The 53,104-nt window shown below is 52.6% G+C and carries 62 protein-coding genes and 9 pseudogenes; 7 read left to right on the forward strand and 64 right to left on the reverse strand.

Going from position 1 to position 53,104, the window contains the following annotated elements:
• Positions 1-186: 186 nt before the first annotated feature.
• The 45 genes and pseudogenes from pemK-mt to traM form a co-directional block, all read right to left on the reverse strand.
• The gene (gene pemK-mt / locus ACJHXA_RS19990) at positions 187-519 is read right to left on the reverse strand and encodes a type II toxin-antitoxin system toxin endoribonuclease PemK-mt (protein ID WP_000439434.1); all 333 of its coding nucleotides are present in this window, start codon (positions 517-519) and stop codon (positions 187-189) included.
• Position 520: 1 nt separating this feature from the next.
• A complete protein-coding gene (gene pemI / locus ACJHXA_RS19995) occupies positions 521-778 on the reverse strand; it encodes a type II toxin-antitoxin system antitoxin PemI (RefSeq protein WP_000557619.1) in 258 nt (85 codons plus the stop codon).
• Between the two features lie 92 nt (positions 779-870).
• Complete coding sequence (locus tag ACJHXA_RS20000; protein ID WP_000616807.1) at positions 871-1,524, reverse strand: CPBP family intramembrane glutamic endopeptidase; 654 nt, start codon at positions 1,522-1,524, stop codon at positions 871-873.
• 939 nt (positions 1,525-2,463) lie between these two features.
• A complete protein-coding gene (gene repA, locus ACJHXA_RS20005) occupies positions 2,464-3,321 on the reverse strand; it encodes an incFII family plasmid replication initiator RepA (protein WP_000130940.1) in 858 nt (285 codons plus the stop codon).
• Positions 3,314-3,388, reverse strand: a complete 75-nt coding sequence (gene tap, locus ACJHXA_RS20010; RefSeq protein WP_001365705.1) for a RepA leader peptide Tap — start codon at positions 3,386-3,388, stop codon at positions 3,314-3,316. The genes repA and tap overlap by 8 nt, the downstream gene beginning before the upstream one ends.
• Before the next feature lie 225 nt (positions 3,389-3,613).
• Entirely contained in the window at positions 3,614-3,874 is a 261-nt protein-coding gene (locus tag ACJHXA_RS20015) for a replication regulatory protein RepA (protein ID WP_000083818.1), read from the reverse strand.
• Positions 3,875-4,112: 238 nt separating this feature from the next.
• Positions 4,113-4,686: pseudogene (locus tag ACJHXA_RS20020) on the reverse strand (DUF2726 domain-containing protein).
• Positions 4,687-4,723: 37 nt separating this feature from the next.
• Complete coding sequence (gene hha, locus ACJHXA_RS20025) at positions 4,724-4,933, reverse strand: hemolysin expression modulator Hha (RefSeq protein WP_001333231.1); 210 nt, start codon at positions 4,931-4,933, stop codon at positions 4,724-4,726.
• A 45-nt stretch (positions 4,934-4,978) separates the two neighbouring features.
• Entirely contained in the window at positions 4,979-5,440 is a 462-nt protein-coding gene (locus ACJHXA_RS20030) for a thermonuclease family protein (RefSeq protein WP_001233871.1), read from the reverse strand.
• A gap of 242 nt (positions 5,441-5,682) precedes the next feature.
• Positions 5,683-5,895: a hypothetical protein gene (locus ACJHXA_RS20035; protein ID WP_012311405.1), complete on the reverse strand. Its 213-nt coding sequence runs from the start codon at positions 5,893-5,895 to the stop codon at positions 5,683-5,685.
• Between the two features lie 137 nt (positions 5,896-6,032).
• On the reverse strand, positions 6,033-6,593 hold the full coding sequence (locus ACJHXA_RS20040) for a fertility inhibition protein FinO (RefSeq protein WP_000139359.1): 561 nt from the start codon (positions 6,591-6,593) through the stop codon (positions 6,033-6,035).
• Between the two features lie 54 nt (positions 6,594-6,647).
• Positions 6,648-7,394 (reverse strand): conjugal transfer pilus acetylase TraX, encoded by a 747-nt coding sequence (gene traX, locus ACJHXA_RS20045; protein ID WP_000205777.1) that lies wholly within the window; start codon positions 7,392-7,394, stop codon positions 6,648-6,650.
• A 19-nt stretch (positions 7,395-7,413) separates the two neighbouring features.
• Positions 7,414-12,684, reverse strand: coding sequence for a conjugative transfer relaxase/helicase TraI (gene traI / locus ACJHXA_RS20050; RefSeq protein WP_072769080.1), 5,271 nt, complete (start codon positions 12,682-12,684; stop codon positions 7,414-7,416).
• Entirely contained in the window at positions 12,684-14,927 is a 2,244-nt protein-coding gene (traD, locus tag ACJHXA_RS20055; protein WP_104211547.1) for a type IV conjugative transfer system coupling protein TraD, read from the reverse strand. The genes traI and traD overlap by 1 nt, the downstream gene beginning before the upstream one ends.
• A 252-nt stretch (positions 14,928-15,179) precedes the next feature.
• A complete protein-coding gene (gene traT / locus ACJHXA_RS20060; RefSeq protein ID WP_000850422.1) occupies positions 15,180-15,911 on the reverse strand; it encodes a conjugal transfer complement resistance protein TraT in 732 nt (243 codons plus the stop codon).
• 31 nt (positions 15,912-15,942) lie between these two features.
• Positions 15,943-16,446: a hypothetical protein gene (locus tag ACJHXA_RS20065; protein WP_000605510.1), complete on the reverse strand. Its 504-nt coding sequence runs from the start codon at positions 16,444-16,446 to the stop codon at positions 15,943-15,945.
• A 14-nt stretch (positions 16,447-16,460) separates the two neighbouring features.
• On the reverse strand, positions 16,461-19,283 hold the full coding sequence (traG, locus tag ACJHXA_RS20070; protein WP_001007026.1) for a conjugal transfer mating-pair stabilization protein TraG: 2,823 nt from the start codon (positions 19,281-19,283) through the stop codon (positions 16,461-16,463).
• Complete coding sequence (gene traH, locus ACJHXA_RS20075; RefSeq protein WP_001137358.1) at positions 19,280-20,653, reverse strand: conjugal transfer pilus assembly protein TraH; 1,374 nt, start codon at positions 20,651-20,653, stop codon at positions 19,280-19,282. Before traH ends, traG begins: the two co-directional genes overlap by 4 nt.
• A complete protein-coding gene (gene trbJ / locus ACJHXA_RS20080; RefSeq protein ID WP_001443292.1) occupies positions 20,653-21,015 on the reverse strand; it encodes a P-type conjugative transfer protein TrbJ in 363 nt (120 codons plus the stop codon). The genes traH and trbJ overlap by 1 nt, the downstream gene beginning before the upstream one ends.
• Entirely contained in the window at positions 20,945-21,490 is a 546-nt protein-coding gene (gene trbB, locus ACJHXA_RS20085; protein WP_000052618.1) for a type-F conjugative transfer system pilin assembly thiol-disulfide isomerase TrbB, read from the reverse strand. Before trbB ends, trbJ begins: the two co-directional genes overlap by 71 nt.
• Positions 21,477-21,761, reverse strand: a complete 285-nt coding sequence (traQ, locus tag ACJHXA_RS20090) for a type-F conjugative transfer system pilin chaperone TraQ (protein ID WP_000624110.1) — start codon at positions 21,759-21,761, stop codon at positions 21,477-21,479. Before traQ ends, trbB begins: the two co-directional genes overlap by 14 nt.
• Positions 21,762-21,879: 118 nt before the next feature.
• Entirely contained in the window at positions 21,880-22,227 is a 348-nt protein-coding gene (trbA, locus tag ACJHXA_RS20095; protein ID WP_001287893.1) for a conjugal transfer protein TrbA, read from the reverse strand.
• Positions 22,228-22,242: 15 nt separating this feature from the next.
• Positions 22,243-22,986: a type-F conjugative transfer system pilin assembly protein TraF gene (gene traF / locus ACJHXA_RS20100; protein ID WP_001030378.1), complete on the reverse strand. Its 744-nt coding sequence runs from the start codon at positions 22,984-22,986 to the stop codon at positions 22,243-22,245.
• Positions 22,979-23,236: a conjugal transfer protein TrbE gene (locus ACJHXA_RS20105; protein WP_000864325.1), complete on the reverse strand. Its 258-nt coding sequence runs from the start codon at positions 23,234-23,236 to the stop codon at positions 22,979-22,981. The genes traF and ACJHXA_RS20105 overlap by 8 nt, the downstream gene beginning before the upstream one ends.
• Before the next feature lie 26 nt (positions 23,237-23,262).
• Positions 23,263-25,071, reverse strand: coding sequence for a type-F conjugative transfer system mating-pair stabilization protein TraN (gene traN, locus ACJHXA_RS20110; RefSeq protein WP_000821821.1), 1,809 nt, complete (start codon positions 25,069-25,071; stop codon positions 23,263-23,265).
• On the reverse strand, positions 25,068-25,706 hold the full coding sequence (gene trbC / locus ACJHXA_RS20115; protein WP_001104248.1) for a type-F conjugative transfer system pilin assembly protein TrbC: 639 nt from the start codon (positions 25,704-25,706) through the stop codon (positions 25,068-25,070). Before trbC ends, traN begins: the two co-directional genes overlap by 4 nt.
• A gap of 27 nt (positions 25,707-25,733) precedes the next feature.
• Positions 25,734-26,186 (reverse strand): hypothetical protein, encoded by a 453-nt coding sequence (locus ACJHXA_RS20120; protein ID WP_000069427.1) that lies wholly within the window; start codon positions 26,184-26,186, stop codon positions 25,734-25,736.
• 29 nt (positions 26,187-26,215) lie between these two features.
• Complete coding sequence (locus ACJHXA_RS20125) at positions 26,216-26,677, reverse strand: hypothetical protein (protein WP_000277845.1); 462 nt, start codon at positions 26,675-26,677, stop codon at positions 26,216-26,218.
• Between the two features lie 25 nt (positions 26,678-26,702).
• Entirely contained in the window at positions 26,703-27,695 is a 993-nt protein-coding gene (traU, locus tag ACJHXA_RS20130) for a conjugal transfer pilus assembly protein TraU (RefSeq protein ID WP_000830839.1), read from the reverse strand.
• Positions 27,692-28,324, reverse strand: coding sequence for a type-F conjugative transfer system protein TraW (gene traW / locus ACJHXA_RS20135; RefSeq protein ID WP_001203745.1), 633 nt, complete (start codon positions 28,322-28,324; stop codon positions 27,692-27,694). The genes traU and traW overlap by 4 nt, the downstream gene beginning before the upstream one ends.
• Positions 28,321-28,707: a type-F conjugative transfer system protein TrbI gene (gene trbI, locus ACJHXA_RS20140; protein WP_000214084.1), complete on the reverse strand. Its 387-nt coding sequence runs from the start codon at positions 28,705-28,707 to the stop codon at positions 28,321-28,323. Before trbI ends, traW begins: the two co-directional genes overlap by 4 nt.
• Positions 28,704-31,331, reverse strand: coding sequence for a type IV secretion system protein TraC (gene traC, locus ACJHXA_RS20145; RefSeq protein ID WP_001064268.1), 2,628 nt, complete (start codon positions 31,329-31,331; stop codon positions 28,704-28,706). The genes trbI and traC overlap by 4 nt, the downstream gene beginning before the upstream one ends.
• 159 nt (positions 31,332-31,490) lie before the next feature.
• A complete protein-coding gene (gene traR / locus ACJHXA_RS20150) occupies positions 31,491-31,712 on the reverse strand; it encodes a conjugal transfer protein TraR (RefSeq protein WP_001278689.1) in 222 nt (73 codons plus the stop codon).
• A 134-nt stretch (positions 31,713-31,846) separates the two neighbouring features.
• The gene (gene traV, locus ACJHXA_RS20155) at positions 31,847-32,362 is read right to left on the reverse strand and encodes a type IV conjugative transfer system lipoprotein TraV (RefSeq protein WP_000809906.1); all 516 of its coding nucleotides are present in this window, start codon (positions 32,360-32,362) and stop codon (positions 31,847-31,849) included.
• Positions 32,359-32,610 (reverse strand): conjugal transfer protein TrbG, encoded by a 252-nt coding sequence (trbG, locus tag ACJHXA_RS20160; RefSeq protein ID WP_001038341.1) that lies wholly within the window; start codon positions 32,608-32,610, stop codon positions 32,359-32,361. Before trbG ends, traV begins: the two co-directional genes overlap by 4 nt.
• Positions 32,607-32,924 (reverse strand): conjugal transfer protein TrbD, encoded by a 318-nt coding sequence (locus ACJHXA_RS20165; protein WP_001057292.1) that lies wholly within the window; start codon positions 32,922-32,924, stop codon positions 32,607-32,609. The genes trbG and ACJHXA_RS20165 overlap by 4 nt, the downstream gene beginning before the upstream one ends.
• A pseudogene (traP, locus tag ACJHXA_RS20170) lies at positions 32,911-33,493 on the reverse strand (conjugal transfer pilus-stabilizing protein TraP). The gene ACJHXA_RS20165 and the pseudogene traP overlap by 14 nt, the downstream one beginning before the upstream one ends.
• Positions 33,483-34,910, reverse strand: a complete 1,428-nt coding sequence (gene traB / locus ACJHXA_RS20175; RefSeq protein WP_000146685.1) for an F-type conjugal transfer pilus assembly protein TraB — start codon at positions 34,908-34,910, stop codon at positions 33,483-33,485. Before traB ends, traP begins: the two are co-directional and overlap by 11 nt.
• Positions 34,910-35,638 (reverse strand): type-F conjugative transfer system secretin TraK, encoded by a 729-nt coding sequence (gene traK / locus ACJHXA_RS20180; RefSeq protein WP_001230787.1) that lies wholly within the window; start codon positions 35,636-35,638, stop codon positions 34,910-34,912. The genes traB and traK overlap by 1 nt, the downstream gene beginning before the upstream one ends.
• Positions 35,625-36,191 carry a type IV conjugative transfer system protein TraE gene (gene traE, locus ACJHXA_RS20185; RefSeq protein WP_000399792.1) on the reverse strand — a complete coding sequence of 189 codons (567 nt, stop codon included), beginning with the start codon at positions 36,189-36,191 and terminating at the stop codon, positions 35,625-35,627. Before traE ends, traK begins: the two co-directional genes overlap by 14 nt.
• A 21-nt stretch (positions 36,192-36,212) precedes the next feature.
• Positions 36,213-36,524 (reverse strand): type IV conjugative transfer system protein TraL, encoded by a 312-nt coding sequence (traL, locus tag ACJHXA_RS20190; RefSeq protein WP_000012106.1) that lies wholly within the window; start codon positions 36,522-36,524, stop codon positions 36,213-36,215.
• A 14-nt stretch (positions 36,525-36,538) separates the two neighbouring features.
• Entirely contained in the window at positions 36,539-36,898 is a 360-nt protein-coding gene (gene traA / locus ACJHXA_RS20195) for a type IV conjugative transfer system pilin TraA (RefSeq protein ID WP_000340272.1), read from the reverse strand.
• A gap of 33 nt (positions 36,899-36,931) precedes the next feature.
• Positions 36,932-37,159 (reverse strand): conjugal transfer relaxosome protein TraY, encoded by a 228-nt coding sequence (traY, locus tag ACJHXA_RS20200; RefSeq protein ID WP_001254386.1) that lies wholly within the window; start codon positions 37,157-37,159, stop codon positions 36,932-36,934.
• Between the two features lie 93 nt (positions 37,160-37,252).
• Positions 37,253-37,939 carry a PAS domain-containing protein gene (locus tag ACJHXA_RS20205; protein WP_000332484.1) on the reverse strand — a complete coding sequence of 229 codons (687 nt, stop codon included), beginning with the start codon at positions 37,937-37,939 and terminating at the stop codon, positions 37,253-37,255.
• Positions 37,940-38,129: 190 nt separating this feature from the next.
• The gene (traM, locus tag ACJHXA_RS20210; RefSeq protein WP_000124981.1) at positions 38,130-38,513 is read right to left on the reverse strand and encodes a conjugal transfer relaxosome DNA-binding protein TraM; all 384 of its coding nucleotides are present in this window, start codon (positions 38,511-38,513) and stop codon (positions 38,130-38,132) included.
• Positions 38,514-38,789: 276 nt separating this feature from the next.
• On the opposite strand from traM, the gene ACJHXA_RS20215 reads away from it, so the two are divergent.
• The gene (locus ACJHXA_RS20215; RefSeq protein ID WP_000614936.1) at positions 38,790-39,437 is read left to right on the forward strand and encodes a transglycosylase SLT domain-containing protein; all 648 of its coding nucleotides are present in this window, start codon (positions 38,790-38,792) and stop codon (positions 39,435-39,437) included.
• Between the two features lie 296 nt (positions 39,438-39,733).
• Here ACJHXA_RS20215 and ACJHXA_RS20220 read toward each other — a convergent pair whose 3' ends face one another.
• From ACJHXA_RS20220 to ACJHXA_RS20230, 3 genes are all read right to left on the reverse strand, one after another.
• A complete protein-coding gene (locus ACJHXA_RS20220; protein WP_001234469.1) occupies positions 39,734-40,555 on the reverse strand; it encodes a DUF932 domain-containing protein in 822 nt (273 codons plus the stop codon).
• A 121-nt stretch (positions 40,556-40,676) separates the two neighbouring features.
• A complete protein-coding gene (locus ACJHXA_RS20225; RefSeq protein ID WP_000107535.1) occupies positions 40,677-40,964 on the reverse strand; it encodes a hypothetical protein in 288 nt (95 codons plus the stop codon).
• Positions 40,965-40,988: 24 nt separating this feature from the next.
• Positions 40,989-41,195, reverse strand: a complete 207-nt coding sequence (locus tag ACJHXA_RS20230) for a hypothetical protein (protein WP_000547939.1) — start codon at positions 41,193-41,195, stop codon at positions 40,989-40,991.
• 69 nt (positions 41,196-41,264) lie between these two features.
• Between ACJHXA_RS20230 and ACJHXA_RS20235 the strand changes: the two are divergent.
• Positions 41,265-41,438: pseudogene (locus ACJHXA_RS20235) on the forward strand (hypothetical protein); the annotation flags it as partial.
• Here the strand turns inward: ACJHXA_RS20235 and ACJHXA_RS20240 are convergent.
• The 3 genes and pseudogenes from ACJHXA_RS20240 to mok all read right to left on the reverse strand — a co-directional run.
• The gene (locus ACJHXA_RS20240; RefSeq protein ID WP_001426396.1) at positions 41,436-41,666 is read right to left on the reverse strand and encodes a hypothetical protein; all 231 of its coding nucleotides are present in this window, start codon (positions 41,664-41,666) and stop codon (positions 41,436-41,438) included. The pseudogene ACJHXA_RS20235 and the gene ACJHXA_RS20240 sit on opposite strands and share 3 nt — an antisense overlap.
• Before the next feature lie 219 nt (positions 41,667-41,885).
• Complete coding sequence (locus ACJHXA_RS20245; RefSeq protein ID WP_001372321.1) at positions 41,886-42,011, reverse strand: type I toxin-antitoxin system Hok family toxin; 126 nt, start codon at positions 42,009-42,011, stop codon at positions 41,886-41,888.
• Positions 41,953-42,102 (reverse strand): annotated as a pseudogene (gene mok / locus ACJHXA_RS20250) (plasmid maintenance protein Mok); the annotation flags it as partial. The gene ACJHXA_RS20245 and the pseudogene mok, both read right to left, overlap by 59 nt.
• 21 nt (positions 42,103-42,123) lie before the next feature.
• Here mok and ACJHXA_RS20255 point away from each other — a divergent pair.
• On the forward strand, positions 42,124-42,312 hold the full coding sequence (locus tag ACJHXA_RS20255; RefSeq protein ID WP_001299721.1) for a hypothetical protein: 189 nt from the start codon (positions 42,124-42,126) through the stop codon (positions 42,310-42,312).
• Here ACJHXA_RS20255 and ACJHXA_RS20260 read toward each other — a convergent pair.
• The 6 genes and pseudogenes from ACJHXA_RS20260 to ACJHXA_RS20285 form a co-directional block, all read right to left on the reverse strand.
• Positions 42,281-43,043: pseudogene (locus tag ACJHXA_RS20260) on the reverse strand (plasmid SOS inhibition protein A). The gene ACJHXA_RS20255 and the pseudogene ACJHXA_RS20260 sit on opposite strands and share 32 nt — an antisense overlap.
• A complete protein-coding gene (gene psiB / locus ACJHXA_RS20265; RefSeq protein ID WP_000845895.1) occupies positions 43,040-43,474 on the reverse strand; it encodes a conjugation system SOS inhibitor PsiB in 435 nt (144 codons plus the stop codon). Before psiB ends, ACJHXA_RS20260 begins: the two are co-directional and overlap by 4 nt.
• A 54-nt stretch (positions 43,475-43,528) precedes the next feature.
• Positions 43,529-45,487, reverse strand: a complete 1,959-nt coding sequence (locus ACJHXA_RS20270) for a ParB/RepB/Spo0J family partition protein (RefSeq protein WP_001145469.1) — start codon at positions 45,485-45,487, stop codon at positions 43,529-43,531.
• A 58-nt stretch (positions 45,488-45,545) separates the two neighbouring features.
• Positions 45,546-45,779, reverse strand: coding sequence for a DUF905 domain-containing protein (locus ACJHXA_RS20275; protein ID WP_000006004.1), 234 nt, complete (start codon positions 45,777-45,779; stop codon positions 45,546-45,548).
• 55 nt (positions 45,780-45,834) lie between these two features.
• The gene (locus tag ACJHXA_RS20280; RefSeq protein ID WP_000290793.1) at positions 45,835-46,362 is read right to left on the reverse strand and encodes a single-stranded DNA-binding protein; all 528 of its coding nucleotides are present in this window, start codon (positions 46,360-46,362) and stop codon (positions 45,835-45,837) included.
• A gap of 25 nt (positions 46,363-46,387) precedes the next feature.
• Positions 46,388-46,593: pseudogene (locus ACJHXA_RS20285) on the reverse strand (single-stranded DNA-binding protein).
• Positions 46,594-46,663: 70 nt separating this feature from the next.
• On the opposite strand from ACJHXA_RS20285, the pseudogene ACJHXA_RS20290 reads away from it, so the two are divergent.
• Positions 46,664-46,838: pseudogene (locus ACJHXA_RS20290) on the forward strand (hypothetical protein); the annotation flags it as partial.
• Between the two features lie 161 nt (positions 46,839-46,999).
• A pseudogene (locus ACJHXA_RS20295) lies at positions 47,000-47,167 on the forward strand (hypothetical protein); the annotation flags it as partial.
• Between the two features lie 85 nt (positions 47,168-47,252).
• On the opposite strand, the gene ACJHXA_RS20300 reads toward ACJHXA_RS20295, so the two are convergent.
• Genes ACJHXA_RS20300 through ACJHXA_RS20310 form a run of 3 tightly spaced genes read right to left on the reverse strand, consistent with a single transcriptional unit; the run spans position 47,253 to position 49,505 of the window.
• Positions 47,253-47,816 carry a class I SAM-dependent methyltransferase gene (locus ACJHXA_RS20300; RefSeq protein WP_001311069.1) on the reverse strand — a complete coding sequence of 188 codons (564 nt, stop codon included), beginning with the start codon at positions 47,814-47,816 and terminating at the stop codon, positions 47,253-47,255.
• Positions 47,817-47,861: 45 nt separating this feature from the next.
• Positions 47,862-49,223, reverse strand: a complete 1,362-nt coding sequence (locus ACJHXA_RS20305) for a DUF3560 domain-containing protein (protein ID WP_000170681.1) — start codon at positions 49,221-49,223, stop codon at positions 47,862-47,864.
• A gap of 51 nt (positions 49,224-49,274) precedes the next feature.
• On the reverse strand, positions 49,275-49,505 hold the full coding sequence (locus tag ACJHXA_RS20310) for a hypothetical protein (protein WP_000218642.1): 231 nt from the start codon (positions 49,503-49,505) through the stop codon (positions 49,275-49,277).
• A 516-nt stretch (positions 49,506-50,021) separates the two neighbouring features.
• Here ACJHXA_RS20310 and ACJHXA_RS20315 point away from each other — a divergent pair.
• Positions 50,022-50,281: pseudogene (locus tag ACJHXA_RS20315) on the forward strand (hypothetical protein); the annotation flags it as partial.
• Positions 50,282-50,498: 217 nt separating this feature from the next.
• Here the strand turns inward: ACJHXA_RS20315 and ACJHXA_RS20320 are convergent.
• From ACJHXA_RS20320 to ACJHXA_RS20330, 3 genes are read right to left on the reverse strand one after another with little or no spacing between them, the layout of a single operon-like run.
• Complete coding sequence (locus ACJHXA_RS20320) at positions 50,499-50,681, reverse strand: hypothetical protein (protein ID WP_001027505.1); 183 nt, start codon at positions 50,679-50,681, stop codon at positions 50,499-50,501.
• A complete protein-coding gene (locus ACJHXA_RS20325) occupies positions 50,681-51,142 on the reverse strand; it encodes a DUF1380 family protein (RefSeq protein ID WP_042007484.1) in 462 nt (153 codons plus the stop codon). Before ACJHXA_RS20325 ends, ACJHXA_RS20320 begins: the two co-directional genes overlap by 1 nt.
• The gene (locus tag ACJHXA_RS20330; RefSeq protein WP_001198922.1) at positions 51,142-51,567 is read right to left on the reverse strand and encodes an antirestriction protein; all 426 of its coding nucleotides are present in this window, start codon (positions 51,565-51,567) and stop codon (positions 51,142-51,144) included. Before ACJHXA_RS20330 ends, ACJHXA_RS20325 begins: the two co-directional genes overlap by 1 nt.
• A gap of 401 nt (positions 51,568-51,968) precedes the next feature.
• Here ACJHXA_RS20330 and ACJHXA_RS20335 point away from each other — a divergent pair, with 401 nt between their 5' ends.
• Complete coding sequence (locus ACJHXA_RS20335) at positions 51,969-52,940, forward strand: IS110-like element ISEc32 family transposase (protein ID WP_000082154.1); 972 nt, start codon at positions 51,969-51,971, stop codon at positions 52,938-52,940.
• A 52-nt stretch (positions 52,941-52,992) separates the two neighbouring features.
• Here ACJHXA_RS20335 and ACJHXA_RS20340 read toward each other — a convergent pair.
• On the reverse strand, positions 52,993-53,104 hold a 112-nt coding region (locus ACJHXA_RS20340), incomplete at its 5' end, for an IS1 family transposase (protein ID WP_001691633.1).

Below are 53,104 nucleotides of genomic sequence, written 5' to 3' on the forward strand. Positions count from 1 at the left end.
AGTACCAGCGTACGGCCCACAGAATGATGTCACGCTGAAAATGCCGGCCTTTGAATGGGTTCATGTGCAGCTCCATCAGCAAAAGGGGATGATAAGTTTATCACCACCGACTATTTGCAACAGTGCCCAGCGGTTTTAGTGCCCTAAATCGTACGTTTTCATCCAGTTGCCCCTCAAACCCCATGTTCAAGTCAGAATAGTGGACAGGCGGCCAAGAACTTCGTTCATGATAGTCTCCGGAACCCGTTCGAGTCGTTTTCCGCCCCGTGCTTTCATATCAATTGTCCGGGGTTGATCGCAACGTACAACACCTGTGGTACGTATGCCAACACCATCCAACGACACCGCAAAGCCGGCAGTGCGGGCAAAATTGCCTCCGCTGGTTACGGGCACAACAACAGGCAGGCGGGTCACGCGATTAAAGGCCGCCGGTGTGACAATCAGCACCGGCCGCGTTCCCTGCTGCTCATGACCTGCGGTAGGATCAAGCGAGACAAGCCAGATTTCCCCTCTTTCCATGTCAGATTTCCTCCTGACCAGTCGCCGGTGCATCCAGCCATTCTCGTTCTTCAGCTGATATTTCAGCATTCGGATCACACTGTGCCAGTAGCTCAGCCAGTGAATATTGCGGGCGTCTGTACGGCTCAACAATCAGCCGGCCATTATCAATGACCATGCCAACTTCATTATCTGTGCCCAGAGACAGCGCATTCAGCAGTGCCGGTGGGACGGTCAGCATAACTGAGCCGCCAACCCTCTTCAGTCGGGTGGTATGCATTCTTCACCTCCATAAAAGTTATATTTAAATATAACATCCACTAAAAAAACACACCAGGCTTTAACGCACAATGTTTAATAAAAATATAACTTTCAACCAAACAGTAAACCCAGCGTGGTTGCTTCCATATGCAGCAATACCGGCAGCAGCAGGCCACCACTTCTGATCCTGGCCACTGATGTAATCAACCCCACCAGGAACAGTTCTGCCAGTGTCAGCAGGTTCTGATACTGGCTGTGCGCGGCGACGAACAACAACGACGTTATCAGCGCCCCCAGCCACATCGTCCAGCAGTACCGTGAACGGAAGACGTTCAGCATAATCCCCCGGAACAGCGTTTCCTCATTCAACGGGGCAAGGATAAAGATGGTCAGCAACGTCAGGATCACGTCAGGTATGGACTTATCGGCAAAAAGTTTCGTCATAAATGGCTCAGCAGGCAGAGCCAGCGCCTTACCGAGCAGAAATACACCGACATACACCACGGCCATCGCACCGACCAGCCACGGTACGCCAACGTTGCGCAGCTGACCAACGACCGGTAGCGGAGCTATCCAACGGCGGTATACCAGGAAAACACACAGCAGGTACATCAGAACAGTACCATGACTGAAGAACAAATAGTTTTTTCCTGATCCATAAAGCAGAACGGCCTGCTCCATGACAAATCTGGCTCCCCAACTAATGCCCCATGCAGCCAGCATAACCAGCATAAACTGCAGATATTGATTACGTGTTTGAATCATTGCATCGCCTGTAAATTTTTAACTTGTCCTATTTTTGTCATTACCACGTATATACACATGTATAACAATTCAGATATCGTTACCAGGATATGCCGCATCAGCGGCATGGAAGGCGGCACTCTGTTGTTTCATATGATACAGGAGTAAAACCGCCGAAGCCCGGCGTAAGCCGGTACTGATTGATAGATTTCACCTTACCCATCCCCAGCCCTGCCAGACCATACCCGCTTTCAGCCATGAGAGAGCTTCTGTGCGCGGTCGGAGTGGTCCCGACGAGGGTTTACCCGAAGTCGGGGCGTATCTCCGCGTTAGCGGGCCGTGAGGGCCGCTTACGAGCGTGTACTGAGAACTTCCAGCGAGAAGACTGACAGCGATGAAGATGTAGTTACAACATTCATAATTAAAAGCGACTCTGTTCCGGCCCTTTGGGCCGGGGCGGGGCCGCTTTTCAGTTATGAGGGAGGGGCTTTGTGGTTTCGGTTCTGCGCTGGACCGGGGTTTTTCTGGAGGTTGTTTTTGTGTGTTGTAACTAAAGTGGCTCCGGTCGGGGCCCGCCGCTTGCGGTGGGAGGTGCATATCTGTCTGTCCACAGGACAGGCAGTGAATAGGTTTTCTTTTTAAATGAATGTAGTTAAGTAGTTTAAAGGAGATATAAACAGGTGTTTAAAAGATACATTGCACCCTGTAAGGCTGGCGGATGGCGCTTTATGACATGAACGGTTGTAACCTTATGGGGAAGTCCCTTGCAGTTAAATGTGGATAAGCAAAATTCCTCGTCTGTGAGGCGTGTTTTGTATCAAAAACAGGAGGGACCGGATGCACCTGAAGGTGGATGATTAGGTTGTTTTTTGTATGCAGTGCTGTTTTTTTTGTTCGCCGACAGGCTTCAGGCGTGCAGATGCCTCCGGTGCGGGCCGGATTATTCAGAGGAGGTCACTTTCAGGGGGAAGCTGTGGCCAGCCGGCTGTAATTACGGTTACGTGACAGAATCATGCGCTCTTTCACACGACGCTCCACTTCGCGTTTTACCGCCTCACGATTGGCAGTGAAGCGCCCTTCCGAGATTTCACGCGTCAGCTGCCGTTTCACCAGGGTGACGATATCCTGACGTTCCCTGTTCGCATCACGACGCGCACGGGCACGCTTTATTCCACGGGACTTAAGCTCTGTCTGGTAACTGCGGAAACGCTCACGCACAAAACGCCAGGCTTTCGCTATCAGTTCATCCATACCCAGGGTATCCAGTCCCTGCTTTTTGCGCTGTCTGTTTTCCCATTCAACACGACTGCGGCGCGCAGCAACCACTGCATCCTCAGACACATCAAGGGCGGCAAATAGCGCCGGTGTGAACGTGATATCGGTCGGAATGTAGCACCCGATAAGCGGATCATATTCCGTCTGGTAGGTAATCAGTCCCAGCTCTGCAAGGAACGTCAGGGCTCGGGTGGCCCGGGTGATGGAGAGTTTTCCGGCAGCAGACTCCGTCGCCAGTCCGCACTCAATGGCCAGCGTAGTGATGGAGCACTGGACGCGGTTGGCCAGCGGGTCATAGTGAAAACACAGCCCCTGCAGCAGCGCATCAATGGCCCGGCGACGCAGTACCGGTGGCATGCGCCGACGCAGTCCCTTCGAACGGGCATGTGCCACATGAATGGCGAAATCAAAACGGGAGGTGAAGCCCACCGCCTTTTCCATCAGTTTTTCGCAGAACTTCAGCGTTCCGGCACCTTCACGGGGTGTGAACACCGGATTCGGGTTCTTTACCTGGCGGTAATACGTTTGTTGAAGATCAGTCACACCATCCTGCACTTACAATGCGCAGAAGGAGTGAGCACAGAAAGAAGTCTTGAACTTTTCCGGGCATATGACTATACTCCCCGCATAGCTGAATTGTTGGCTATACGGTTTAAGTGGGCCCCGGTAATCTTCTTCGCAGTCGCCAAACTTGACGAAGATTATCGGGGTTTTTGCTTTTCTGGCTCCTGTAAATCCACATCAGAACCAGTTCCCTGCCACCTTATGGCGTGGCCAGCCACAAAATTCCTTAAACGATCAGTAATCTAGCATGCTACGACACAAAGTAAAGTCTTTACTTTAGTATATCCAGTCTCTGCAGTTCATCTTTGATAATTTTCTCAATGAACTGAGCCTGTGTTATCCCCTCTCTCTCGCAGTACTCAACCATGAGATCTTTCAGAGGATTTTTGACAAAAACTTTTATCTCTTTGTGTGTAAGACGTTTTCTTGCAACAGCGGCCATTTGTTTCTCAGAGTCAGTCATAGGCTTACCTCTGCGCACAAACCGCTTTTGACTCAATGAGGAAGTCACTGCATTTTCTGTCTGCGACACCTCGCCTCCTCAATACTCAAACAGGGATCGTTTCGCAGAGGATACTACAGTTTTTTGAAATCAGCGACTTGAGAATTGTGACGAAGATCTGTGTTGGCGCACAAATCAACGGGGATTACTGTCGTTTAATGTGATTTAAACTGTGAAATAGTAGGTTTTCAGTTATGGAAACGCCGGGAGCGGGGAAAACTTGCTTTTTCCCGTTTCCGGGGTTGGACAACTGAGCAACGCGAAGGCGTCAGCTACGATGTTCCGGTGACTGCTGATCAGCCCCTGTTGTATTCAGCCATTCTCCGGTCATCTGCAGCAGTTTTCTGGCATCGTGGCTTCTGAGCAACGGAATACCAGCCTGCCTCAGAACCTCTTCCAGAAGAATATCCCGGCGTCTGCGTTCCGGTCGTAAATGGCTGGCATCATCCAGCTCTACTGCTGCAACAATACTGAACGAACGCCGCTCAACGATAACCACATCAACATGCCACTGAGACACCATCCTGAATAACTGCCACCACTGGCGTGATCGTGGCCGGATATTCCCGTTCAGCTGGACGATATCCGCGACCCGTACCTGCGGACACAGATACCACCGTTTCATATCCACAATTCTGAACAGTCCTTTCATAAAACTGACTTCCCTTTCTGTCAGAAGCGTCTTCTGACGTTGCCAGTATTCGCTCTGCATCACCGGTCCGTATACCTGCCGCATGCAATTGCATCAGCAAAGGAGAATGCTGATTTACACTTCTGAGGATAATCCGGATAAGTAACGCTGCAATAATCAGAACAATAAGAATAAAAATAATCAGCTTCATTGTTTATCTGCTCCTGGTAATTAATTATGCTGAATTATTACCTTACATATTTCCATATTTCTTTTGGTATCCTGTCATATAACTTTCCGGTGATTAATTCTGCTAACCGGTGGTCTGCTGCTGAATTAAATGATTCACGTTCACTGGTCGATAAACTGTCTCTGTTTTTATGAATAATTTTTTCCAGCGTATTGACTGATGAACATCGCCGTAACTGATACAGCCATTCCTGTTTTGTTTTTGCCATTTTTATTCCCGCTGAGAACAGATGAATGATAAGATTGCCATCGCTTTATTTAGGGTGTCTCCATATCCAGGGTGGAACCGGATCAGCATCTGACCATAGCCCACGTTTTTGTTGTCTGGCTTCGTTCTGAAGGACAGGCAGCACGGGATCTGTGTTGTACTGCTCATATACCCAGGCAGCCCCGGCCCGAACCATAAACTGATTAATATTCATTCCGTCTGGTGCATAAACCTGCCCGAGAATACGACCATAACGATCTCGCTGAAAATATGTGACGGTAACCGTTTTTCCTGCGACCAGTGATCTCATCATGTCTGTTGACCACCGGCCATAATCCTGTTTCTTTTCCGGTGCATCAATATTTACCAGCCTGATCCGCACCGCCTTCCGTGAGTCCATTACCTCGATGGTATCACCGTCCAGTACACGAACAACCCGTCCATGAATATATGCAGACAATACCGGCCATGAAAAGATAAATAATACCAGTGGAATATATTTCCTCATGTTATTCTCCATATCAAATAAATGGCACCTGTATTTCAGCCCCCCTGAATATCGCAGCACACATTGAATAAAACCTTATTTTGTGAAATTAATCACAAAATATAAAATCGCGACTTAATACGGAAAAAACTCTGTGCTACTCAGAACTGTCCGGTCATACTGCCCGACCGGAGATTAAAAAAGTAAATCTCATGCATTATTCAGCCTTCTGACTCCTGGAGTAATGAAGGCTGCTTTTTTCGTTACCCCCTTCCCCGGCAGCGCCGGTGGCAGTGTGCAGCCCTTTTTCGGGCAAACTGCTGCCAGTCTGTCCGGGGCGCAACACCGGCAGCCCGTCGCCATGCTTCTGCCGCTTCCATCCAGCGTCCACTGACCTCCAGAATAACGGCCCGGCTTCCGGCACGCTGCCAGCGCCAGACCTGACCGTTCCGTGAACTGTTTCTGAATCCATTCATTTTTCTGCCCCTCCCTTTTAGTTGTCAGTATTATTGTGGTAAATAATTCAGTGGACCGATTTCCTTTCGGGCATGGAAGTTATTTCCTTTTAAGCCTTATTGTTTCAGCCTCCTGAAGTTCTTCGGGGAGGCTTTTTTTATTTCTCATTAAGTACGGCCTGAAGTTCTGCCTTTATCCGGTTCTGACGGCGAATTTTCGCCAGACGCTCTGCCGCATACGCTTCCTCTTCCTGAGAAATATGCTCCGTTACATACCCTTCCGTGTCATACCGGCAGGCACCGGCTTTCATGGCACACAGATAGCTTTCTGAACGGGTGATGGCCTTCAGCGCCCGGCGCAGTTTTTTATGCGAGAGCGGGATATTCCGCTGCGCCACGTCTTCCAGTAACACGTCCCGGATACCGCAGGCCAGAAGCCGGGGCGTGTCACCGTCAAATAATCCCGGCCACCAGGGCTTCAGGGTGTTCACAGCCTCATCCAGCGTGGGCAGGTTCAGATAAATGGACAGCGCTTGTCTGGCCTGCGCTTTTTTTGCCGCCAGCTCTGCTTCCCGGGCTGCTTTCTCGGCCAGCTTCTGCTTTTTCACCTTCCATTTTGGTGGCGTGGTGACATTGATGATGGTTTTCCGGCTGCGGACAGGCGTCCCCCCTTCTGTTTTCCGCTTCAGTGTCAGTACCGGTCGCTTCTGCTCTGTCATGCTGTGTTCTGCCTCTGACGAATCATCCTCTTGCGGCCAAAGATACCACACCCGTTACAGCGCCAGAACGCCCAGCACAGCCAGATGACAGGCATAGAACGTCGGGAAAAAATCTCCGGGCCAGAAACGGGGTAATGATTTCCCTGCACAGGACACCAGACCAACGGTCAGCACCGTCATCACAAGGCCGGCCACCGCCGCGGCATCACTGGTGGCAAGGTTAAGCGCCGGAATCACGGCCAGCAGGCAAGCGACAAGCACCAGACGTTCCATTCTGTCTTCCGCACGGTACAGCCGGTGGCTGACAGCCAGCATCAGCAGCCCGGCAATGCCGTAACTGGTGCCGGACAAAGGCCCCCACAGTGCCATCATGAGAATGGCCGCTGCAGTACGCCACCCACTGCGCGTTTCACACCATGTCAGCACCTGTGCCGCCACTGCAAAGGCAAACAGGATATTCCCCTCATACCAGGGAAAGCCGGCAAAGTAATACCAGAACTGGGAAAAAACTGCCCATCCCCACAGCCGGTTAATGGCCAGTTGCCGGATATGCGCATGACGGGACAGATTCAGCCCCCACACCAGGGCAAACAGCGGAAAGGCCCCGCGCCCGGCCAGAAACATCCACGACTGGTCCAGATGCAGAATACGGTTTGCATGGTCCAGAACCATCAGCACCAGTGCCACCGTTTTGATGATATCCCGCTGTCCGGGTGACCAGACCAGCAACGACTGCAACCAGGTATCGGTCCGGGCAACCAGTGAATCGTTACGTGTCGTGTTCGTGTTATCCGTTGTCATCAGCGTTTGTCTTCCTGTATCAGTCTCCACCCAGGGTTTTCTCTTTCTGCAGGTCACGAACCATATCCCGCTCCATCTGCTGCAGACGCTCCTGCAGCAGATTTTCCCGGGCAACCTCCCGGACCGCTTCCCGCTCCCGTTGTGATTCACGCAGCACACTCTCCGGCAGCGCGGCTTCCCGTTCAGTTATGGCAGCCCGGTCACGCTCCTGCCCGGCAATCTCCCTGACAGCCTGCTCTGTTTTGCCATCCGGCAGGTCAGGTTTGTTCTCTGCCATTTTACGGACAATTTCATCTGCACGGCGTTCCGTTTCACGGCGGATGGCCTCTTCAGCCTGCCGCTGTGCCAGCACCTCTGCCGTGACCGGTTCGCCATTTCCGGCTCCCGGCTGGACGCTGTTGTCCGGGATATCCCCCCACACGCGGCCACCGGTTATGGCACCGGGATTCCACGGACGGCCTTCACCGGCGATTCTTACCACCACACCACTGTCAGGATTATCACGGGCAATCCGGACACCCTCCTGCATATTATCAGCCAGCAGGCTTTCTCCGTTACGGCTGCCCTGCAGGGCCACAAACTGTGCATCCCCGCTGCCTTTCACACGGCCTTCACCACTGAATCCCCGCAGCCCGTTTCCGTCATCCGTGGTCAGTGGGTTCAGCCAGATACCGGCGGACTTGCCGTTACGGTCAAACGCCGGCAGTGCCACATACGGCTGCGGATATTTACGTCCCGGAGCAATAAACCGTGCAGGACTGTCTCCCCCGGCCAGCCCCGCCTGACGGAGAACAGCACGCCCTGCCGCCACGTCCCGCAGTTCCCGCGCCGTACTGAACAGCCGCTCTGCATTCATGACCTCCCGGTCCGGTTTCGGCTCAAATACATCGTGGGCCGTTCCTTTCTGTACGGCATTGTTAATGGCATCCGTCCAGCCCTGACGGTTATCGGTGTACACCTGCACATGCTGCTTCATACGCGACAGGGCCACGTAGGCTGACTCAAAGCCGGCCATCTGTTTCCGGTTACCTTCCGTGCCTTCAAGCGCAATGGCAAAGGTTTCACTTGCCCCCTGCGCACCGTGGGCGGTGATGGCATAGGCCAGGTCAATATGTTGCTCTGCCCGCTCCTGACCGGGGCGAATCACCCGGGTCTGCTGACCGTCAGAAAGTGTGACACTGTCACCAGAAACCGCTGTCACCGTCCAGACGCTGTTGGCCACATAACCGCGCTCCCGGTCACTCTTCGTGAAGCGCATCCGGTCACCGGTTCCCACCCGGATGGTGTCCGGGGTGTACAGTGTGACGCCTTCAGCCACCGCCTCCCGGGGCGAAATCAGCCGCGTGTTACCTTCCGCATCCTCCAGGGTTATCAGCCCGTCATCCTTACTGATACCGGCAATCCGGTGATACACATTATCCACCAGGACAAGTGCGTCCCGATGAGTCTCCCAGGTGGAGAGACGACGCAGCTCCCCGTCGCGTATATTCGCAGTGTTCAGGACAGGCACCATGACCTGCTCTTTCCCCAGCTCACCGGCCTTTTCCCGTGCATCATGAATCATGCTGTTCAGTACGCGCCGGTCCTCATTCAGGTGCGTGACAATCAGCGTCTGCTCCCGTGCTTCCGGTGTTCTGCCGGTATAGTCGCGGACAATGGCTTCATACAGTGTCATGGGGACATCCGGGAAAGCCTCGCCTTTCAGCATCGCCTTCTGCTGCGCTTCTGCCAGTTTCGCTTCCTGGCTGTGACTGAACTCCATCACGGAGTGCTCCGGTGCCCATGCGCCCTCCAGACGTGGCACCTGAGACGGTTTCACACGCTCAAGCCCGGACAGTGCCCTTTCCACATCCCGGTTAATCAGGTTGTATACCGCCTCCCGCAGTTCCGGCGTCTGACGCACAATCTCCTTCATGATGGCCACATCGGCAGCACTGCGCGTCTGCTGGAGACGGAAAGGCTGACCGGGCGCGATGGCCTGCAGCTGGTCCGTGTCACCGCTGGCCACAGCACGACCGCCACCGGCCGCAATCAGGGCGTATGCCCGTGCCATGTCGGTATTGCCCACCATTGAGCTCTCATCGAGCAGGAACAGCGTGTTGCTGAAATCCGGCGTTTCTCCGCTGCGCTGCTGCAGCTGCGTGTCATGCAGAAAGGACGCCAGTGTCTGTGCATCCACGCCGGCGCTGCGCATCTCCCCGACCGCACGGTGCGTGGGCCCCAGCCCCACGACACGGGGACGCATACTCTCCGGCAGCATGTTCACGGCTGACATCACCGCCCGGAACTGTGTGGTCTTACCCACGCCGGCATAGCCCTGCACCACCGTAAAACGGTCGGGCGTTTCCAGTATCATGCGGGTGGCGGCACGCTGTCCTGATGTCAGTTTCTCCATGAGTTCGCCAGGTACTCTCTCCATCAGCGGCGTGACCGCCTCCTTACCTTCGAGAATATGGCGAAGAATGCTCTTTTCTGCCTCATACGACGCACGGGAAACCAGCAGGCCTGTGCCATAGCCTTTTGCCACATCCACATACAGTAAATCACCCCGTTTTATCTGCGCATTGATTTCCCCTCCCAGTTCAGTAAAACCGGTTCCTTCTGCAGCAAACGACTTTGCCTCTGTCAGCAGGTCCACCATGCTGAAGGCCAGTTTTTTACTTTCCAGCACAGGAAGGGCCAGATGAATGGCCTGCTGTGCCGGCGTGTGCAGCCCGGCTTTCTGCAGACTGATAGAGGTTTCCAGCGATGTCTCACCGGCATGCGCCTTTATCTGCTCAGAAACCACCGTAAAGGAGGGATGGCGGGCAAGTTTTTCCGCAGTACGGGTTTCATCCAGTGAGGAATACAGCCGGACATCACGACCGCTGCGGGCCAGACCGTTCAGGGTGGCGTTGTCCATTGCCATCTGTGTGACGGCGGCAAAAACCTTCGCACTGTCGCTGACGGAATGCCCGGGCGTTTCCACCCAGCCGTTCTCCAGCTTCAGTGCCGTGAACGGTGAATCAGCCACAGGCAGGGAGGCCGGTTCAGCCCGCCCCGGCACAACAACCGTCATCGCATCTTCACTGACGGATGCCACCTGCAGGCGGTCACCGCCGGAGACGCGGAGTCCGGGAATTTTCCCTGTCACCCTCAGACGCTCGCCGTCTGCCACCGGCATTTTTTCCGGCCGGAACAGCGACCAGCTGCTGTCCAGAGAAGAAATACGCACCACCTGCGTTTCACCCTGCGCATCCCGCAGGGTCAGGCTGTGACTCTGCGCCGTCACCCGGTCTATCACATAGCGGTCATGACTGCGTGTCTCCGGGTTCCACTGCTCCATCACCATTCCCGGGCGGTACATATCCCGCAGATAACGGCTCCGGCTGTCCAGCCAGACCGGTGACAGTGCCGTCATGGTCACCTCCTGATGTCCGAGCACGCCCTGTGTTTTCAGCTCACTGCGAATGGCCTGTGTCAGTATGGCCTGTTCCCGTACCCCGCTGACCTGTGCCACGCTCTCTTCTCCGGCTTTCACGCTGGCCGCAAAATCTCCTGCCAGCCGGGCATAGCGGACATTACGGTCCGGTTCACTGATGATGGTGGCCGGTCGCTGTTCTCCCCCCTGCCAGCGATATGTGTTCACCCCGGCATCCTTCATGGCCATCAGCGCACTGCCTGTACCGGTTCGCTGCCCGCTGTCGGTTATCAGGACCTGTACGTTATGACGTGCGGCACCGTCCAGCAGGGTTAACGTCTCTTTCAGGGAGAGTTTTTCGCCCTGGTCAACGATAACAGTACTGCCCGGCGTGAAGGCCATGCCTTCCAGCAACTGACGACGTCCGGTTATCAGCTCACCGGACAGCCGTTCATCCTGCTTCAGGTTCATCTGCGAGCGACGGTCAGCAGCGATAATCTGCACCTCCCGCCCCTGCTCCCGGGCCATCATGACCAGTTCAGCCACCCGCTCACGCTGCCCGGCTGCACCGCCCTGCCCGGACACAATGGCCAGCGACGGACGGTCCTGTGCCAGAACACTGACCGCATCGCTGTAACCAGCCGTCCGGGGGACACTTTTCTCCGGATGTACGGTCACCCGGTTCTGTTTCATGATGTCACGACTGAGTGCCCGGACGGACAGCTCATCGAGCACATGAATTCCTGATGTGAACAGCCCCTTCTCACGGTCGAGGGGGATAAGCTGCTCACGACTGATGGCCTCATCGATACCGGCGCGCGCCCGCTCAATCACACCGGCTTCCGGCGGCAGTATGCCGACCGTCCTGGCCAGCACGTCCGTGTACGTAAACTGCACTTTGCGTTCACTTAATCCGGCAATCGCCTGTGTCACCGCCTGCTGCACATCCGGCCCGTCCTGTGAAGCTGGTCCGGGTGTCTGCGTGCGGGTATATGCCCGTTGTTCCGCTGCGTCACGATACGCCCGGATATCGAACCCGGTTTCCTTCAGCGTCTGCATCCACTCGGTCATTTTGATTTCAGGATCGACGTGCTGTTTGGATTTACGCGTATCCAGCGCCGCCACATCCCGGGATTTCAGCGAGGCGTCCTCCCCGACGGCCTCCCGGATAGTCTGTGAGCGTCCGGAAAAGGCCTCCACCGGTACGCCCGGCATTTCCCACATACCGTGCTTACCCACCACTTCCGTTTCATAGCCCAGCGCCTCAACCTGCTCTTTCAGTTTTTCCCGGTAGAGCCTGCCAAAGGCAATCTGATTAGCGTACACATTCTCAATGAACCCCGTTTTCCCCACTTTGTCACTGCTCAGTGTCTTCCACTCACCGTTATGCTGCGTGACATTAGCTACCACCGCATGCGTGTGTAACTGTGGTTCCTGATCGCGACTGGTGTCGTGGTTAAACAGTGCCATCACCAGATTACCGGTCAGTACCGTTTCTGACTGTCCGTCCGTCATCACCCGTGTGGAGGCCAGCGCCTCCACCTGACGAACAGCAAAGTCCACGGCCTGGTTATGTGCATCAATCAGGCGCTTATCGCCACCTAACATGGCCATCATGGAGACACTTTTGGGGGCGGAGAAGGTCAGGTCGTAGCCGGGACGATGCTTATTACTGCCATCCTGCATGCGGCTTAGATCCGCTCCGTCCGGCAGCCTTCCCTCCAGAAGACGGGTAAAAACATCCTTATCGACACTGCCCTGCAGTCCCAGCTGTTCAGCCCCCCTGCCGGCCCAGCGTTCTCCCATGCTGCCCAGTACATAGTAATTATCCTTGTCGGTATAATAGTTACCGGCACTTCCGGCCGATCTGACCTGCGCGATACTCATCATCAGAAATCATCTCCCGGCTCAACATCCTCCCCGCGCTCCCGGTGCACATTAATGTTCACCTCTTCACGACGCTGCATCTGCTGCTGGGTGTCCGGATGATTTTCCTGTTGCCATGCCTCATAAGCGGCCATATCCACCACTTCACCGGATTCACTGATCCCGGGTGGCAGTTGCTGTTCCATCTCTTCTTCCGGTTTCATTTTCAGCTCCTGCTCGATCCCCCCTGCCGGAACATTCACACCTGAATCTGACTTCTTATCGTTGATGGCAGGAGACACCGGCTGTTGCGGCTGTTGCGGCTGTTGCGGCTGTTGCGGCTGTTGCGGCTGTTGCGGCTGTTGCGGCTGTTGCGGCTGTTGCGGCTGTTGCGGCTGTTGCGGCTGTTCAGCCTGAGTCACGTCTTCTCCGGAAACAACCTCCGGGACATCCGGTTCGAAGAGGCTGGCCATCTGACGACCTTCTGCTTCCCTTGCGGCAAGTACGGCACTCAGGCGGTTCTCCATTTCCGGGTTGATGTCACGCGGAATAAACTCCGGAGCGACCTTCGGTCGTGTCTGATATTTCAGAGAGAGTTTTACTGCCGGATACGGTCCGGGCAGGGTGACATAACAGGTCAGATCCGGCAGAGACTGAATGTCGGAATAACTGACCAGCGTCTGGCGCTCCATATCCTTACCGGTCGATACCCCGTCACGTACCGGATCAGCACCGTAGGAATACTGCTCGCTGGCTTTCAGGTGCTCTTTCTCACCAATCTCACCTGCAGCGAACTCTGCAATCTTATGGCTGGGAGAACGGAAAAAGGCACGGGTGTTCATGACGTCAAACAGCGTGGCAGCCGCTTTCTCACCGTAGATATCTTCCAGCTGGGCATAGGACTGGATACCAAACACATAACAGCCACCGAACTTACGGGCTTCCGGCAGGATCTCCACCAGGTCAGGCAGTTTGTGTAACGTGGGTAACTCGTCACAGAAAAACCACACACGACGGTTACGGTTTTCTCCCATTGCCAGCAGACCACGAATGGCAATGGACAGCCACATGGAGATCACAGGCTTCAGGGAGGCATGGGTGTCGGCGTTCGATGAGATAAACAGCCAGCCGTTTTTCTGATCTTCCCGGACACCACGCATCCAGTCACGGATGGTGAAGGGCTCACCGTTATGCTCAATCCCCTGCAGGTAACGGATGGCTTTCACGTAGTTGGTCAGCACAGCACGGATGGAAATCGCCGTTTTCTCGATTTTCTCTTCCACCAGGTTGGCCGCCGGTGAATTACGCAGGAAGGTACGCAGTTTTTCGATTTTGATGGAAAGCAGAGTGTCCACCAGTTTGCTGTAGCTGCGGTTGGGGTCATTACGCATCAGGTACGCCGCTTCCGCAAAAATGGTACGTCCTGAACCCTGCCAGAACGGGTCCTCTTTTGTGCCCATCGGGATCAGGGTATTTGCCGTATTATCAAAATCCGGCTGTGTCAGACACTCCTTCCATAAATCCCAGGCGGCACAGCGGGCATCCAGCGGATTCAGGATTTTATCGATGGAGGGATCATAGTAACTTTTAACAAATTCCCCTGAACGGTCATAAATCACCACCATATCTCCACGCTTACGGGCGTAGTTGGCCAGACGACGGATAACTTCCGACTTACCGGCCCCGACCGTGCCGTGCAGACAGAAGTTCTGGATTTCAGAATCCCGGATAATCGGCAGGTCGCCAATCCGGATATCGGAATCCTTGCCGTCTTTTTTCAGCATCCGGGCAACGTCTTTCGGATTGTCTGTCAGCTGACGACCACCTGTGACTTCATTTTCGCTCTGTTGTTTACCCTGACGCCCCAGAATCCAGGAGACAACAAAGAAGGTGATCAGGCAAATAACCAGTGCCACAACTGTGGCCAGAACGAATGCGGACCATAGCTGCTCTCCGCACCAGATCATATATTTATCATGCAGTACCTGAGCAGCGTTCATCCGGAAGGTTTTGCCGTAATACTGGATCTCATATACCGGCTGGGACTTGATTAAATCCCGCATGCCTTCCAGCGTGGTACACCACCAGTAAATACAGCCGTTCACAAACGTCTGCCAGCTTATTTTTACCCATAAAACCAGACCAACGAGTATCCAGAAAAAAATAAACAGGCAGTAAAGCATGATATTGGCGATCTGGCTGAACATGCGGATACGCATGGACGCAATCTGACCGCCCTGGGTCATATCCTTTGCGTTAAAACTCATGATGATATTCCGAAGAAAGAAAGTCAGTCGGACTGATTATTAATGATGAAAAGATTAATAACCGTTAAATTCCGGCTTCGCCGGCAACACTTCACGGTCGCACAAAGAATTTGCACAACCGCTCAGTGTTTTCATATTTATTTCGGAAACGCCGGGGAGAAATAAAATTTATTTTATTTCTTTCCGGGGTTGGACAACGAGCAAAGCGAGGCGTCAGTCAGGAGGCCGGTCAGACCAGCCTCCGGAAGATAATCAGAGAATATTTGCGATTGATTTGGCCAGCTGGTCTTCGAGAACAGGCTTCGCCTCTTCAAATTTCAGGTTAACCTTGTTCGCATTTGAGACCACACGGGTCTGGTATTTATGCTGGTTACCTGTTTCAGTACTGGTCTGAATTTTCGCACCTGATGTGCCCTGACGCAGGGCGGCAACATTATCCGTTGTCACCGTTGCCTTAGTACGCTCTGCAATCTGCACATCCGTGATCATGGTATAGTTCACATCTTCCACCATCGCATCTGCAGCCATACCCACCAGACCGGCAGCAAGGCCCACACCGAGTGTGGCACCGGCAGAATTGGAATTATATCCGGTGATACCGGCACCTAACGCTGCACCAACTGCTGCGCCTTCATAACCACGGTTCAGCCATCCCTGAGACTCCCGCAGATCCATCTTATCGGCCTTCAGCACATTCGCCTGAATCCAGTAGTAGGCTTTATCCGGAGAAGTCACCACCTGATATCCTTTTGCTTTCACAGCATCAGCAATTTTGCCCTGCAGCCCACTCATGTCTTTATCAGACGTGTTTTTGATCTGCAGAAATACCGTGCGTTCGCTGGCGGGTTCAAGCCAGATGGTCTCACTCATCTGAGTCTTCACCTCAAGGTTACGCTTCTTGATTGCTGTGCTCATCGCACCACACCCTGAAAGGGCCAGAGTGGAACTGACCAGTGCAACCATCATCAATTTTTTTGTTTTCATCAAATTACCTTTATTACAAACCACAGTTTTCTTATCGCCTGTCATCATAGTCCTGCCAACAAGTCCCAAAAGTATTTCCTGCTGAATCAAATCCTCCATGCATAGCTAATCCTGTTGCCGGATTAGTACGATAAAAATCCACATAATCAAAATTCACATCATCAAAATCCAGATGCAAATCTTCATTAGTTTGTTCATTTACCTGAGATTGCATCCATTCTCTTACACTTACACAACCACTAATTCGCCTTAATTCGTATAGTGTACCAATGATAAAAACCATCAGGCTTAATAACGGAGAGAGTAAGGAAGATACTGGCATCAGTATATACCAAACGCCTTTACTGAATTTAAACTCATCCGACACATGCCGTTTTTTTCGTATTTGAGAAAATAACCATATAAACAATCCCTGCCATAGTACAATAAAGCACAGGATAAAAACTGTTTCGGCACTTCCCCAATCAGCCAGATAACAGGCAATGAACTGTATCACCGTCACCAGAGCAATATGAGCTAAATTTTTCATTATCATCTCCCCATACAATATTATTGCTTGTGCTTATCCTGATACTCCTTTGCTCTTTTCATCAGTTCCTGTGGACTGTCAGCCCCGGGCATTCTTTCCTGACCCGATTTTTCTTCATTATATTTATTATTCTGAGATAATGCCTCTGTTTTATGGTGATTTTGTAGTTCAGAATACTGTCTTCCTACAATATTTTCTTCGCCACGTATGCTGCTCTGAGTATCTCCGATATTGCCTCGGTATTCTGTGACCATATTATCAACCTGATGTTTTACATCATTACGGATATTACTGTCCTGCGTTCTTTGCTCAATAATGGCCTGATGCCCCTGATGATCAGCAATAATATCCTGGCTGCCCCCCCCCGAAGGTACGCTCTCCATTCCTTTACCGATGTCCCCACGGGATTCACGCCAGGCATTATCAACACCAGGCTGCACCTGTTCCTGAACAAAAGACCACGCCATAGCCCGACGGCGTTCTGCAATCTCCGGGGAACTGGTGTTTGTCAGAATAGCTTCGGCATCCTGCGGCGCGTGTTTCATCACATACTGTGCAAACTGTTGCGACAGGTCTTCACTCATCTGCCCACTCATGCTTTCAGTACGGGATGCCATTTCAGCATATTCATGGCTGCGGGTCATATTCGTCGTGTACTGGTCGTAACTCTGTTTTGCTGAGTTCAGGGCTGCAGACAGCTGGTCCACACGGGAATCGGCATTATTGTCCGTATGGCTGCCGGATTCACTGACCTTGCGACTGGTAAAGTAATCGCTGGCCTCTTTAAAGTCTTGTGTAGCCCTGGCATCGATATCATGGCGAGCATCATGGCTGGCCCGTGAACCACTGCTGGCCTGATGCGCATCCTCATCACTCCAGTCAATACTTGCCCGACCACCACCTCTAACACCTACGCCACCACCAACACCAAGAATTTTAGGTTTAACCCCCCATTCAGCATGAGCATCGCCATACATCCCCGCAGAACCTCTCGTACTTCTTGATGCCAGTTCTCTTGTCGCCTGCTCATTACTGATATTATGCGCCTTCGCATAGCTTTCCACTGCGCTGCGCATACGGCTGGCCATCATGGAGTCCTGTGCGCTCATCGTGCTGTCAGCACCACCGGTGACAGAATCACTGCTCCCCCGGTTAGAACCAAACTGACTGAGCGAGTTCCAGGCACTGGCAATACTGCTGCTGAACCCATGCAGGGCGCTTTCTGCTCTGTTCGACGCCTCCCGGGCCATTTCCTGTTGTGCCGCCGCAATCTGACGCGTTGCATTGATACCGACCGGTAAACGGGACATCGCCCCGCTCGCATCCATCACCATATTACCGTCACGGGTCTGTGTGGCGGTTGCGCCACTGCCGGTCTGGTACATCATCTGACCAAACGACGTGGTGCTGTTGGTGCTCCAGCTGAATCCGTTCACGTTTTCCGTCTGCATGTTGCCGTAGGAGTAATTACCGTCAACCACACTACCTGCCGCACTGGCAGTCGGGCTGATAGCAGAGGAAGCGAAATGGCTGTACACACTGGAAAATCCGGCCCCGAGTCCCCTGACCATCATCCAGGATAATGGCGGGATCATCATGGAAAGATACCCGGCAGTGGAAGCCAGATCGGAGTATTTCAGCTGTATCTGTGAAATTTCCGAGAGCACCACCGGTGCACCATTCTGCTTCGCATAAAATGTCATGGCGCTGTTCAGAATGGCGTACAACATTGGCCATGACTGCAACCACATCAGGGCAAACACATAGCCTTTCAGGACGGACAGCGTCAGTTTGTTGAAGACAGCCGCCAGTACCAGAAGCGGGAAAATACCGATGGCGATCCCCGTCAGGATGGTCTGCGTCATGGGCAGTGTCCGCATCGCCACATGACCGATGGAGACATGTGCCAGACGTTGCTTCTCCATCGATGACGTGGTGGCCAGATTCACCAGGCTGGCTGAATCACCATTACGCGCGGCATAACTGGTGATCCCCTCCTTCAGCGCATTGATGGTGACATTCTGGCGGATGATCTGGCTGGCTGATTTACTTGAGCCATAGAAGTAACTGTAACTGTCGCCAATCAGCGTACTGAACAACAGGTTCGGATCAGGGCGTCCACCAAATAGCTGCTGGGCATAATAATGCCAGGTTTTTCCGCCACTCTGTGTATCCAGATTCAGCTTGTCTTTCAGCGAAACCGACGCGTCCTTACAGGTCACGAAATTATTATTGCTGTCATAAACGCCCCGTAGCGGACTGGGGCGGGAAAAAATCAGCGTGTAGGGATCAGCGGAGGCCATCAGCTCCTCCAGCGTGTATTTGTGGTTCAGGTAAATATCCCCCATCACGCAGTTCTGCACATAATCCTGGAAAAGATTGGCGATTTCCGGATTGCGGGACAAAAAGTCGGTGCTTTTTGATACCAGTTCTGCGCCAAACAGCATCCCCGTTTTGCTGTAGGTGACACTGTCCGGTTGCGTGAAGATCATCTCGTAACTGGCCACCATTGCATGCCCGATACGGGTCGTCAGTGAAAGTGGCATCGCCAGTCCGACCGGTACATTATCCACCCGGTGAACTTTGACCAGGTCACTGTTATCAATAATCTGCACCGATGTGCGGACATTAACCAACAGGCTGATAAGCACAAACACGGCCACCCAGCCCAGCAAATCCATCACGTTGTGCCGCTGTACCCACATCACGGCCACCGCGAGAACAGACAATGTGAGCGCAATTTTTTCAATGGAATCCCACGTCCTGGTTCCCATAAAGGCGGCAATGGCGTTCAGGTTATTCCGCAACCACTCACCACCGGCAATCACATAAACTTCATTCACAGCGTGCTCCCTCCGAAGTGATAGTTGTTCTGGTAACGACTGAGCATGCGGGCGGAAAGCTGCTGACGCATGTAGCTCATCTGACGATCGACAACCAGCAGCGCATCCTGCTGTACCTGCACCTGCGACTGAAACGCCGCAATCTGCCGGGTGGCATCATTCATGTTGTCGTTAATATGTTCGATAACTGCTTCGTCATAATTTCCCGTGGCCACCATCGCCCTGGCCTGCTGTATCAGCTCCTGAATGTACTGCAGCAGGATGTCGTAACCGATATAGTCCGTCAGCTGGTAAATCATACTGTTGGAAACACCGAGCATCTGCGGGTCAACCAGGTATTTGAAGACGGGGATGGTGGTACTGGAAATAAAGCCTTTTTCCTTGTCATCCAGAGGCGTGTCACTGACAGCCTTGTTCTGAATGCTGGCCAGAAGTTTAGTAATCTGAGACTTCAGTGCATTATCCCGGCTGATGGTCACCGGTGTGTCTGCCACCACTTTCAGGCATTTATCAGAATCGTTGCAGTGATAAATTTTTGCTGTGCCGCCTTCCATCATGGCCCGGATAATTGAGCGGTCAGTGGTTCTGGCTGACAAGGGTGTGATTTCGCCGTTAGGACCAAACACCAGTGAGCCGGTCAGCGTCATCACAAACTCTTTCAGCTCTTTGTTGCCGTCAAACATTCTGTTTTTGGAAAGCGCATTCCACATGATGTTGATGTTTTTGGTCACCCGCTCCTTATCCTTGTCGCTGGCTTTATCCCTGACACTGTCAGATTTCCCGCCAACGGTACATCCCTGCCGGGAAGCCGCCCAGTCAGCAAAAATATTGCTCTCACCGGCAATGTCCTGACAGACTTTCTGCTGGGACACCTGCGTCCGGGGGAAAAGCCCGCCGATAATCCCCTGTGCCGCCTGGCAGGAACTGAGGTTCATACTGTTAATGTCGCTTGCCATTTTCTGCAGGAAGTCTTTTGCGGTTTTGATTTCCGGCACCGTTGTCTGCAGGGCAAGGTCAAAAAAGTAACCGGCAGCATTGCTCATAATCTGCTTAACAAAACGCTGCAGCTGCTCGCCATTAATAAAACTGAACGAGCCGAGGTAGGCGTCGATGCCGCCACATCCGGCATTGATATCCGGCAGCGTCATGGAAATCAGCTGAACATTTTTGACCTGAGTACGGGCATACAGGGAGCCACCGTAAGCATAACCGGCGGCCTGCCCCTGCCAGACGCCCGGCTGTGTGGTATTGGAGGCGAAGCCCAGCTTGTTAAAGAACTGATTCATGTCGCTGTTCACATCCGCTGACGCTGCGGGTGTGACCGTCAGTAAAGCAGCACAAAGAACCAGAAGAGGTTTAATGCGTGGCATCATTCTTGCCCTCCCTTAATTTGTTCTCCCGGCGCATACGACATTTCAGCAGGAATATCCCGATATTTCCGTCCAGTCCTGCGGCTGTAATATATTTCAGACACCGAAATCCATCCCACAATTGCCCCCACAAAAAACACAACAGAAACAGAAAAGGTAAGGCACAGCGAAACGACAATTTCTACAGGGCTGGCGGGATAAAAAAGCCCCTGATGGATAAAGGGGATATTCAGGCTGACGATTATTCCCGTCGCGATGCCGGATATTCCGGCAATGAGTAACACCACCTGCTTATTTCGCACCTTTTTTCCCTCCGTACATCTGCAGAACGGTATCCATCCGCGCCATAAAACCGGCAGCATCCGTTGCCCCCTGTAAAAGCGGTAATGCCTCAAGCGTGTTGACGTTGACCAGGAAGGTGGTCGGTGTGGCCACCGGGATATTAGGGAAGAAGGTCTGCATCACGTCCGGTGGCACCGGCAATGCCTCCGGAAAGGCGGTATCCCCCTGACCATCCAGGGTGTAGGGAAAAACGGAAAAGCCGTACTGCTGTGCCAGCTGTTTCAGTACCGGGTCAAACTGGTGACAGTAAGGGCAATGCCCCTGCATAAACAGCACCACCTTCCAGTCGGCCAGGTTAACCTGCCTGCCGTTGCTGAGGCGGAACCAGCGGGGGGCTGGCTTTTCTGTCCTGGCTGACGTGCCTGCTGCCGGTTGTGCAGGCTGCGCGGCCATGCCCTGCGGATTCCAGAGTCGTTCAATTTCATCCCGGGTGGAGGCCTGCACGGCAGCGGCTGCCAGCAACAGGGTGAACAACAGTGATTTAATGAGAGACATGTCTGCCCTCCTGCTGCCCTTCCATCATGGCCTGTTGCCTGGCTTCCAGTGCCTCACGCTCTTCCCGGCTGACACGGGCAATCCATGCATCCAGCACCTGGTATGCGCCGAACAGAACAAGGATGGCCGCAATCAACTCCGCCAGAAAAAAAGCCATCCAGGGTTTGCTGTAAACAAGACGGGCGACGATATGAAACCAGACACCCAGGGAAAATACCCACATTCCCGTAATATCAAGCCGGGGTAAAGAGAATCTGCGTTTACTTATCATGTTAAACTCCGGTTATTATTTACATGAGAGTATTTATGTCTGTAATATTCGCGTTTGTGTGATATTAATCAGATCAACCTCATTATTTTGTATGGTTTTTATTACCGTTTTATATGACTTAGCCTGTCATAAGCCCCCTTATAAAAAACCACATCACTCCGGACCATACTGATGACAACATAATACAGATAAATATTCTTCTGAACCCGTCGAAGCTCGTAACGTTCGGTAATGAGCCAATAACCATTGGAACAACCATTGCTGCGCCCTGATTCATAATTGCACCACACAGAAACCAGAGACTGGCAGTCAGCACATATAAACACGCGATATTAATAACAAGGAAAACCAGTGAGCTCAGGAGAAACATTTTCCTGTCATTACGCTCAGAAAAGAAATAACCGGCAATAATGACAAATATTAACAGAACAACACCTGTAAACAGTTTCAAATAATCTTCACTCATAAATCAAATCCGCGATTAAAAATTGGGTTTAAAATCTTCAGAAACGTTCAGGAATTGTTTTGCCAGGTCGTCCTGCGAAATAAAGCCGTATGATAACGGGCGAACACTGCCCTGTTTCGGGTCAACCAGCATCATGGCCGGGAAATATTTCACGCCGAGGCGCTGCGCCTGCCCCTGGTCAGTCCGGGAATCCGGCAACAGCGGATTAATCACGCCATCCACGGAAACGGGAATAACACTCAGACCATAGGTATCCCGGAAGCCATTAATGACCTGCGCCAGCTGCCCGTCGATGGGGTCCTGCCCCCGGTAAAAAAACATGATGCCGTAGTGTTCAGCCAGTTTCGCAATGGCCTGTCGCTGCTGCGCCTGGTCTGCTGCCAGCTGGTTCCGTACCGTGCCGTTGTAATGGCTGTACTGCAGGTTATAGTCCAGTTCAGGATGTGCCAGCATGGCCTTTCTGGCGCTCATGGTGAAAAGCCCGGCCTGCTGAGTCCAGTAATTTTGCAGCCGGAAATATTTCACAAAATTATCCACGCCGGGATACAGAATGGCTTCGTACAGCGCCCGCTTTGTTGCCGTCTGCAGTGCGGCCAGTTTCTGCATAATATCCGGTTCCTGACGGGGGGCTGCAGGTACAGGTTTATTTTCTTTTTCCTTCGGATTTATTTTCTCGTTATACCACTGCCAGCCTGCATCTTTTCCTGACGCCGGAAAAATAAAGCAGCAGAGTAACAGTGGCAGTAATGCTTTATTCATCTTCATTCCTTTCATCACTTTTTCTTTCATCAGGTTTCTGCAGGTCAGTCAGGGCAGAAAAACAAAAATACAGAATAAACAGGAGCACACCGGAGTAAAAAATAACGAAAGCAGCAGCAAGTATCTCACCTGCAGTGGTTTCTTTTACCGTATCCCACGACCAGATAATTACCGGGGAAATGACAATCGCTGTAATCAAAAGCCGGATAAGAAAATCAATAAAACGGTTCGACGTGAATATGACTTTCATCATTTTCCCCGGTTATTTTCCCTACCTTACTGTCCTGCCTGTTTCAGCTGGTCAGCAATCTGCTCTTTCACTTTCTGCGTCAGAACACCACTGTCCGGGATTTTCTGGTTATTCATCAGGTCTTCGTAGAAGTTAGTGAAATCCAGTCTGTCGAACTGAATTTTCTGCAGCTCATCAACCGTAATCCCCCGACAGTCAGGATGCTTCGCACTGCCAAAACTGATACGCAGCTGTCCGTTGCGCCCCTGCTGCTGGACTATCTGCGCCAGCTTCGAATCAAACTGACAGTAACTGCGTTTTTTCTCCAGGCAGACACCCAGCACTTTCTTCGAACAGAACTCTCCGACACTGACGGTCAGTTTGTTTGATTTTGCTTTAGCCAGGGCTTTTTCATCACTGCTGCATTTGGCCAGCCCGATATCCTGTCCCCAGCCGCTGTCCTTACAGCAGTTGCTGTATCCGGCTGCAGCCTTCTTACAAAATTTCGCCTGACCGGTGAAAGCACGGACATCCACCCCGTTCAGCGCCGCAACATCCTTACCTGCTGCGGCCAGTGCCGCCAGCTGAGAAACGGCTTCGGCAAAATCATTACTCTTCCCGCTCTGAGCCTTATCGCATTCGCCATCGAGACAGAAGACGTCTCCCCCACAGACCATCACTTTCCCGGATGTTTTTGACTCACAGGAGTACGTGGCATATTCATGCAGACAGGCACCTTCTTCGGAGTAAAAGGCGCACTGGTGTGACACCAGGGTACAGGCAGGATTGTCGGTGTAGGTCTGACAGGTTCCCTTGTCTGCTGACTGTGTGACATACGTGTCCCGGTATGCCCAGCAGCTCTGGTACATGCTGTATGACTGACCGTCTTTCACCAGCGTCCTGTTCCCGCCAGCCTCCGTACATTCTGTTTTTGTCAGTTTCCCCAGCTCCTTGCTGAACGGGCAGCTTTCAGACCAGACAACATACGGGGTGTACGAGGCTTTTTTTACCCTGACAACCAGACGCAGCTTCATTGCCGTATGACGTCTGAATTTTGTATTCCCGACCCGGACGGGGTGAGATGACGTAAAAGCAACACCGGCAGTCAGTGTTTTCTGTACTGGTGTAAATGAGGCATCTGCTGAGTATTTGGCATTCCAGCTCAGTGGGGTTCCCAGTACTGTAATTGTCATAGGTACACTCTTCTGCAGGTAAGTACGACTCCAGCTGTAATGCGCATCGACAATTTCACCGGTAACGGGAGAGGTAATGGAGACAACATACTGACCATTCACTTCACGTGCAGGTAGCTGACTCATTTCATACTCCAGCGTCCGGGTTTCCCATGTGGTACTCCCCTGCAGCTCCATACGGGCAGTTCGTGTGCAGTACTGCTCCACCTGTAAATCCCGCTCACAGGTGTAATTCGTGTATTCACTCCGGCTAATCTCCTGCGCACTGCACTGCTGCCCGGTGTTTCCCACAATGCTGTCAGCCCGGTTCACCACATCCCTGCCGGTCTGGATAAACGGTGCATCCGGTGAAAGAATGTCTTTCGGCTTGTTCATGAATGACTCTGTGATGGTTTTTCCGGTTTCACCGGTCGCCCATTCCGTGGTGCCGTCATTTTTCAGGCCGCCATCCCCGCCGGCAGTCACGCCACCGTAGTATTTTGTCTCGTCCGGATTCGCGTTATAGCCGGGGATACTCTCCTGTGGCTTAAAGCCCTGAATACTGCTGCTTCCCTGTCCTTTGATCTGGTGAGCAAAATCAGAGCCGGCCCGGTAATCACTGTTGCTGTCAGCCAGTGCCATGCCGGCAACCAGAGCCAGTATCAGAGGTAAAATACGTTTCATTTCCCGGAATCTCCTTTCCCTGCCAGTAAATCATGAGCCACCTGCCGGCAGTCACCCGTGGCGGCCACTTTCTCCAGCGCCTGGCCGACCCGCAGGTTTCCCCGGATGATGTCGTATCCCTGACTACAGAACACCACCAGTGCCGGTACACTGCGAATGCCGTACTGTGAAAACAGCGTCGGGTCGATCTGAACACCATCAGTCGCGCCGTCTTTCACCAGGGACAGCACGGCTTCAGCGGTGGTCTTCAGGTCATTGTTCACCATGCCCCGCAGTGTGGCGGGTATACCGTAGTGCCGGGTTTCGCCCAGCATCCGTTTCAGCCCCTCTTCGGGAATGGAAAACGACACAAAATACAGGGCCCCCTGCCGGGGTTTCCCGTCCTGCGAAGCCTGCTGTTTACGAACCAGCTCATCCAGGAAATGGTTATCTGAACGCTGAAGGGGGTTCTCCAGCACCTGTTTCTCCGCCCAGGCCTTCAGCTGATGGTCAGGTTTTTCACGCAGTTGTCTGCTTAAATTTTCCTGCTGCTTCAGGAACTGGCGGTTTTCAGGAGTGTTCACATTGTCTGAGGCATGAACAGTGATATGCATTCCTGCAGTCAGGGCAAAAAGCGCAAATGTTTTCCAGTTCATGATATATCCTGATGGCATTGTTACAATTTAATTACCCGTAGGGTTTTCTCTCAATTTTTCTGCCAGTTTTAAAAAAGCATCAAACTCTTTCTGACCTGCGCATATTTTACTGGCTGTAATCGACACGGTTATTCCTGATGTGTTATTGGCAGAGTCTTTAATATCATTATTATGGACGGAGACATTATCGGGACTGAAAATATAAACTTTTTCTCTGGGATAATCCCTGTCCACATCCTCCCGCCACTGAATCTGTTCTTTATCAAAACGGTGATACATTATTGAGGAAAACCGGCACAACCAGTCGTCAATACATGACAGCTTATCCAGTAATTGTTGCGAATGACGGACCTCACAGGCAAGCTGCCGACACTCCATAATGCACCGTGACACACCACCATTTGCATTCACAAGCGCTTTCATCTCCAGCAGAACACCCATATCAAGTATTCTGGAGCCATATTTTATATTATTACTCATTACACCCTCCTCTGTTTTTGTTTACACATTTACCTGGCATAAATATTATCTGTATTACGATGCCTTGATGGCGTATAAACATTGCAACTCCTTTCTCTGTCAGAATTGAAGGACAATGCAATAACACCATCAAACAACAGTTCGATAAACTCAGACTCACATGAGTCTGCAACCACAACCAGGCGTTTATGATATTTTCTGGCCTGTTTAATTAACCTGATAACTTTTGATGTCATTTTCTTTTCACACAGCCTGACTCCATCAAGGATTAACGTCTTTTCAGGTGTATTCAGAAAATCAAAATTATCAATATTTTCATCACAAAGCCGGTTGTACCCCGCAGAGTTAAGAGTTTTAAAGTTGTAATACCGGGAATCACTATCACTGATTCTTATTTCAGTCAGGAGAGTTGACTTGCCGGTATCTTCTTCCCCCTTAATCAGAATGCGGTCTTTAAAGTTCAGCATTAATTCTGTTGCCTGTTTATACATAAAAAATCCTTCAGAATTAGTAGTTTTACAGGAAGACACAGTTACGTTTACGCCACATCAGGTAGCCGAAGTTTTTCTTTGTATTGGGCGGATTTTTCCCGGTTTCCCAGCGGGTCACACTGCGCCCGAACGGATGGCACTGTCCGCTGTCCGGGTACATATTCACCATCTGGTAACGCCAGCGTTCTTTGGGCAGGATTGGGGACGGATATTCATTACAGACGGCGTTATTTTTCCCGATGGTTTCCATAATCATGCCCTGACGGTGCAGCTTGAACGCCATGCGTTCACTGACCAGCAGGGAGGACTGCAACGGACTGGACTCATTACTCACCCAGCCATTGAACGGGTACATACTGCCCTGCGAACCGGCACACCAGAACAGAACATCGAGAGGCATATTAAAGGCGCTGGCAATGGCATCTGCTGCACAGGCCCCCTGTGCTATCGGATTGGCAAAGATGACAGCTTCCGGATTGAGAATGGTGGTCAGGCTGCTGTCCGTCCAGGTGGGGTCGATTTCAGAAAGATAAGCGATATCCAGGTCACCACCTTCCAGACAGCCCAGCGATGTGATGATGTTAAGCCAGTACGTCAGCGGGTATTTGTACCAGTGAACGTGATAGAACGCCCCGTTCACCTGCTTCTCATCCTTTTTCGCCGTTCCCTGTGCCGTTTTACCAAAAGCCGGCAGGCTGAAGCCCAGGTTAACCATGCATCCCGGTGATCGGGTGACGTCCGTCAGCGCCATCGGCTCCCAGTAACCAATGGCCAGCCCGATACGCCTGAACAGCGGCGGCGGTGCCGGACAAATCTGAATGGGCATCGACGGGTTCGCCGTGTCGGGGACCTTACCCTGACTGACTTTGATACTGCCCAGCGAGAGCGGGAAAATACAGCTCCAGCAGATATCCGTGATCGGGTTTACAAAACGCCCCTCACAGGCAGAATCCGCAGACGCTGCAGGGACATGACCGGCGAGAAGGAATAACATCAGCAGCCACAGGCTTCGCTTCATTTTCTGCCCTCCTCTGCCGGAATAAATTCCACCTTCAGGAAGCGATCGCCGGGAACGGCGCTCACCCGTGCCGGGACCTGATCAATGCCGAGGCGCTGGCAGAGCACACCGTTCTGGTCAAAGTAAACACGGCTGTCCAGAGACTTCTGCATCTCCGGGATACTGCCCTGCACGAGGATAATTTTGCTCTCCAGTGTGGGCGGCGTCTGGCGTTTCATCCAGGCCACCTGCGCCGGATCATCGCCATTGATGAAATACAGCGTCTGGTTAAAAGGAACATACTGCAGCGGATTCATCACTTCACCCTGACGGGCAAACACCCGCCCTTCGTTATCCCGGATATCCGCCGCCAGTCTGACGGACGGGTCAAACAACCGGCTGCTGTATTTCTCCGTGCGTCCGATACCGGGCACGGCAGGGGGCCGCAGACTGTTGCGGATCACCCGCTCCTTAAAGGCATCCATTTTCCGGCCCATCTCACCGGACTGCTCCAGTGCCGTCAGGCGCTGCATGATCACCGTCAGCATGTCCGGCTCCTTTACCGGCCACAGATCGCCCCAGGTGCCAAGATCGGCGGCGGCCACACTCTGCCCCCATACCAGCAGGGCAATCAGCCCCCGGCATCTCATGGTTCCGCCCTCATTCGCCGGGCAATATCCTGCTGGATTTCCCGGGTGATATCCGGCGCTCCCTGTACCACGGCAGGCGACACCAGAATGACCGCGTGGTGTTTCTGCTGCCACGCCTGCAGGCTGGCTTCCAGTGCCGTGTTAAAACGCGCTGAAAGAGCTTTTGACTGTGCTTCTGACAGTTGTTTCTGACTGGCGCTGTCAAAAAATGCATCCACAGTCTGTTTCATGTTGAAGGCGGCAGTCACCGGTGCGTTCAGTCTGACAATGCCGTAACTGACGGCTGCGTTCAGTAACACCATTGCCAGGCATCCCGGCACTGTCCACCACCAGTGGCTGCGTCGGGGGGCTGTAACATCAGTCGTTTTTTGCGTTGTGGTCATGCAACACTCCTGTATTTCTCATGTTCTTCCAGCCAGGCTTCCAGCGAAGCCATCTCCGGCCCTGACTTCTTCCACGCCAGCTGCCACACCGCCTCATGAATACTCAGCCCCTCTTTACGTTTCTGCTGCACAAACTCAAAATCCGGGCCGTCAGAGCTGTACATGGCGCGGCTTAACGGGTCCACAAACAGACGGTGCCAGGAGGAATGGTTTTCCACCTGCAGCAGGAAGGAACTGAACCACTGGTCTTTGGCTGCACCAAACTTACCAATCATGTCGCGCTGCAGTGGCAGGAACTGGTCCGGATACAGCTGGTTGTATTTCGCGAACTCCTTCGCACTCTGTTTGAGGATAATTTTGTAGGAGGAGTTACCCCATGCCGCGCGGGCAGCACTGGAGGCCTTGTCAGAGTCAAAGTCGACGATGTTCTGTGTGATGGTGATATAGGCACCGGTATGACGGCGGGCGGTACGGTAACCTTTCTCAATAAATTCACCGACCTTGTGATTTTTGAAGTCCAGCAGACGCCAGCCTTCATCAATGACGTTCAGTTTCTTGAGGTTACGCGGCGTGCGGTACATCCGGTTCTCAATGTAAATGATAAGGCTGAACATCACCGCAACCAGCAGGGACGGACGGTCTTCCAGTCCGCCCAGCTCCAGCACCACCATTTTCGCATCATCCCGCAGGGACGGCTCATCGGAGTTGAAATACTGGCCATAAGTGCCGTTGGCAGTGTACTGGTCAAGCAGCACAATCATTTCGTCCAGACGGCTGCGGATAGTCGGTGACTCTACATACTGGTCGTTATCACGGGCGTTTTTCAGGAAATCCACCACATCATCGATGCGCGCCTTATTCTTTTTAGCCAGCCAGGAGGCCCTGACCGCCTGCAGCAGCAGACCTTCATGCACTTCATCCAGGTTACCGTTGGGGCTGGCCATCACCGACAACTGGTCGCGGACACGCTCCGCTGACTGGTCAATATCGGTGATGTTCGCAAACGGGTTAAAACGCAGGGTTTCACCGTCCAGATATACGCCCCCCATGTTCTCACACAGGGACTTGTAGCCATCCCCCATGTCGAACACCACGGCAAAGCCCCCGGAGTCCAGCACGCTGCGGATAAGTGGCTGTATCAGCCCGGTTTTACCGGCCCCGGAGGTGCCACAGACCGCCATGTTGTAGTTGGTGTTATTCATCCCCCGGAAGAAAATATCGATAAACGCCAGCTGGTTACGGTAGGTGGGTGCCAGCAGACCTGCCGGTGTCAGGGGGTTATCCGCCACTAACGGCATCAGGTTGGCCACATTAAAGCTCTCTGCGCGCTGTACCACTCCGGCCTCTTTCAGCTGTTTAAACAACCCTTTCCCGGCCATAAAGGGCAGACAGGTCAGGAAATTGCGCATGTGGTTAAAGCGCGGTGAAATCAGCTCAAAACCGTTTTTACGGAAGCTGTTCAGGATGTCCTGCTCCACTTCCAGCGCCGTTTCATTATTGTCCTTGCAGAATGCTGTGATGTTGAGGAAGTAGGACACGACAGAGGACTGACCGGAGCCCAGCCGCTGACGCAGTTCCCCCCACTCCTTCGCCTCTTTCTCCACGGACGGAAACCATTTGGCATAGGAGGTCTTCGACTTTTTCTCCAGGTCCATGTACTTCAGGTTGGCTTCGCTGTGAGTTTTCACCTGGTCTTCCACCACCAGAGTCAGCGTCAGGATGAACGGACAGGAGATGGACAGTTCCGGGTTCAGCAGGTTGCTGTAGTTGTCGGCCATGTTCCACAGGAAGGCGATTTCCGGGTTACGGGCCAGATGGAAATTCAGGATGCGGGCCGTGCTGTTCCTGCCGTTCTCACGCAGGCCCAGCGTCAGGTAATCCGCCCGGACTTTCAGGTCAAAACTGTCCTCCACACACTGATAATTCAGATCAGAATACGGGTCCAGCTGACGTCTTTTCGGATACAGGGAGTCCGGGTTATGGTTAATCATCTCCCCGACAATATCGATAAAGGCCTGTGCATCCACCGCCTGTGTGGTGATACTGGCCCCCTGTAACGACGCCCGGATGATTTTCACCAGGTTTTCCATTTCCAGAATGTCGGCCCGGCTTTTTTTCTTCGAGGGAGAACAGTACGAGATAAACACCCGGTAATGGCGCAGGGTCAGGGGCAGATTCATTCCCTCCGGCAGCGGAAACTGTGTCGCTGCCGCGTTCATATAATAGGCACGGGTAATGGCGTTAAACCGTTCAGCCTGTTCACCTGACCAGGAGAACTCACGCAGCCCGTATTCAATCCTGTCACCAACAAGCTGACTGGACATCAGATGGATGCAGAACGGCACTCCGCGCGGCAGTTTGGTGCGCAGCATGTGGTCGAGCGCCTCCACAATGGACTCATTCGCCCCATTGATGGGAATGGCTTCCAGCATAAAGCCCATCGTGGTGTCATTCATGAACAGACCGGATTCCTGGTTGTAATCACGGTACGGCAGCAGACGGCTGAACTGCGGGAAGCTCATTTCGCCCAGAACTTCATTGGCCTTTGCGGATTCGTCAGGCAGTTTCAGTGCTGTGACGAGGGAGTTAACCGCCTGAGTGACGGCCTCAAGTGGGTTATTCACATGAATTCCTTAGTTGAAAAATAAAGCGAGAAATGCGGTAGCCATGAAGGGAATACCTGTAATTAACGCGCCATTTCCCGGCGCATATACAAAGATTTCTGTTTTCTGAATATCCACTCATGTTCATCCGGAGTTAAATCACTATGTTCTGCGACTGACTTATGCATAATGTTTTCTCTGTCTTTCCTGATACGCCTGACATTCAACGCACAACGTCACACCGGGAAATATTTTCCGCCGGGCTTCCGGAATAGGATTTCCGCATGCTTCACAGAGATAAACAGGAATACCATGAGCATTTATTTTCTGGCGTATCCGGTTTATTCCTGTCATGGTCAGTTGTTCTGTCACTGAATATGCTTCATCGGCTTCATCACTCACGGAATATTCCTCCCGACATGTTCTGACACGCTACCGCCCATCCCTTTTCACGCACAGGGCACTCGTTTTACAGGCAGATTTTGAATACAGAAAGCCCGCCGGCATTGCCGGCTGATATACAACTTCAGGGCCAGTTAATTAATACGTGGTTTTCCCCACGCAGACGGTTTAATAACAAAAAACACGCTGGATGGCTGATGATAAACATCCTGGTTATCAATATAAGGCGCTATCCATAATGCTGCCGTCTGCTCACCCGTTCTTAGCGGACGAGGAGGTGTTACCGGCGTAACTGAACTGACCGGAACAACCGTTTTCACTTCCCGGGCAGCGGTAAACAGCGGGCGAGGTGCCAGCAGTTTCTGCTCCGGATGTGCTGTCACCGCAGGTCTGCTGCCGGACGGAGTGGTCGCGGTGACGGTCTGCACCGGCATTGTCCGGAAGTTCCCTTCAGCCAGGCGCGGCAGTGATGCCGCAACCGGCTTTGCTTCTGAGGACTGCTCCAGTTTTTTGGCCTTCTCATTGGCCTGCTCCATCGTCATACAGGTATCGGATGTGGTGGCGTTACACTCAAATTCCGTACTGGTTCCGGCACAGCCGGAAAGTAATAAGGTCCCCAGCAGAGGAATAAATAAAGAAATCTGTTTCACTGTCCCTCACCTTTCTCATCGCAGTTCACAAAATCATTCTTCAAATCCCTGACCGTACAGGTTTTTACAATGTCAGGATTTTCAAAAACCGTATTCCGTGATGATTTATAAACATATGCCACAATGCGTTTCCCACCCGCATCAGGCTCTGGTGCACTGACTTCACATAACGGAGGTGTTATTCCGGACTCATACAGCACCGGATAATTTATTTTTTTGACGCTGCCATCAGAAACCAGCTTATTCATCGAATGGGTTCCTTATATTTCTGAATAATTCTGTCGATTAGTTCTTTCACCGGAACAGATTTTCCGCCACCGGATTGTCCGGCAACCACAATATGCCCCGGAGAAGAAAATAAACGCATCGACATTCCCTCCTTCATCACACCGACAGCAGCCATATTAAAATTGTGCGGCAATGATTCAGAACTGAATTCCTTCGGTGCAGGAAGGACGATTCTTGTGGTGCAGTTACTGAGAACAGCATGCATAAAATCATCTGACACGGTTTTACCCGGCACAGAAAGGGCTGTAATAACATTAATATTACGCATGTTCATTTTTCTCCGTTGTTTCTGATTGTTCTGTCATCGGGGAAATAAACATGGCATTCCCTGATTTTTCCCGGCAGGGAAGTGTCTTCTGCAAGAACTTCCTTCAGACGCTCATCTGCTGTTGCCACACGGACACATTTCATTTTTCCGGGTCGCACCGGATATTTCCCGGTGCCTGCCGCAAACGACATATACATAAGTGCCAGCGTTGCCCAGAATGCGGTGACCAGTTGCATCAGTGACCGGTCAGTCTCCCTGACATAATCTGCAGCATCAGCAGCACGGTAACGGCAGATTTTCTCTTCTGCTCCTGGAAGATCATGCAGAGAAGGCAAACATTCTCTTACAGGAAACTGTCCGGCAGGTGCTGTTTGTCTTACGAAGTTAATCTCCTTAACCAGTAATTTCCCCGGCGTGGTGTTGTCCTTCCATAAAACAAACAGAGCCATCAGGGCCATTGTGGCCAGTGGCAGAATGACGGTGTACTTCAGACACCAGAACAGTCCTCGCAGAACCCGGGCGACAACATACCGGGCGGCATGGCACGCCTGACGGGACGACATATTATTTGCCATCGTTGCCCCCTCCCTGGCTGCCGGACATAAACTGCTGCGGATTCAGGTTGCCCAGCTGCTTCAGCATCTGGTCAGTATTAAAGCCGTTAAGATGACTTTCAGCCGATGGCGGAACAGGAACCGGACTTTCCGGATTGTCTTCTTCCGCTCTGCTCTGCGTGCGTTCCAGCGCCATCTCTTCCACGGTTTTCAGCTGGAAGCCGTCCTGGAACACCACGGTCACTTCGTTGCCCGCACCAATCGGTATCACCGGGTGATACTGTTCGGCACGTTTGATGTAGTAGTCACTGAGCGTCTGTGCGGCTTTCGATGCGCCGCCACCGATACCCATTTTCAGGACATCACCAGCCCCGTAAGCGGCTGTGGCACCCAGCCCGACAGCCGGCTGGGAGGCGCGCTCCATTCCCTGACCGATACCGTCAACAAATCCCGCGCCCCATGCCCAGCCGAGGATTTTGCCGTTACGCATCACCACTTCGCCCTTGATACCGTTTTTACCCCGGAAGCTGACATGCCCCTTAATCGGCATATCAATAGTTTTGCCGTCCTTCAGGCAACTGATATTGCGGGTGCGTACAATGGCACGCTCACTGGACACATCCCCCCAGGCTTCCAGACCCACAAAACATCCCGTTGCGTCATACGTCTTGCTGTTCGGCATTTCCACCAGGCCGGTGATACGCAGCTGCATCGGCACCGTGGATTCATTACCGGTGACAGAGGCATTGGCATCCGCCCCTTCAATCAGCATGGCTTTCGCAAAACTTCCTGACGGAATGTACGGCAGTGATGGTCCCTGTTTTCCCTCATTACGGGTAAACACCTTACGCTGTATCCGGTTAGGCACCGGCACAGACTGGTACGTCACCTGTGGTGGTGGCGTGACACCATTCCCGGGATAAAACGCCGTCGGCGGTGGAACAGCAACGCTGCCCTGCGGCGGGAAGGATACGGGGGTGTTTCCTGGCTGTGGTTCGCCTTCCGGGCCGGGCGGTGAGGCAGGCATCTGCGGTACAGGCTCACCGGTCGCCGTGACGGGATTAGCACCCAGGGCTTTTACCTGCTCTGCCAGGGCGGCATTGTCCTGTCCCAGCTTTTCAATACGACGCTGGTCATCACCGCGCTGTTTGTTCAGAACATCCAGCTCACGACGGATTTCCTCATACTGCTTCTGCATCTGCGCTGCCGTCACCTGCATCTCGGTGGTGGCATGCTGACGCACCTTGTCATCAAAGGTCGTATCCACCACACCGGTCATATCCGGCACAGGCTCCTGTTCAGCCACGGTTTCACCGTTACCGGACATGTCCACATCAGACAGATACAGTGCCCCACCAATCGCGGAGGCTGTACCGACAACCACAATCCCCAGCCACAGGTACTGCTTGCGTTTCACAATGGTATTGATACTGGCCATCAGTTGCCCTCCCCGTCACGGATGACATACACATCCATGCGCGCACCTGCCAGTAACTGGCTGGCAGGCTGGCTGAACATCACGGCACGGGTTCCCGGCTGCCAGAAGTCACTTTCCCGGATATTCAGGGCAGACAGCGTTTTATTTTCCACGGCAAAGCGGACCATCTTCAGGTGATTCCCCGTCCATACGGCATCTGCCACTGAAGACAGCCCCGCCGGGGCCTGCAGGGTTTCCTTTGTCACTGGGACCTGATACCAGCCTGCGGGTAATTTTCCGCCACGGACGGCCTGGCTGATGGTCACAAGCAGGGATTCGTAAGGCGTGGACGTTTCCCACGCACCGGCTTCTTCTCCGGTTCCGCGCAGGTCACTGACCAGCTGAATGGTACGCCCCGCGCCTTCACGGGGAACGGCCTGAATGGAAAGATTCAGACCACGTTCTGTTTCCAGAATGAACGTAAAGGGCTTTTTGTTGACGGTGGCAACCACCACACCGCCGGAGGCGGTCTGCTCATTATTGGTCAGGGCACCATCCAGACTGTTCACGGCGATAATCCGGTCACCGGGAACGGTAAACAGATTCGGGCTGGTATTGCTGATGGCAATACTGGCCTGACCACCGTTCACCATTGGCACCACGGTGGGGGCCAGCGTACCGTTTGCGGCCATCACGCTGCAGGAAAAAAACAGGCTGCCGAATATTATTGCCGTATTATTTTTTCTCATCGTCTGTTTCCCCGAAATTATCCAGCCAGGTCACCCCGTTTTCCCGCTTCAGAATAAGGATGTAATGTTTGATATCAGTGAAAGGTTTTGAATCACCAATCCAGGTTTTAAGCACACCTCGAATTTCCACACGGCCATACTGAGGCCAGACACGAACACTGGTCTGGAAAAAGGCTGAGTTCACGTTATCGTTTTTAATACGCTTCGCTTCTTCAGCCAGAATAACTTTCATCTGGTTCTGTGCGCCCGGGCGGATATATTGCAGAAGCGCCTGATGTGAGGCATCGACGGTTTCTGATGAAACATTCAGACGGAGGGCAATAAATGACAGCGCCATCTGCTGTAAATAAGAGGCGTCGGCACTGTTCTGTGACACGGCAAAGGGGGCATTAAATGCCATTGGCGTCACGGCAGTGCGTTGCTCATTCTGAAGACGGTAGTTATTCACCCCCTGAATGACGTTAACAGAGAGGCTGAGAACAATAAGCACTGACATAAATATAAAGGCGATGGCCATTACACGACTGGTACTTAAACGGGCACCGTGTTCCATATAACAATCCTGGTATCAGTTCTATTTAATCCACTGCCGGAAACACGAATCGGGAACATTATGAAAAATACCGCGCAGCAGGGCTGTTGGCATATACCAGTAAATCAGGTCACGTAACCAGGAACTGCCCCGCCCTTTTTTCAGTTTTTTAATCCCGAAATAAACCAGAACCGCTGCACCAATACCGAACAGATATTTCGATGTTGTGATACCCCAGCCAATACAGATTGCTGCGGGGATCAGTTCATCCAGTGGCAGGCCAAACCAGCGGCTCTGGTTGGTCAGTGTTTCCGGGAAACGATATTTCTTAAGTTTATTCTCGTCTCCCGACATCGTTTTATTTCCTGTCAGAGGCCAACGACGGCCATACCCACAGCAATAAATACAGAGATGATGGCAAAACCGGCCAGGAACTTGACGTTTTTGGTCATCATGTACATGACAGCACCGACCAGAACTTCAGCCAGAACAACCCATTTAACAACACTGGAGTCCTTACCGAAGGTCGCCTTAACCGTGGTGTTACCGCTTGCCATCAGGTCCTGGCCCTGTGCTGCCATTGCCAGTTGCGGGAAGAACATCATCAGAACAGCAGCCGGGATCACAGCGCGAGCCAGGCGAAGCATATTCAGACGAGTGAATTTAGAAAAAAACGACTTCTTTTTGACGGGCGCAGAAGCACCCTGAACACTTAAAACGGCGTCCATATGATTCCTCTGTTTAATATTGATAGATAAAAACTAAAGTTCTTTAAATGTTGACTCGCTCTCTTCGGTCACCTCCCTGAATATTTCTTCGTTATAGAAATCAGGAAATCGTTTCAGATGATCTCTGAGACGGATCTGGACTTCTATCGTTTTACTTCTTCCACTACGATCTTTGGCCTTAATAAGTCGGTTATTTGTATCTTCATCGAGATACACCGAGACCGTTCTGCTTATACCGCCTCTCGCGTTACGCCTCCTCACTCAATTCACCTCTGTTTCCCGACTAATAAAATTATGATTGCACAGAAACCGACGAAAAAAAACACGCCAAAATTGGCGTGTCTTATTTAACATTTACTTAACGCTATAAAATTCACGAATTATATTTAATAGCGAATCTATTTCCCCTTTATAGATACATGACACTCTGAATAAATCAAAGTGTTCAAAAAATTCTTTTATTTTCCGTTTAACTGGTTTAATTCGATCCTCAGATGCTCTGTCTGTAATACCCAATTCTCTGGCAATTGTTGCATGACCAACACCCAGCATATAAAAAGAGAAAACAAGCAATGTCCCGGGGGAAAGATCATTCCATATCGTTAATTTGTCAGAAGTATTTGTATTACTTCCACTCTGATTTAACGCAAAAAATGGATAATCAGGAAACGGATTAATTTGCCATAAAACAACAGATTCGTCATTATAAAAAGAAACATTCTCCATCCTTATCTGATAGATTTCGCCATGAAAATTAAAACGACGACAAAATGCAGAGCCATGTCCAAGAGCCTGGCATTCCAGTTCAAGTGATGAAAGAAAAATTTCAACCTGCAGACGTATATAACTCTCTCCGGATAAGGGTTTATCTTCTCTGGAAAAGAGTTCAATAAAAGCCCCATTGGCATAAAGGATTTTCCGGTTTTTGTTACGGACACAAACCGGAACGGGAGAATTTCTGTAGATATTCTGAACGTTAAGGATGTATTTATTTACAGATTGACTGTTAAGTGGCCTTTCTCTACGATCCAGCGCACACATAGGAACCTCCGTTAAGGATTCTATGGACAGTCGATGCAGGGAGGTCTGAACTCCCTGCATCGGCGATTTTCAGTTTCAATTTTTAACGTGGCATTAACCACGTAATTAATATACTAATTATCTGACGTATTGTCATCTTTTTGAATCATAAAAATTCTTATATTTGAACCAACTCAAACTTCATTTTCATTTATTCATCATCATTTTTTGGAAAAAACCGGTCCATCTCAACAGACACTTTCTCTCTGATATCGTCAACCATACTGGCATATTCAAACTTCGGGTTTCCGGAGACATGAGGACTGAGAGACTCAATACCTAAAATCTTTGCCACCGTTGACTGTGTTTTTACAACACATTCAAGAAGAAGTTTATTAAACTCTGTCTGGTTAAACGCAGACTCTTTACGCTCCATCTGTGCATCATATACGCGAAGCCCCAATTCAAGAAGCATTGAAGCAGTTCCTGAAAGGCTTATATCTTTATCTCTTGCTCCCTCCTGACGACGCTTTTCAACAATCATGTTAATTTTTTCATGAACCTCATTACTGATATACAGATTTACTCTGGCCATAAGACAGTACCTTTTATATTCTGAAATAAGTGTTTTATTTCATTTACTCATAGTTTGGTCTGAAAAAAGAAGAGCACCCCTAGCAGCGCCCCTAGGGTCATACTATAAAAAAACGCACGGCGCTGCTAGGGGCGGCCCTAATATATCCAAATGTTTTTCATAAAATTTGTCAGTACTGACCCTAACAAGGGTCGCCATAGGGTCGCCATAGGGTCGTCAACGACCCTATTTAATAATGTAAAATAAATTAAAATACATTATTTAAAACATAAGCTAATGATTCAAAAAGCAAATCAGCAAAAACTTGTTTTTGCGTGGGGTGTGGTGCTTTTGGTGGTGAGAACCACCAACCTGTTGAGCCTTTTTGTGGAGTGGGTTAAATTATTTACGGATAAAGTCACCAGAGGTGGAAAAATGAAAAAATGGATGTTAGCCATCTGCCTGATGTTTATAAATGAGATCTGCCAGGCCACTGATTGCTTTGATCTTGCAGGCCGGGATTACAAAATAGATCCTGATTTACTGAGAGCAATATCATGGAAAGAATCCCGTTACCGGGTTAATGCCATCGGTATTAATCCGGTAACGGGATATGGCAGCGGACTGATGCAGGTAGATTCCCAGCATTTTAACGAACTGGCCCGCTACGGAATTAAGCCAGAACATCTGACAACAGATCCCTGCATGAACATTTATACCGGTGCTTATTATCTGGCAATAGCATTTAAAAAATGGGGCGTCACCTGGGAGGCCGTTGGTGCATACAATGCAGGATTCAGGAAATCCGAACGCCAGAACCAGAGACGTCTTGCCTACGCATCAGAGGTTTACCGGATTTATACCGGGATAAAAAGCAGTAAAGGTATCCGGCTTCCGGCCACGAAGAAATCACTTCCGGAAATTAACAGCGTGCAGAATAATTAATCTTACAGACATTGTCAGATACCGGTTATGCCGCAAAAGCAGCATGGAAGGCCACACACAAAAATATCATATGAGTGACAATACTGACTGGCCGAAGCCCCGCGAAGCGGGAACCCATCTTATATATACCCGGTAACTGCGCAGCCTCCTGCCAGACCATTTTTCGCGGGCACAATATTTACAGACAACCGGAAAGCCGGTCGATGAAATTGAGGTATATCAGACGACACAGCAATGCCGAAAAATGATAATATAAGTAAAGCCCCGAAAATTTTTTCGGGGCTTTACTTATATTATCATGACTTCCACTTTCTGAACTGTTCGGCAATCACCCATAACGCCTTGTTGATTCTTATATCACCATCAATACCTGTAATGGCTCTTGTCCTGGTATTTTTCCCGGAGGCACTTCGCCCCGATAATCCACCTTTTATCATATTCTCCTGAACCCGCTGCCAGGTTGTCCAGAGATCGTTCTGTTTGTCTTCCCGACGACGGGGAGTAATTATCTGTTCAGGTGTCACTGGCGTTTTATTTTCATCTTCATACCTGACCATCAGTGCAGCTCTGCCAAATAAATGTTGCTCGTCACTGTTAAGATGAATTTCTTTCATCGCCTCCATATTATCAGTGACCTTATCAAAGACACCGAGCACTTCATACGCTCCCTCGATAACCTGCCCGACAATATCACCTTTATGTGGAACGCGGATTTCGCCAAAATTATTTCCGCACACCAGGCCATTTGTGCAGACAAAACGAAAAATTCCGGGGATCATCTGATAACTGGATGAACCATCATGTGAATTAAGCAGGATAATTTCAGGAACTTCCTGTCCGTTAATATGCCCTTCCCTGCGAAGACGTAACATATGTTTACTGTATTCGCGACGTCCCAAATCACGAACCCGACTCTGACAGGCAAAGAATGGCTGGAAACCTTCATCACGTAACTTATTGATGATATTGATTGTTGGAATATACGTATAACGTTCACTCCGGGACTCATGTTTATCACCGGAAAATACCGAAGGCACGAACTGCATTAATTCATCATCCGTTAAAGGACGTTCACGGCGGATGGAATTATACCGACCAAAACGGGAAGCTAATCGCATAACAGCTACTCCTTTATGAAAGAATAAATTTAATAAAAAATTTTTCCGCTTAATATCATCCCCCCCCCCGATCTCCATTAACAAGATTGCAACAATCAGGAGAGATATTCATCACATCCGGTCAGCAGATCGCCCGGATATCGAGGCCGGCACGCTTAATCTGACGCAGGAACTGTTTGAAGTGATCGGCTTCCGCAATGTTGATATGGCGGAACTGCTTATCCACACCCTGACTGAGCGCGTAGCTATAACTGAAGGCCATCTTTTCCGGGTGGCTTTTGCGATATTTTTTCAGCTCAGTCAGGCTGCTGAATTCCAGGACGTCCCACTCTTCCCCGGTGTTTTTTTTCTTCCCGGCAACAAGAAGCGTGTACGACGCGGTGTTAACGTGGATATTTCGGGTACTCATCCTGCTTTCTCCTCTCTCTGGTTTTCAGCCCCCATCATCTGTTGAGTTTCGGGAGCCGCGGTTTTGACGTTTTGCGGGGACCTGCTCTTTGTTCCCTCCGGTATTAACCATCACCTGTTTGAGAACCTTCGCCGCAAGGGGCATCACTGCCACGGCCGGAAACGACTGTCCGGGGGCAGACCGCAAAAGTTTTTGCCTGCTTCTGGGCAAAAAGTTTGGCGGGATGTGCATTTCACCCCTGGACTGGCGGAGACGGTTGTGGCTGTCTATGCCCCCGGCGACAGGGGCTTAAACAGGTGAATGGCAGCGGACACAACAACGGGCAGGGACCCGCCGCAACGACGTGAAGCGCGGTTTGCGAAACTGCGTTGCGCCTTACATCCCTGCGGCCTTTTGCTGGGATGCCTGGAGCGCAGGCCACGGCGCGACAGAGGCGGCGCGACCGGAACGGTCGCTGCAAGCCCGGGGTTTTCACGCATCGGACCGTAGCGACAGCCCGAAACCGCGCCAGCGGGTTCGGCGGAGACTGGCAGGTGCGCCAGCAGCTGCCTGTCGGAGTCGGGCCTGACGACCGGATGCCGCCAGGCAGCCGGGAGCCGAAGGTGCGCCCGGCAGACAGGACAACACTGCAGTAGTCAGAATCAGAGCAGGAAGAAAAAGAGAATAATCACAGGGAAGGTGATGTGATTTCTGACAGGCCATAACCAGAGAAGGCGGGGGAAAAGAACGGGCGCCGCAGGCGCGCGTTCATCCCCGTTCCTGAAGGGAAACGACCTTCCTGAAGTCAGGTTGTTCATGCCCGTACAACATCAGCAAGGAGAAAGGGGCTACCGGCGAACCAGCAGCCCCTTTATAAAGGCGCTTCAGTAGTCAGACCAGCATCAGTCCTGAAAAGGCGGGCCTGCGCCCGCCTCCAGGTTGCTACTTACCGGATTCGTAAGCCATGAAAGCCGCCACCTCCCTGTGTCCGTCTCTGTAACGAATCTCGCACAGCGATTTTCGTGTCAGATAAGTGAATATCAACAGTGTGAGACACACGATCAACACACACCAGACAAGGGAACTTCGTGGTAGTTTCATGGCCTTCTTCTCCTTGCGCAAAGCGCGGTAAGAGGCTATCCTGATGTGGACTAGACATAGGGATGCCTCGTGGTGGTTAATGAAAATTAACTTACTACGGGGCTATCTTCTTTCTGCCACACAACACGGCAACAAACCACCTTCACGTCATGAGGCAGAAAGCCTCAAGCGCCGGGCACATCATAGCCCATATACCTGCACGCTGACCACACTCACTTTCCCTGAAAATAATCCGCTCATTCAGACCGTTCACGGGAAATCCGTGTGATTGTTGCCGCATCACGCTGCCTCCCGGAGTTTGTTCGGCACCATCCACCGCTCCATCTCACGGACAGCGTGACCGGCCTCTCTTGCTGCAAGACTGGCTTCCGCAATAACCTGCCAGAACGGCATATCCTGCCACTGCCAGCGTTCCATTCCGGCCAGTGACGGAAAACGCTCGCCCCACTGCCAGAACAGGGTTTCCAGGTCATGCTCTGCCACCCGGTCACTCCAGCGTGCATGCCAGCTTCCGACTGTTTCCGGCGAATGGAATGCCAGTTCGATTTCAGCCTGAGCGACCAGCGCCTGGTACGCACGGGCTTTCTGCTCTGCCTCCCTCGCCTGCTGGCGGCTGTACTTCTGCATGACCAGCGCGGATTTATGGCGACTGCGTTCCCTGACACGAAACCGCACCGACGGGAACAAGCGCTCTGCTGCATCACCGGGAAGGGGAAGGAGGCAGACCTCGCCCTGTGTTTCAATCAGCACATCGATGGCATACAGCCACTGAAGACGGTTGCCGTGCAGTTCTTCTGCGGTCAGGGACGGCATGAAAAATCGCAGGTCAGACAGCGATATCCTGCGGCTTCCGTTCAGACAGCGGAAAAACGCACACGCATACGGATATTCAGCCAGCGTGTTACCCTGATGGCGGCGTTTTTCGGTCTCCGCCACCGCCCGCCATGCGGCCTGTTGCTCTGTGCTGAGAGGAACCAGTGCCTGTGAACGTGCGCTCATGCCTGACCTCCTTCCGCCATCAGGATATGAATGATGTCGTTAACGCTGTACCCCTGCGCATCCAGTGACGCCGCCAGTGCCAGTGAATGGCTGACAGCTTCCGGTGCAAACCGCCGCTGCACCTGAACCACCGCAAACGGCTCACCACCGGCATTCACCAGAACCAGCACCCAGACCTGAGAGACGTCTCCCGGCGAACATAATGCCAGGTGGAAACGTTCGTGGGCTGGCGTGAAACGAACCTGGACGGGGAAAAAGCCCCCGAACTCACTGCCATACTCGCCATTAATCATCCAGTTAGCCGGTGCGTCCACTTCACGCATCACCTCGTGAGTGAGATTACGGCGCATATCGCTTCCCGCAGCACGGATATCTTCATATTCCTGTGCGTTCATGGACTGCAGGGCATTCAGGGTCAGTTCAGTTTTCATCACGGTATCTCCCTTGCTGCCGCCCCGTCTCCGGCGGGGCGGTGTGGTTGTTCATCAGGCGGCATCAGCCAGGTTATCGGTGCGTTCAGTGGCATCTGTCTGTGGATGTGGTGCACACATCCAGCCTGGAACCCAGCGGTTGTCTTTCATATGGTGCTCTGCATGTTCAGCCGCATCACCTTTCTTCATCTTCTCCGCGTCCCGTGCGGCACCGGACAGTCCGGCCTCATTCAGGGCTGCGATAATCTGCGGCTTTTTCAGGTGTCCGAAGAAGTTTGCTTTTGTCGGCTGCCACCAGTCGCGCATGTGGAATCCGATAGCGCTTTCCAGCGAGTCAAGCGGACTGCGTGACGTGTGACCACACTCACGGGTCTGGACACCGTTAAGGCTGCATGCGGTGCAGAAACTGAGCAGGGATAACAGCACCTCCTGACTGAGGGACAGGAATGTCGTCATGTCCCGTGACCATCCCTCCGGCAGCAGGGCTGCAAGACGGGATTTTTCTGCCATCAGCGCCATGAATGCGGCACCTTCCTTCCCCGATGGCGCATCGCTGGTCAGCGAATAATGTTCACATTCCAGGCTGATTTGTGCTGGTTTACTGTACGCCCCGCTGCCAAACACATTCAGGCAGAGCGTCCATGCCAGCAGTGCCAGAGATTTGTCCGGCTGCTGCATGAGTGCCGCCTGGACTGCCAGCGTGCGCTCTGAGGACATTTTCGTCAGCAACGGCAGGCTGATTTCCTCCACTGACGCTTTCTCCTGCACCTGTTCCGTGCGGTCAGCGTCGTCAGTCGCGTCATCTTCACTGCGCAACTGCACACCACGCTGGACACATACGTTGCCATAACGCCAGGACACCACCACACCGCTTCCGGCACGTATCTCCGGCGTCCACGCTCTGACCTTCGCCATGCAGCGCATCAGCTTCATTTCTGCTTCCAGCAGGTCGGATTCCTCACACTGGTTTTCCAGCGCGTCGTAACGCGTCATCAGTTCGTTCAGGCGTTCGTCTTCCGCCTCCGTCAGCACCGCTTCCGGCTCCGGCAGACAGCGGTATGTTCCGGCATCCTCACGGCACTCACCGACAGGCTCCATGCGCCCGGCGCACCATTCCCAGCCTTCGGCTTCCCGAAGGTGTTCAGCGACAGCCTGGAGTTTTTCCAGCAGGGCGGCATCGAGCGCCACGCGGTCGACATAACCGTCCCCGTCATCGCTGAACAAATCGGTGCGCAGTTCGTCTGGCGAGAAGGCATCAGCCCCCACGAAGCGGAATTTACTGTTCCCAGCCACCGCCACTTCACTTTCGGTCACCAGACGACGAATGGTCTGTACTTCCGGTTTACCGCCCCATCCCGACTGACAGGCGGCTTCAAACACCTGCACCTGACGCGCGGTGTCGTTCTCCAGCGCCAGCGCCTGACAGTGTTCGGTGGTGATGCGGTCTTCTGCCAGCGCATCGAGGATGACAGGCGCAAGGTCAGCCAGTTTCAGCATTCGCTGAACGTGGCGGGGTGAATAGCCCAGCAAATCACCGATGTGTGCAGGTGTTTTGCCTTCCTGCGCCATTGCGCGGAATCCGGCAATCTGTTCGGCAGGGTGCATATCCCGACGATGACCGTTCTCGGTCATTGATGCGGCAGTCGCCAGCTCCTGCGGAATAATTTTTACGCGGACAGGCCAGTCAGCCGGAATGATGTCACGCTCTGCCAGCATGTTGAGTGCTGCCAGTCGGCGACCACCTGCGGCGACACCGTAACGGTCACCTGGCAGGGCATGAACAACCAGATTCTGCAGCAGGCCGACTCCCTTAATGGAATCAGCCAGTTCACTGACGGACTCCGCAGAATACGGCACCGTGCGCACATTCAGCGGTGATTTAATCAGTGAATCCAGCGGCACGCTCACTTCCTCCGTCTGCGCCAGCAGGGCAGACAGTGCAGTTTCCTGCGTTTTTACAGATTTACGGCTTGCTTTGCGGGTGGTTTCTGGTTCACACTTCGTTACAGGCATAATCATCCCCTTATAATTGCTTATGTCCTGCCGGACGTTCGCGCGTCCGGCACCTCTCTTACTTAAGAATCCCGAAATCCCTGATGTACCGGTTCATCCAGTACCCGGCACAGTCCTCAAAATTCCAGGAGCGCCAGATCAACGTGCCATCCTGACGGACAACCAGGCGAAAATGTGTTCCCTGATCATCCTCGATAAAGACATTCCGGTACTGTGCGGCAACGGCTTCGGCCTGTTTGCGGGTAAAAGGACCGTCCGGCAGTCCCTGAAGTATTCTGAAATATTCGCTCATCCTCATCTCTCCGGTGATGCCCCGCACTGGACGGGGCGGTTGTCACTGTCTTTCGTTAGAACGGAATGTCGTCATCGAAGTCATACGCGGGTTCAGACGGCTGCTGAGGCTCCGGCTGCGCGGCCTTACGTCCACGGCCTTTCGTTTTCGCGCCTCCTTTTTTCGGTTCCGGCTGTGATTCCGGCTGAGGCTGACCGCTGAACTGTTGCGCCTCTTCCGGCTGAGTCTGAGTACCTGCGGCACGTCCCAGCATCTGCATGGTGCCCGTGGTCTTAACAAGAATTTCGGTGACGTAACGGGTGATACCGTTATCCTCCCAGCTACGGGTGCGAAGCTGACCTTCGATGTAGACCTGCGCGCCCTTGCGCAGATACTCACCAGCCACTTCCGCGAGCTTGCCGAACAGCACCACGCGATGCCATTCTGTCTGCTCCCGTATCTCCCCCGTCTGTTTGTCGCGCCAGCTTTCTGACGTGGCCACCTGCAGGTTTGCCACTGCGCCCCCGTTTGGGATGTAACGGACTTCCGGATCTTTTCCCAGACGACCGACAAGAATGACCTTGTTAATGCCACGAACTGCCATGATGTGTCTCCTTCTGTTGATGTTTTCAGCCCCCATCATCTGTTGAGTTTCGGGAGCCGCGGTTTTGACGTTTTGCGGGGACCTGCTCTTTGTTCCCTCCGGTATTCACCATCACCTGTTTGAGAACCTTCGCCGCATGGGGCATCACTGCCACGGCCTGACGCACCTGTCCTGGGCAGAACGCAAAATTTTTTACCGGGTTTTGGGTAAAAAATTTTGTGGGCTGTTCATTTACCCTGGACAGTCAGTGCGGCAGGTTGTGGCTGTATCAGCCCCCGGCGACAGGGGCTTAAACAGGTGAATGGCACCGGACACAACAACGGGCAGGGACCCGCCGCAACGACGTGAAGCGCGGTTTGCGAAACGGCGTTGCGCCTTACATCCCGGCGTCTTTTTGCCGGGATGCCTGGAGCGCAGGCCACGGCGCGACAGAGGCGGCGCGACCGGAACGGTCGCTGCAAGCCCGGGGTTTTCACGCATCGGACCGTAGCGACAGCCCGAAACCGCGCCAGCGGGTTCGGCGGAGACTGGCGGGTGCGCCAGCAACTGCCTGTCGGAGTCGGGCCTGACGACCGGATGCCGCCAGGCAGCCGGGAGCCGAAGGTGCGCCCGGCAGACAGGACAACACTGCAGTAGTCAGAATCAGAGCGGCAGGAAAAAGAAGAGCAGTAGCAGTAGCAGTAGCAGTAGCAGTAGCAGTAGCAGTAGCAGGAACAACAACATCATCAGTAACAGACAAATGACAGGTCTGAAAAGACAGAAGCCCCCATCAGAACGTCCGCGTAATGAAAGGGGCGGCGCGTGAGCGCGGCCCCTTTCAGCGCCACCGGCGCGCGGTCTTTTCCCGGCGCGGACAGACGGGCATTTATCCTCCCGCCAGCCCTGTGTCATCAGGCACGCAAACGAATAATCATCGTCGGGACATCGGTATAAGCAAACGTGCCGCGCGGCAGCTCCTCGCGGACGTCAGAAAACGGTAACAGCTTCTCCTGCTGGCGCGGCCCGTTGAGACAGACGGCAACCAGAACGCCCCCCGGACGCAACAGGGAAAAAGCCCGCAGGATATGCCGGATATCCTGTCCGTGACTGAACGGCGGATTCATAATGATCCGGCTGTAATACTGCACCGGCTGCCATTCCATGAAGTCGCCACACTGTACCCTGACACCGTTAAAATTTTCCCGCAGATACCGGACCAGCCCGCTGTTAATCTCCACCGCATCACACATGGCCTCCGGCGCGGTATCCCGAATCGCCCGCAGTATGGCCCCGGTGCCGGCAGAGGGTTCCAGAATGTGATCACGGTTGCTGATTTCCGCCAGCGTCACCAGGCGATCACAGACCGGGGCAGGAGTCACAAAAAGCTGAGATTCAGCCCGGATTTCAGCAACCGGCGCGGCGTTATCCAGCCTTGCGCGCATCAGCCGGATACGTTCTCTTAACTGACTGTGCATGCCATTATCTCCGTCATCCCCGGGGATTTCCCGGGGGGATATACCTTATTTCTGTGGGATTTCCGTAATTTTCATGTCGGTGATATACACATTCACCAGACGGAAATTATTGTCCATTGTGCGGCGGTAGCGGTATGCCCCGTGGTCTTCTGCTTCTGCCACACTGCGCACGGCCTTACAGTCCCGGGGCAGGGCGGCCCACTGTGCCTTTGTCATTTCCCGGAAACCTTCCCCCGGATAGTTGACTACCGGCGGACGCTTCGCGGCCTGGCTGGCGATGGCAGCCTCTTCTGCCGATGGTGCTTTGTAGTCCGTGATGCGATCGGGTGTCACTTTCATCGTGCCGCTGTACCCGAGAAAACTGTAATTCGGCGTTGTGACTGAACTCACCGCCCCGTTGCTTTTGTTCACGCGGATGATGGTCAGCCACTCGCCCCGGCTGAAAACCTGTCCGCCCGGCTCAAAATCCTGTGTCCGGGTAACCACGCCGCCGCTTTCGTCCAGCATGGCACGCTCATAGATCAGGCGGTTCTGATAGTGGTTAACCCAGCGTTGCTGATGCTGAATCTGCCGTTCATGATAGCGGATCGCAATTTCGCGGGCCTGCTCCGTGGTGATGATGTCATCATCCAGGGCCGACCATAACGACCGGCTCCCTTCATACTGGCTTTTTTCTGCCGGGCGCGGATACGTATCCAGCGGGAAACAGGCGCTGATATGGTCATGACTGCTGATGAGTTTTGCCATATTCAGATCCAGCGATTCAGCCCGCCACATCGTCAGATATTTCTGCGACTGCGCGATGGTCTTTTCAGCCTTGCGCAAATCAGCTTCGATTTTTTTGATACGACGCCAGCGAACGTCCGGACGTTCTTTATACTTCGCGTGAAGCAGTGCCGACCGCGCCCGCTCTTCCCAGTATTCCGCACGTTCAACGAGCATCACGGCACGTTTCATGCCGTTTTCAATACGCTGCGCATCACGACGGGCGCGGCGTTCGCTGTGATGCCCCACAAGAATGGGCTGACCGGGCGGGATCATCGCGGCCAGTCTTTCCACTTCATCAAGTGCCTGTGCGGATTCACTGGCCCGCTTTCCGCTGTATCCGGTAAACCGCTCCGCCCGTGCTTCCTGACGTTCAGCGAGCGTGCTGTCTTCATCCTCAATCTCTCCGGCAAGTGAGAGGAGCACGTCTTCCCGGCCCGGTGTCCAGGCTGGAGCCACAAACAGCGCCTGTTTTGGTGCCCAGCGAAAACCGGCATCATGCACTTTTTTATACGTCTCCGGGTCAAGACGTGACGCAGCATACAGGCGCAGTTTGTTGTCATCCGGTGAGTAGGTCGCGCGGTACATCTGCACAGGGCTGGCGGCTTCCGGGGCGGTCATGGTGATTGCTGCTAATGTCATAAAATGTTCTCCTTCCGTCTGTTGCCGCCCCTCGCGGGGCGGCTCACCTCATCAGTTAAAAGCGCGTTTCAGTTCAAGTGTGCGGAGCACCTGCCCGAAAGCCGTGTTTTTCATGGCGGGGATGTGTACACCACGTCCCCGGTGAAAACTCCGGGCTATGTGTCGCCCGAATGCTTTCAGCACGGGGTCAATTTCCGGCGCGGGGATGTCTTCGCGTCTGAAACGGGGATGACGGCGGGGCTTTACAGCCGCTGCGGAAGGTGAAACAATACTTACTGTCATAAATGAAACTCCTTATGACACAGGTTAGTGAAGCCGTGAAAATCGATTGCGGCGATTTCTACGGCGTGGATTAAGCAGGTCCCTGACCTGCTTTTTTCATATCTGCATCTGACGCTTTCCGGTGTTTTCCTCCTTCTGTTCCTGCGTTCTCATTACCTGCCAGCCGGATGACTGACAGAACAAATAAATGCGTATTGCCGGAGCCTGAAATAAATCCTGATTTTTAAAGAACATCACCCGTTGAGTTTCGGGAGCCGCGGTTTTGACGTTTCGCGGGAACCTGCTGCTGTATTCCCTGTGGTATGAACTTCACCCGTTTGAGAACCTTCGCCGCAAGGGGCATCACTGCCACGGCCTGACGCACCTGTCCTGGGCAGAACGCAAAATTTTTTACCGGGTTCTGGGTAAAAAATTTTGTGGGCTGTTCATTTACCCTGGACAGTCAGTGCGGCAGGTTGTGGCTGTCTCAGCCCCCGGCGACAGGGACTCATACGGGTGTGTGGCACTTGGCAGGCAATGAGCAGGGACCCGCCGCAACGACGTGAAGCGCGGTTTGCGAAACGGCGTTGCTCCTTACATTCCGGCGCCTTTTGCCGGGATGCCGGGAGCGCAGGCCACGGCGCGACAGAGGCGGCGCGACCGGAACGGTCGCTGCAAGCCATGGTTTCGCGTCAGGGATGGAAGCCCGCCAGGGCGGAGACAGCTCCGCTGGCTCCGTTCACGACAGCCCGCCCCGCCAGGGGGACGCCCGGAAAAGCCATAAACAGGAGAGGAACGGAAAGAAGAGGAAGAGGAAAAAGAAGAAGAACAATAACAAACACGGTAACCACAGAAAAATAGCATCAGAAAAAACATTCCGGACACATCACTAACGGGAAGGGTAACGGGCGACGCGTCAGCGTGGCCCGCTTCCCTTCCGGCAGGCGTCAGCCTGCCAGGGGGGTTCGCGCGGGCTGACAGGCGGCCTCCACCGCCTGCCCTGTATCACCTGTTTCAGCTGCCCTGAAGGATATAGTGACCACCGAGGAAAACCGCCTGCTGATTCGTCACAAAATCGCAGATTTCATCAACAATCTGCGCGGTGGTGAGCGGTTTCTGCCCCATCTCACGACGCCGCGCATTAATCACGGTTTTGTAATTACGCAGAATTTCGCGGGTTTCCGTGCTGATATTCATTACCCGTTCTCCCCGTCCAGCGCCTGACGCATCACCCGCATAATCTCACGTTCTTCCCTGACAAATGCGTCACCGTCGCCCCCGTTCTCGCTCCCGACAGCATGGAGGCGATAAATTTCACTACCAGCCATCACCATCACTTTTTCCAGCAGCACCGCAGGGACTGTTACAAGGCGGTTTACGCGCTTTTCCTCCATCAGTTCATTGACAATATCGGAAACAACTCTGTCACATGCGCCATATACAAAAGCATCGTCCAGCCGCTGCATGACGGTTTCCAGCTCATCGTCTGACAGGTTCCAGTCCTGAGCCATATGGCGCACATTCCCACGGGTCAGCACCACGGCAAAAACGCATTCACTGTCCGGCACGTCTGTATCCAGTACATCGCGGATAATTTCTTTAACAGTACATGTTCTCGTCTCCTTTACAGGGGCGGCATTGCCGCCCCGTCCGTTAATCAGTCCAGCGCCGCGTAAATCGCGTTACATTCGGGGTGAAATTCGATGTGGCTCCACAACTGCGCATCACGCATCCGGTACAGGTGTGTCAGCCCTGCGTTACCGCTGTCGTGGTACAGCCACAACTGGCGGTTAATCACAAGGGAAGTCAGAATGATGCCTGCGGCATCGGCACTGACCGTGCGGTCAAACCAGTTTTCACCGTTAACCAGATGAAAACGGTCGCCATCCGGCATCATGTAACCGCCACCGTCCGGCAGGCGGATGAAGTGCCAGAAGCCTCCCTGATATTCCGGCATCATTTTTTGCGCCAGCGCGTACACATATGCTTCGGCATACAGAAAATCGTTGCCAAACAGGTAAGGCAGAAAAGACAGACGGTCGCACTCTTCAACATTCAGAGTGACAGGTTTCGCATACTGCATGGGATTTCCTCCGTTGTTCACATATTCCGCGACACCGGGCTGTGCCGTGCCTCCATAAAAGCCGGGCGATAAGGCGGGGATGCATAGGGCGCAAGGGAAGCCGCAGCCTGACACACACGGCTGGCGGGAGTTGGAGGGTGAGACCGCGAAATCTGAGCGGGTAAACGACCGGAAAATCACGGCAGACGGGAAGGAGGGACCGGGTGACCGCAGCGGCGAAGCGTATCCTTATATCTTGAAGATGGCATAAACTGAATCTGTAGGTCTGGCAAAGCTCATGCAGCACGTGCGAACCCGAGGGTATTAAGCCCGCATGCAAGCGTCCCGCGCATGAGCTGAGTCACTCATCACAAATCCGTACAGTTGATTGAAACCAAATTCGTATCGTAAGGAAGGGTCATATGAGTCAACCAAATCTGCAATGCATGGGTATTGATGTTGCCAAACTATCGCTGGACATCGCCACCACCGACACGATTGAGCCATTCACTGTGGGTAACGATGAGGATGGTTTCGCTGTTATCACAGATAAACTGAAGCACACCAAAATTAACCTGATTCTCATGGAAGCTACCGGTGGCCTTGAAGCAGCCATTGCCTGTAAGCTTCAGTCAGAAGGATACGATGTGGTTGTGATCAACCCACGACAGGCTAGGGATTTTGCCCGTTCAATGGGATATCTGGCTAAAACAGATAAACTTGACGCCGCCATGCTAGCACAACTGGCCCTGGTCATTGATCGCCATCCGGACCGCAGTCGTTATATACGGCATCTGCCAGATGAGGCACGAGCAGTACTTGCCGCAATGGTCGTCCGTCGTCGTCAGTTGAACCATATGCTGGTCGCTGAGCGTAATCGTCTCTATCCTTCTCATCCCCAAAGCAGGAAGAGTATCGATAACATTATTGATGCGCTTCAAAACGAGCTCGACCGGATCAATGAGCAAATGAAACAACACATGACAGCATTCTTCCAGGAGCAGGCCAGACTGATAGGCAGCGTGAAAGGCGTCGGCGATATCACCGTCGCGTCGCTGATTGCCGAACTACCGGAACAGGGGAAACTCAATCGACGGGAGATTAGTGCTCTAACTGGCGTCGCTCCTCTAAACAGAGACTCCGGGAAAATGCGAGGGAAACGGACCACGTTTGGTGGCAGAGCCGGAGTGAGAGCAACGTTGAACATGGCAGCTCTGGTGGCTACGCAGTTTAATCCTGCCATAAAGCTGTTCTACCAGCGTTTGCTTGCCGCCGGAAAACCCAAAAAACTTGCTCTGGTCGCCTGCATGCGCAAACTCATCACCATTCTGAATACCATGCTCAGAAAAGGGGAAGAGTGGAACGCCTCATTTCAATCACAGGTAATCTCATGACTGCCGGTCATTTTACATAATGACAGAAAGAACAACTGGTAATGACTCCAACTTATTGATAGTGTTTTATGTTCAGATAATGCCCGATGACTTTGTCATGCAGCTCCACCGATTTTGAGAACGACAGCGACTTCCGTCCCAGCCGTGCCAGGTGCTGCCTCAGA

The sequence above is a fragment of the Escherichia sp. WS33 genome, assembly GCF_046486385.1.
In the GTDB taxonomy this organism is placed as follows: Bacteria; Pseudomonadota; Gammaproteobacteria; order Enterobacterales; family Enterobacteriaceae; genus ECMA0423.

Coding starts and splice junctions, on each gene's coding strand:
- pemK-mt (WP_000439434.1), bottom strand. CDS start 519: ATGGAAAGAGGGGAAATCTGGCTTGTCTCGCTTGATCCTACCGCAGGT.
- pemI (WP_000557619.1), bottom strand. CDS start 778: ATGCATACCACCCGACTGAAGAGGGTTGGCGGCTCAGTTATGCTGACC.
- ACJHXA_RS20000 (WP_000616807.1), bottom strand. CDS start 1,524: ATGATTCAAACACGTAATCAATATCTGCAGTTTATGCTGGTTATGCTG.
- hha (WP_001333231.1), bottom strand. CDS start 4,933: ATGGCAAAAACAAAACAGGAATGGCTGTATCAGTTACGGCGATGTTCA.
- ACJHXA_RS20030 (WP_001233871.1), bottom strand. CDS start 5,440: ATGAGGAAATATATTCCACTGGTATTATTTATCTTTTCATGGCCGGTA.
- ACJHXA_RS20035 (WP_012311405.1), bottom strand. CDS start 5,895: ATGAATGGATTCAGAAACAGTTCACGGAACGGTCAGGTCTGGCGCTGG.
- ACJHXA_RS20040 (WP_000139359.1), bottom strand. CDS start 6,593: ATGACAGAGCAGAAGCGACCGGTACTGACACTGAAGCGGAAAACAGAA.
- traX (WP_000205777.1), bottom strand. CDS start 7,394: ATGACAACGGATAACACGAACACGACACGTAACGATTCACTGGTTGCC.
- traI (WP_072769080.1), bottom strand. CDS start 12,684: ATGATGAGTATCGCGCAGGTCAGATCGGCCGGAAGTGCCGGTAACTAT.
- traD (WP_104211547.1), bottom strand. CDS start 14,927: ATGAGTTTTAACGCAAAGGATATGACCCAGGGCGGTCAGATTGCGTCC.
- traT (WP_000850422.1), bottom strand. CDS start 15,911: ATGAAAACAAAAAAATTGATGATGGTTGCACTGGTCAGTTCCACTCTG.
- ACJHXA_RS20065 (WP_000605510.1), bottom strand. CDS start 16,446: ATGATAATGAAAAATTTAGCTCATATTGCTCTGGTGACGGTGATACAG.
- traH (WP_001137358.1), bottom strand. CDS start 20,653: ATGCCACGCATTAAACCTCTTCTGGTTCTTTGTGCTGCTTTACTGACG.
- trbJ (WP_001443292.1), bottom strand. CDS start 21,015: ATGCTGCCGGTTTTATGGCGCGGATGGATACCGTTCTGCAGATGTACG.
- trbB (WP_000052618.1), bottom strand. CDS start 21,490: ATGTCTCTCATTAAATCACTGTTGTTCACCCTGTTGCTGGCAGCCGCT.
- traQ (WP_000624110.1), bottom strand. CDS start 21,761: ATGATAAGTAAACGCAGATTCTCTTTACCCCGGCTTGATATTACGGGA.
- trbA (WP_001287893.1), bottom strand. CDS start 22,227: ATGAGTGAAGATTATTTGAAACTGTTTACAGGTGTTGTTCTGTTAATA.
- traF (WP_001030378.1), bottom strand. CDS start 22,986: ATGAATAAAGCATTACTGCCACTGTTACTCTGCTGCTTTATTTTTCCG.
- ACJHXA_RS20105 (WP_000864325.1), bottom strand. CDS start 23,236: ATGAAAGTCATATTCACGTCGAACCGTTTTATTGATTTTCTTATCCGG.
- traN (WP_000821821.1), bottom strand. CDS start 25,071: ATGAAACGTATTTTACCTCTGATACTGGCTCTGGTTGCCGGCATGGCA.
- trbC (WP_001104248.1), bottom strand. CDS start 25,706: ATGAACTGGAAAACATTTGCGCTTTTTGCCCTGACTGCAGGAATGCAT.
- ACJHXA_RS20120 (WP_000069427.1), bottom strand. CDS start 26,186: ATGAGTAATAATATAAAATATGGCTCCAGAATACTTGATATGGGTGTT.
- ACJHXA_RS20125 (WP_000277845.1), bottom strand. CDS start 26,677: ATGTATAAACAGGCAACAGAATTAATGCTGAACTTTAAAGACCGCATT.
- traU (WP_000830839.1), bottom strand. CDS start 27,695: ATGAAGCGAAGCCTGTGGCTGCTGATGTTATTCCTTCTCGCCGGTCAT.
- traW (WP_001203745.1), bottom strand. CDS start 28,324: ATGAGATGCCGGGGGCTGATTGCCCTGCTGGTATGGGGGCAGAGTGTG.
- trbI (WP_000214084.1), bottom strand. CDS start 28,707: ATGACCACAACGCAAAAAACGACTGATGTTACAGCCCCCCGACGCAGC.
- trbG (WP_001038341.1), bottom strand. CDS start 32,610: ATGAATAAGCTGGTTTCTGATGGCAGCGTCAAAAAAATAAATTATCCG.
- ACJHXA_RS20165 (WP_001057292.1), bottom strand. CDS start 32,924: ATGAACATGCGTAATATTAATGTTATTACAGCCCTTTCTGTGCCGGGT.
- traB (WP_000146685.1), bottom strand. CDS start 34,910: ATGGCCAGTATCAATACCATTGTGAAACGCAAGCAGTACCTGTGGCTG.
- traK (WP_001230787.1), bottom strand. CDS start 35,638: ATGAGAAAAAATAATACGGCAATAATATTCGGCAGCCTGTTTTTTTCC.
- traE (WP_000399792.1), bottom strand. CDS start 36,191: ATGGAACACGGTGCCCGTTTAAGTACCAGTCGTGTAATGGCCATCGCC.
- traL (WP_000012106.1), bottom strand. CDS start 36,524: ATGTCGGGAGACGAGAATAAACTTAAGAAATATCGTTTCCCGGAAACA.
- traA (WP_000340272.1), bottom strand. CDS start 36,898: ATGGACGCCGTTTTAAGTGTTCAGGGTGCTTCTGCGCCCGTCAAAAAG.
- ACJHXA_RS20205 (WP_000332484.1), bottom strand. CDS start 37,939: ATGTGTGCGCTGGATCGTAGAGAAAGGCCACTTAACAGTCAATCTGTA.
- traM (WP_000124981.1), bottom strand. CDS start 38,513: ATGGCCAGAGTAAATCTGTATATCAGTAATGAGGTTCATGAAAAAATT.
- ACJHXA_RS20215 (WP_000614936.1), top strand. CDS start 38,790: ATGATTCAAAAAGCAAATCAGCAAAAACTTGTTTTTGCGTGGGGTGTG.
- ACJHXA_RS20220 (WP_001234469.1), bottom strand. CDS start 40,555: ATGCGATTAGCTTCCCGTTTTGGTCGGTATAATTCCATCCGCCGTGAA.
- ACJHXA_RS20225 (WP_000107535.1), bottom strand. CDS start 40,964: ATGAGTACCCGAAATATCCACGTTAACACCGCGTCGTACACGCTTCTT.
- ACJHXA_RS20230 (WP_000547939.1), bottom strand. CDS start 41,195: ATGCACATCCCGCCAAACTTTTTGCCCAGAAGCAGGCAAAAACTTTTG.
- ACJHXA_RS20240 (WP_001426396.1), bottom strand. CDS start 41,666: ATGGCCTGTCAGAAATCACATCACCTTCCCTGTGATTATTCTCTTTTT.
- ACJHXA_RS20255 (WP_001299721.1), top strand. CDS start 42,124: ATGAAAATTAACTTACTACGGGGCTATCTTCTTTCTGCCACACAACAC.
- psiB (WP_000845895.1), bottom strand. CDS start 43,474: ATGAAAACTGAACTGACCCTGAATGCCCTGCAGTCCATGAACGCACAG.
- ACJHXA_RS20270 (WP_001145469.1), bottom strand. CDS start 45,487: ATGCCTGTAACGAAGTGTGAACCAGAAACCACCCGCAAAGCAAGCCGT.
- ACJHXA_RS20275 (WP_000006004.1), bottom strand. CDS start 45,779: ATGAGCGAATATTTCAGAATACTTCAGGGACTGCCGGACGGTCCTTTT.
- ACJHXA_RS20280 (WP_000290793.1), bottom strand. CDS start 46,362: ATGGCAGTTCGTGGCATTAACAAGGTCATTCTTGTCGGTCGTCTGGGA.
- ACJHXA_RS20300 (WP_001311069.1), bottom strand. CDS start 47,816: ATGCACAGTCAGTTAAGAGAACGTATCCGGCTGATGCGCGCAAGGCTG.
- ACJHXA_RS20305 (WP_000170681.1), bottom strand. CDS start 49,223: ATGACATTAGCAGCAATCACCATGACCGCCCCGGAAGCCGCCAGCCCT.
- ACJHXA_RS20310 (WP_000218642.1), bottom strand. CDS start 49,505: ATGACAGTAAGTATTGTTTCACCTTCCGCAGCGGCTGTAAAGCCCCGC.
- ACJHXA_RS20320 (WP_001027505.1), bottom strand. CDS start 50,681: ATGAATATCAGCACGGAAACCCGCGAAATTCTGCGTAATTACAAAACC.
- ACJHXA_RS20330 (WP_001198922.1), bottom strand. CDS start 51,567: ATGCAGTATGCGAAACCTGTCACTCTGAATGTTGAAGAGTGCGACCGT.
- ACJHXA_RS20335 (WP_000082154.1), top strand. CDS start 51,969: ATGAGTCAACCAAATCTGCAATGCATGGGTATTGATGTTGCCAAACTA.